Genomic DNA, 57,671 nt, shown 5'->3' on the forward strand with positions numbered 1-57,671 from the left:
AGAACGTTCTGTTGAATTAATGGCTGAAGGATTCAGATTAGATGATTTATACCGTTGGAGAGCACATAACTTATTTGATGGCGGAACACCAACAGGTGCCTATTTCTATGATGGGATTGTTAACTCTTCTACAAGCGCATCTGAGGTGAGCCTTGATAGCGATGGTTATTTAACACCTTTTGCTGCTAATGGGGTTTACAATTTTGATGAAAGTAAGGCTTATTTAAGTCCAATACCATCGGATGAATTAGTTCTTAACCCTAATTTATTACCACAAAACCCTGGTTGGTAATAATTAAATAATTTAAAAAACTTAAAATCTCGTTAAATGTTTTAACGAGATTTTTTTTTAAAAGGCTAATACAACTTTTTTAATAACTCAAGTATTTATCGAGTCCGAATAGTTATTGGTCGAAATAATTAAATATGAAATTGTTAATTACTTTAAATTTATAATTTATTGAAACATCCAATTATCTAGTTAGTTATATAAATAATTAATTTTAAAACCCATAAACAACTCATTATACATGACTGAATCGCAAACCAATACCGACCCAAAAAACAATTTAGTTCCCATAATTATTATAGCCAGTTTATTTTTCATCTTCGGATTTGTAACCTGGATAAACGGGGCACTCATTCCATTTATGAAAACAATCAATGAGTTAACCGACGCACAATCGTATTTAGTAGCATCAGCTTCCTATATTTCCTTTGTGGTTATGGCATTACCAGCATCATATATTTTAAATAAAATTGGCTATAGAAAAGGGATGTCGCTAGGTTTAATCATCATGGCTATTGGTGCGCTTGTATTCATTCCTGCAGCAGAAGCAAGAACGTACTGGGTGTTTCTAACAGGTATTTTCATTCAAGGAGTTGGTATGACTTTACTACAAACAGCAGCCAACCCATATATTACTATTTTAGGTCCTATTGAAAGTGGTGCTAAACGTATTGCCATCATGGGTATTGCAAACAAAGTTGCTGGGGCCTTAGGTTCTTTAATTTTTGGAGCCTTATTATTATCTGGAATCGATGACGTAAAAGAGAAATTAAACACGGCTACAGTAGAAGAAAAAGATGTTCTTTTAAACACTATGGCCGATAGTGTCTTTTTACCTTATTTAGTAATGGCTATTGTATTAGTGGTTTTAGGGCTACTAATAAGAAAAGCACCGCTTCCTCATGTTGAAGCTGCTGAACCAGAAGAGATTAAAGAAGGAACCACTGCAAAAACTAGTATTTTTCAATTTCCGCATTTGTGGCTAGGGGTTTTAACCTTATTTGTTTATGTGGGTGCCGAAGTTATTGCGGGAGACACAATTATAGCTTACGGAATTTCATTAGGATTTCCTGCGGCAGATGCCAAATTTTTCACTACCTTAACGTTGTTGGCTATGGTGTGTACTTATGCTTTAGGTGTTGTTTTAATTCCAAAATATTTAAAGCAGGGAACCGCACTTAAAATTAGTGCTGTATTAGGTATTATTTTCAGCATTTGTATATTAATTACTACTGGCTTTACGTCCGTATTATTTGTAGCTGCTTTAGGGATTTCTAATGCTTTAGTGTGGCCAGCCGTATGGCCGTTAACACTTGAAGGTCTTGGTAAATTTACAAAAACAGCCTCTGCATTATTAATTATGGCTATTTCTGGTGGTGCCATCATTCCGCCACTATACGGAAGAATTGTAGATGCTAATAAACACGAACTTATTACTTCTGGACTAAATGAAGCAGATGCCATAGCCTCAGCATCAACAAGTAGTTATTGGATATTGATACCGTGTTATGCTTTGATTTTATTTTTCGCCATTTGGGGACATAAATATAAAAGTTGGTCGAGAAAATAAATCATATAAGAATACATTAAAGTAATAATCCTGAGCCGCTAATTGGTTTGTACTTAAAAAAAGCGGTTTCAAAGTAAAATGTAAAAAAATAAGAATTTCATGAGTTCAAAATTGTTCATATTACCTTTTTTAATGCTTTCTACAGTGTTATCTTTTGCACAATTCTCGGCAAAAGTTCATTATGTGGAACTAAAAGAAGGTACTGCAATTTCAGGAACACCTATTAAAGAGCACATATCAAATCCTGAAATTAAAGCAGATAAATATTCTAAATTAGTACTTTATCCTGATATTGAATTTCAAACGATAGAAGGTATTGGAGGTGCCTTTAATGAAATAGGAGGCGAAGCACTAATGGCATTGCCTAAAAAATTACAGGAAGAAGTTTCAAAAAATTTATTTAATAAAGAAACTGGTGGCTTTTCATTTTGCAGAACCGCTGTTGGGGCAAGTGATTTTGGTATTGATGCTTACAGTTATTCTGAAGTACCTGGAGATTATGATATGAAACATTTCTCTATCGCAAGAGAAAAAAATACGGTAATCCCATATATCCAGAAAGCCATTAAATACAATCCTGATCTTAAAATATTTGTCTCACCTTGGAGTCCTCCAGGTTGGATGAAATACTCTGGATTCATGGATAAAGGAAATGAATTTCCTGAAAAAAACAGACTGATATCCGACCCGAAAACATATTCGGCTTATGCGCTTTATTTTGCCAAATATATTCAAGCTTATAAAAAAGAAGGCATTCCTGTGAGTCGCTTAATCATTCAGAATGAAAACGATGCAAACACAAATTACCCTTCAAATTACATGCCACCCTCTGAAATGTCCCTTTTCATTAAGGACTACCTAATTGGTGAATTTGAAAAATCGAAAATTAACACAGAAATATGGGCAGGAACTTTCAGAACACAAAATAAAGTGGATGCTATAGAATTTGCTGCCAATAAACAAAACCATAATCTGGTAGAGGGGATCGGCATTCAGTACACCAACCCTACCTACATTCAGCAAATGGTTTCACTATACCCTGAAGTAAACATAATGCATACCGAAGGTAATTGTTTTGGAGGCAAAAATAGTATTAATGAAGCTTTTAGCCGATTGGATGAAGTAGCTAATTACATAAATTATGGCAGTACTAATTTTTGTTATTGGAATATCATATTAAATGAAACAGGCAAAAGCGGTTGGGATTGGAAACAAAATTCATTAATAAATATAGACCGCAACAAAAAAGAAGTTACTTACAATCCAGACTACAGTGTTATGATGTTAATGAGCAAATACCTTCAACCTGGATCTGTAAGAATCGCGCATCATTCCAGATCAACTATTATGTCAGTTAAACAGGAAGATAAAATATTCCTATTCATTAAAAATGATACCGAAAACGGAAAAGGATATGATTGTGTAATTAGCGAAGAAACGGTAAGCACGGTTGAAATTCCACCACATTCCATTGCTGTGATTGAATTAAATGCCATTAAATAACGAACACTACATCATTTCTTAGTTTACAGGAAATGGATGATAAGAAATTAAAAAAATATTAAAAAAGAAAAAACATAAATTAAACACCATGATAAAGAGTAGTATAGACAAATCTACAGATTTTGAAAAAAGGTTTGAAAACGCAGGAACTATTGTTTTTGAAGACTCAACAAGTGCATCTAAAGCGGTAGCTCAAGAAATTGCAAACTTAATACGAGTTAAACAAGCTCAAAAACAGCCCTGTATTTTAGGTTTAGCAACAGGTTCAACACCAAAAGGATTATATGCAGAATTAGTACGTTTACATAAAGAAGAGGGCTTAAGTTTTAAAAATGTAGTATCCTTCAATCTAGATGAATACTATCCTATGGAGCCAGATTCTATCCATAGTTACGTTCGCTTCATGAAAGAATTACTGTTTAACCATGTGGATATTTTACCTGAAAATTACCATGTACCAGATGGCACTTTATCTAAAGATGCTATTGCAGATTACTGTAGCCAGTATGAAGCAAAAATAGAAGCTTTAGGCGGCTTAGATTTACAAATATTGGGAATTGGAGGAAACGGACATATCGGATTCAACGAATCTGGATCACTTCAAAATTCTAAAACCAGATTAGTAGCCCTAGATCATATTACAAGAGTAGCAGCTAGCGGCGATTTTTCAGGATTAAACAACACACCAAGAACAGCCATTACTTTGGGTGTAAAGAAGATTATGGAAGCCAAAAGAGTCATTTTAATGGCTTGGGGTGAAGGCAAATCAAATATCATAAAAGCTTCGGTTGAAGGTTCTGTAACAAACCAAGTTCCTGCATCATTTTTGCAAGAACACAATAATGCAACTTTTGTTTTAGATAAGGAAGCCGCATCAAAACTAACCCGTATCAACACACCTTGGTTAGTAGAAAAAGTTATTTGGACAGACAAACTAATAAGAAAAGCCGTTTTAGGTTTAGCACTTAATTTGAAGAAACCAATTTTAATGTTAACCGATGCCGATTACATTGAAAACGGTATGAGTGATTTATTAGCCGATTCGGGACCAGCTTACGATATCAATATTCATATATTCAACAAACTACAGAATACCATTACAGGATGGCCTGGTGGAAAACCGAATGCTGACGATAGCAAACGCCCAGAACGAGCAGAGCCAGCTAAAAAACGTGTGCTTATCTTTAGTCCGCATCCAGATGACGACATTATTAGTATGGGCGGCACATTTAAGCGTTTACACGAGCAAGGCCATGAAGTTCACATTGGTTACCAAACCTCTGGAAACATTGCTGTAGCAGACGATGAAGCCCTGCGTTTTGCAAGTTTTGTATGCGATTATAATGACAAATTCGGAATCCAAAATAAGGAAGCAGAGAATATCTATAAAAAAGCAGAAACCTTTCTAAAAAACAAAAAAGCAAGTGAAATTGATATTCCTGAAGTTCGTTACATTAAAGGCTTAATTAGAAAAGGGGAAGCTGAAGCCACATGTTATTTTATAGGCATCCCAGATGTCCAAATTCATTTTATGAATTTACCTTTCTATGAAACAGGTACTATTGAAAAGAAACCTTTAGGAGAAGAAGACATCCAATTAACCATGGATTTAATCGAGAAAATTAAACCGCATCAAATTTTTGCAGCAGGCGATTTAGCCGATCCACACGGTACTCACAAAGTATGTTTAGATGCTATTTTTGCAGCTGTAAAACAATTAAAACCTAAAAAATTCATGAACGATTGTTGGTTATGGTTATACCGTGGCGCATGGCAAGAATGGGGTATTGATGAAATAGAAATGGCCGTTCCTATGAGTCCAGACCAAGTTCTAGAAAAGCGTAAAGGTATTTTCAAGCATCAATCACAAAAAGATGGTGTGGTGTTCCAAGGAACTGATAGTAGAGAGTTTTGGCAACGTGCAGAAGATAGAAACAGAGAAACAGCCGATCTATATCATCAACTAGGCTTAGCGCATTATGCTGCTATGGAAGCCTTTGTTAGGTATATCTATTAAGATCATTTACAATTATCAAATAAAAATATCCTGCTTAGAATTAAATTCCAAAGCAGGATTTTTTATTTAGTCCTTTATTAAAAAACTTCAACTATATTTTAAGATTACCATGCCAAATAATTAAGAATTCAAATCGGTTTCGAAGATATGCTGGTTTGCATCATTATAATCCACATTTTCTTTGGTAAGAATATCTATTGGCAAGTATCTTTTTTCTTTAAATTCCTTATTCCTAACCAAATAGTCCGAAACCATTCTAATAGCTTCGTATCCCTGATCAAATGGCTTCTGTGAGATTAAAAAAAGTACCGAACCATTTTTTAAACAAGTCACATTTTGAGGTGTATTATCAAAACCGATTAATTTCAAGGTGTTTCTTTGGGTTTCAGACAGCACCTTTACAAGAGCCGAAATCCTACTGGAGGGAACAAACAAACCTCCAATATTAGGAAACTCTTCTAAAAAGCTATGAACACTTGATGCTAAATTTTCGGCATCTCCAAAACTAGAAATACTTAATTCATGCAATAAGACTGACTTAAATTCAGTTTCGTAGTAATCTTTAAAGCCCTTAACTCGTTTCAAAATAGCTTGATTATCTCCCATTTTTGTATTGATTTGCAGGATACCACAATCCGAAGCATCACATAAGCTTAATTTCATTAATTTACCAGCTATAAAACCGGATGTATAAGAATCCTGTCCTATATAGGCATGAGGAGACAAACCTTCAATATCAACATTTAGAAAAACATAAGGTACTTTATTTTTATTCAACTCACCTACTATCACATGGGTTTCCTTTAAAAACATGGGCACCATTATTACAGCTGTAGGTTGTATTTCCATTAACTTAAAATAGGATGCTAGAAAGGATTCCGGATTATAATGATTAAACTTAAAATAGGATACATTTACTCCTATATTTTTCACCTCTTCACTGGCTTTTAGCAAACCTAAATAAGGCAATTTCCAAAAGGAATCGGTTTCATTATATTCAGGAATTAAAACGGCTACATGGTGATTATTTTTCATAGCTAAAGCACTTGCAACGGGATTAATACTAAAGTTTCTACGCTCCAATATTTTCTTAACTTTTTCTTCGGTTTTTTTTGAAACTCCTCCCCTGTTATGCAAAACTCTGTCTACCGTACCTTCGGAAACATTGGCTTCTAACGCTATATCTTTAATTCTAACCATCAACTAAATAAAGTTTATAATGCGACTTTATTTTTTAAAAGACACTATTAATTGCAGCAAGTTACTAATTAAAACTATAATTTTCGTGTGCGCACACTATTTTTAATTATATTTGTTTATTAGCTCCGAAAAATCATTTTATTATCAACTAAACAAAAAAAAAATTAATGAGTAAAGTAATCGTATTAACAGGTGCAGGAGGCGTACTTTGTAGCACACTTGCAGAAGCTTTAGCAAAGCAAGGTCACAAAATAGCGGTATTAGATTTAAAACTAGAAGCCGCTGAAAAAGTAGCAAACTCCATTACTGCTACTGGCGGAACCGCTATTGGCGTTGTTGCCAATGTTTTGGATAAGGCATCTTTAGAAAACGCAAAAAAAGAGGTAAATGCTAAACTAGGCGCCTGTGATATTTTAGTAAATGGTGCTGGTGGAAATCATCCATTAGGAACGACTTCAAATCCATTTTTACAGGAAGAAGATCTTAAAAATACAACCGAAGGTTTTAAAACATTCTTTGATTTGGATTCTGAAGGCATTCAGTTTGTTTTCAATTTAAACTTTATTGGCACTTTATTACCTACACAAATTTTCGCACAAGATATGGTTGGCAGAAATGGTTGTAGTATTCTGAATATTTCATCTATGAATGCATTTACACCTCTAACCAAAATACCAGCATACAGTGGTGCCAAAGCGGCTGTTTCAAACTTCACACAGTGGTTGGCTGTACACTTTTCAAAAGTGGGCATTCGCGTAAATGCGTTAGCTCCTGGTTTTTTCTTAACAGACCAAAACAGGACCTTATTAACTAATACTGACGGTAGTTTAACACAAAGAGGTCAGCAAATTATAGACCAAACACCAATGGGTCGTTACGGTGTTCCTGAAGATTTAATTAGTACCACCTTGTATTTATGTGATGACGCATCTTCATTCGTTACAGGTGTCGTTATTCCTATTGATGGTGGTTTTAGTGCATATAGTGGCGTATAATAATTTATAAAAAGAAAAACATGGAACAAACATGGCGTTGGTACGGACCAAAAGATCCGGTATCATTATCAGATATAAAACAAGCAGGAGCAACAGGCATTGTTTCAGCGTTACATCATATTCCTAACGGAACGGTTTGGACAATTGATGAAATAAAACTTAGAAAAGAAACCATTGAAAAGGCGGGACTTACTTGGAGCGTTGTTGAAAGCATTCCGGTGCATGAAAACATAAAAACACGGTCTGGTAACTTTCAAACCTATATTGAAAATTACAAAAAAAGTATTGAAAATTTAGCAAGCTGTGGCATCAACATAGTGTGCTACAATTTTATGCCTGTATTGGATTGGACACGTACCGATTTAGATTTTCAAGTTGAAGATGGTTCGAGAGCACTTCGTTTCGATGTTACGGCTTTTGCTGCTTTTGAATTATTTTTATTAAAACGACCAGGTGCAGAAGCGAGTTATTCTGAAGCTCAAAAAACCGAAGCTAAAGCGTATATTGAAAACCTTTCGGAAGCTAAGAAACAACAATTAGTAAAAAACATTATTGCTGGTTTGCCGGGTGCGGAAGAAGGCTATACGTTGAAACAATTCCAAACCATTCTTGATACATACAACAACATTGATGCTCCTAAACTTAGAGAAAATTTAGTAGCCTTTTTAAAGGAAATTATTCCCGTTGCTGCACAAAATAATGTTTTGATGTGCATTCACCCAGACGATCCGCCATACCCTATTTTAGGTTTACCGCGTGTGGTTAGTATGGAAGCAGATTATGCACATTTATTTGAACAAGTACCAAACCGATCGAATGGTATTACCTTTTGTACAGGCTCATTAGGTGTTCGTGCCGATAATAATTTAGTACAAATTTTTAAACGCTTTGCCGATCGGGTGCACTTTTTACACTTAAGAAGTACCCAACGCGATGAAAAAGGCAACTTTTACGAAGCAAACCACTTGGAAGGCGATGTTGATATGTTTAGCATCGTTAAAGAAGTGGTAGCCGAAGAAAAACGCCGGAAAGCAGCAGGCATGAAAGATGCCTTGATACCGATGCGTCCAGACCATGGTCATCAAATGTTGGACGATTTAAACAAAAAAACAAACCCAGGATATTCGGGTATTGGACGACTACGTGGTTTAGCAGAATTACGTGGCTTGGAACTAGGTATTTCAAAAAGTTTGGTGTAGTTATTATCCCAAAATATCAAAATAATTTATCTAAAAACTCTGTATCATCTTACAGAGTTTTTTTTATCCCTCCATTTTCTTCATTTATTAATTAAACCAAATTGCATAATTATGGTCAAACTTTCAAATACTATACAATGACGAAATATTTAACTCTTGCCATCGTTTTTTTTAGCCTTCAATTATTTGCACAAAAAAATACCGAGCTTTTGTCGGCAACTATTATTGGTTCTGGCTCTCCTAAATACAATACAGAACGCGCTGGTCCTTCCGTTCTAATTTCATATAAAAATACCAAAATCTTAGTGGATATGGGTAATGGCGCGCAAGCCAATTTGAGTAAACACAACACTAAAACAAGGGAGTTAAATGGCATCTTATTTACCCATCATCATCTAGACCATAACGAAGAGTTTATCCCTATTTTTATTCAATCGTTGTTGGGTGGAAAAAATTTCATCATTGCCGGTCCAAAACCTACTAGCAATTTGGTGAATAGTACCTTGAACATATACAAAGAAGATATTGAGTACAGATTATCAAAAAGCAAAAGAACCTTAAATTCTGTGAAATCAAATTATACCGTTAAAAATTTAAATGGTGAAGAATCGTTTACAATTGGCGATATCAAAATAACCTGCACCCAAGTAAATCACAGCATTACTACCTTAGCCTATCGTTTTGAGGCTGGAGGAAATTCCATTGTAATTTCTGGAGATTTGTCTTATTCTGAAAGTTTACCAAAACTAGCAAAAAACGCCGATTTTTTAATTATAGATTCTGGTGGGGCTATAGAATTGGGATCAAAAAGAACAGGAAACGTAAATAGGCAAAACACTAATAATACTGGCAAAAAAGACCGAGCCCATGTTAATTTAGATGAAAGTTCCAGAATGGCTAAAGAAGCCAACGTAAAAAACTTAGTTTTAACGCATTTCAATTTCACGAAAGTTGACGAAGACGCTACAACTACACAGATACGCCAAAACTATTTTGGTACCGTGCTTTACGCTGAAGATTTAATGACTTTACCATATGCAAATAACCTACACACGCATGATAATGGTGAAACACATACTCATGAGGCTTCCCTTGAGCGTCTGTTTTCAAATGAATGCGTTGTAGAACTTAACGAAAAAAATATGGTTTCTATAACGGAAGACAGAATCAACGATTTACGAATTATTAAAGCCAATAGTATCCCAAATCATGCCGTTGGTAAGTTTCCAACACAAGGAAATCCAAATACTATTTCTGAACAAAACAAAATATACCGAATAGATTTAACTCCAGAAATAGCCAAAACCAAAACATATGTTTACGATTTAGGCATTGATAAAGGAAGACCAAATTACGTGTTTGGTGTAGCGATAAATGGAGTAAAAATAGAACCATCGGCCAATGAATTCTTTAAAAACACCATAACCAACGAACCAAACTACGAATGGACACTAGAGCCATTAAGCGATGAAGTAAATTTAGGAGAAGATTGCAACAATGCCCATGTACAGCCTAATGGCGAATACCACTACCACGGCACTCCAACCGGATTGGTATCTAAATTTGACGAGAAAACGATGAATCTTGTGGGGTGGGCGGCCGACGGATTTCCTATGTACCATAAAGTAGGCTATAAAGATGCCATGAATCCAAAAAGTGAGATTATTGAATTAAAATCAAGCTATCGCATAAAAAAAGGAGAACGTCCTGGTGACGGGATTTCAGCACCTAATGGTGCCTACTCTGGAATGTATGTAGGCGATTATGAGTACGATGAAAATTATGGCGATTTGGACGCTTGTAATGGCCGAACTGGTGTAACACCGGAGTTTCCTAACGGCACCTATTATTATGTGGTTTCTGATGATTTTCCATCAGCAAGCAGATGTTTTGTAGGTACACCAAGTAATGATTTTAAAGTAGGCGGTAATCGTAATCAGCCAACACAACAAGGAAACAGACAGCAAGCTAACAGACAAAGACCTAATGTTTCGCAAAACGAAAATGCACAGCCTAATTTTACAAACATGCTACAACGTATGGATGCAAATAAAGATGGAAAAATATCAAAACAAGAAGCTAAAGGAAACTTACTAGAAAATTTTGATATACGCGACACTAATAAAGACGGGTATATTACGGAAAATGAATTGGGCAGAAGGAACTAATAATTGCATAAGAACATATGAATCTGCTATTTAATTAGATCATAAAAAGCACCTCCCTACCCTACTCAGGGAGAAAATCCTTTAGAAAGTTAATACCATCACAGCAACTTACTAGGCGGATAACCAAATTGTTTCTTAAAACAACGACTGAAATACAAAGGGTCGTTGAATCCAATTAAATCTGTAACTTCCGAAACGTTATATTGTTTTGTTTTAAGGAGTTGTGCTGATTTTTTTAACCGAATGGTTCTTATAAACTCATTAGGAGCTAAATCTGTAAGCTCTTTTATTTTTCTATATAATTTTGATGAACTAACGCCTAGCTTATCGCATAAAAAGCTAGTTGTTAAGTTTGGATTACTTAAGTTTTCTTCAATTAACAGCGATAAATTTTCCATAAAATCTTTATCAATTGGAGAATTTGTAAGTAGCCCTACCTCACTTTCAGCATCATCGGAAAATTTAGATTTCAATTCTAACCTAGATTTTATAATATTAGCAATTCTAGATCGCAATAATGACGGATCAAATGGTTTTACTAAGTAACCATCTGCTCCCAAATCGTAGCCCTTCACCTTATCTTCGTTCTCAGAAAGTGCCGTTAAAAGAACCACTGGAATGTGGCTTATAAACTCGTCATTTTTAAGTTCCGTGCAAAATTGATATCCATCCATTACAGGCATCATCACATCTGCAACACATAAAATAGGCTTTATTTGTCTGCAGAGTTGTAAACCTTCGGCTCCATTTTCGGCTTCATAAACCTTATAATAATCAGACAGATAATCTACCAAATAGTTTCGAAGTTCCAAATTATCCTCAATCACCAAAATCTTCTCCTTAATTTCAGTATTATTAGTTACTTTTTTTACTGGCATTTGAGGAATAAATTCCTGGTTTTCTGTGTTAGTTTTCAATTCAAATACTTCTTTATTCCTATACAACTCTCTTTTTATAGGAATTTCAACTGTAAACACACTACCCTCATGAGGCTTACTTTTTACTTTGATAGTACCTTTATGAAGTTCCACTAAAGCCTTTACTAAAGACAAGCCAATGCCCGAGCCCGTATTATTTTCAATACTGTTAGTGTCCTGATAAAACCGGTTAAAAATTTTTTCTTGACTTTTAAAAGGAATCCCAATACCATCATCACTTACCTCAATAACCAAATACCCAGAGGCTCCATCTTTTAAACCTACATACAAATCAACATGCCCATATTTATTAGTAAACTTTATAGCATTAGAAAGTAAATTATAAAGAATTTTATCGTACTTATCTTTATCAATCCATCCCTCTAAAGGTTCATTTTCTGTATTGAAATTGAATTCTATATGTTTATTATATGCCAATTCCTTGAAAGAATCGAAGGTGTTCTGAGTATAAGAAAAAATATCTGTTTTAGAAACTTTAAGTTTTAGTTCGCCAGTTTGCGCTTTTCTAAAATCTAGTACTTGGTTTACCAAATTTAAAAGTCTGCTAGCATTTTGATGTATTAAATGATACCTGCTTTTTTGATATTCGTTACCTTGATTATTTTGCTCAGCATCTTCAATTAATTGTTTTACCGGACCTAAAATAAGGGTTAATGGGGTTCTTAATTCATGAGAAATATTAGTAAAGAATCTGAGCTTCTCATTATTCAACTTAATGTCACGCTCTCTATTAACCTTCTCAGTAACCAGTTCTTGTTTTAACCTTAAACGATTTTTTAAATCCTTTCTTACCAAGTAAATTGATAATACAAAGAGTGCTACAAATAAGAAAAAGGCTTGATATGTGAGCCAAAACGGAGGCAAAACAGTAATTTTATAAGCAACCTCATCACTCCAATAACCATCGCTATTACTGGCCCTAATTTTAAACACATAATTATTGGGGTATAAATTGGTGTACTGAACCGTTCTAGAGTTACCACCAACAGTTATCCAATTTTCATCAAACCCTTTCAACATATACTGAAATTTATTTCGTTCTTCATTGGCAAATGCCGGAACCGAAAACTGAAGTGAAAAATTTCTGTTTTTATAACTAAGTTCAATATTTTTAGATTTATTAAAATCTATTGTTAATGGTACTTCATTATTAATTTCCATACCAGGTACAATGATTTCATTTTGGATTTTAAACTCTGTAATTACTGGCTTAGGCGCAATTTTGTTTTCTTTTAATGTATATGGAGAAAAAGAAATAATCCCTTTTTTAGCTCCTAAATAAATTTTTGAATTTTTGAAATTATAAAAGCCTCTCGGGCTGAAAAAATCCAATCTATTACCACTGCTAACATGATAGATATTGAAATCTTTAAGATTCTTTCTTAACCTGGCAACACTATTATTATTCTTGTTTAACCACAAGTCTCCGTTGGAGTCTACTAGCATATCCGTTACCCATTTACCTGCTAGTTCTTCTGGCTTTTTTAGAGGTAAAAAATCATTGATTTCATTGTCAAAATAACATAAACCTTTTCGAGTTGCCGCCCATAGTCGCCCAGTGGCATCGAAAACAATATCGCTCACATTTTCATGTAACAAACCTTTATTTTTATCGGAGGACACATTATATATAACTTGTGTTCTAGTTTCCAAATTATACTTTCTAACGCCTGTTTCTGTTGCAAACCACAAGTTGTTAATTGAATCTTTAATAATTCTATTAACATCTTCTCCACCTGCAAATAACAAAGTTCCTGGAATTTGTATTTCCGAATTTTTAATATCAAAAAGTATGGCACCTTCTCCAAAAGACCCAACAACCAACTTATTGTTTTCTAATTCTTTAAAAGCAAAAACCGGGGATTGTTTAAACCCAACATAGACTTCTTTGGCAGAATTGGTTTTGTAATTATAAACCAATATTTTCCCATTCCATAAGCCACAATAAAAAGTAACCCCGTTAAATGAATAAATACTTGCAATATCTTTATGGTTATTAAAAAGTGGTACAAACTCCCCATTTTCTGAAATAAAAAGTCCATTATGCCGCGTAGCAGCTATTACCTTATTATTGTATGTTTTGGAAAAACCCCGTAATTGAGGGACTTGATTTTGGATATAATGTGAAATATCTTTATTAAAATGAAATTGATTTTCAAACGGATTGTATTTATCCAATCCGCCTTCTGTGCCTATCCACAAAATCCCCGAAGGATCAAAATACAAAGCTGAAACCAAATTATCAACCAAAGACGTATCATCTGATAATATAGAATAATATCTTTTAAAATCGCCCTTACTGACACCTTCCAAAGTGCTACAAACGATAAGACCACCCAAGGTACCAACCCAATATTTACCATCTGGTGCTTGCGCTACAGACAAGAAATACGGTCCTAAAGCATCTCGAATTTCGTTATTTTCGATATAAAGATTATCAAACTGATTCTTTACCTTATCTAACTTATAAAGTCCTTTTCTGGTGCCTATAAAAATATTCTTGTTAGCATCTTCATAAATAAAATTCACATATGGGTTTAATTCAATTTCATTTGGAACACTTAATCTGTAAGTTACCATTTGTAATATGCGCCCTTTAGAATCTAAATTTATTTTGGCAATACCGCCTGATCCGTAGCTTCCAATCCATAAATTCCCTAAAGAATCTTCGTAAATTTCCTTTACATAATTAAACCCTTCTATTTCAATTTTTTCAAACTTCTTGGTGTCCTGATAAAAAATATAAAGTCCTTTTGATTTTGTCCCTACCCAAACCCGCTTAAATTTATCAATATGTACTGCTCTAATTTCTTCGTCTGGTAAACTATTTGGATCGTTAGGCTGTGTTAAAAAAGTTGTGAATTTTTGGGTATCTGTCTTAAAAAGCGTCAATCCTTTTCTTGTTCCAATCCATAGGTTATTGGATGCTTTATCTAATTTCAAAGCCGTTATATCATCGTTATTAATGGAGTTTTTACCTTCATTAGAACTTAAATACGATTTAAACTCGTAGCCATCAAACCTATTTAATCCAGAAAACGTACCCAACCATAAAAAGCCATGTTCATCTTGAACAATATGCCTCACCGCATTGTGAGACAAGCCATTGTTATAATTATAATGCTCAAACTTTATGCTCTGAGATTCGGCGCATAAAAATGACATTATGAATAACAATGTTATGGTAATTTGGTGTCTCATTATACTGTTAATGGTTTAATTTTATAAAGCAATAAAACTTAAGTCTATTTTTAAAATAATTTCAAGGTTGGTTCTTTTACTAATTAGGTTGATACCCGAGGACAACTCTAGTCTAATATTCCAAATTTATCGTATCTAGTCTTTATTCTTTAAATGTTTGAAGCAATATGTAGCAATGCCAACAATACATCTAATCTATGTGTTTAAATAAAACATTGTATCACAAATCTTTACTTTTTATACTAACCTTTTATTCGTTCGAATGTGTTGTTTTTAAAACTCACATAATAGGTTGATGGAAAAAACAGTGACGGTGTGTAATAATCGGTTGAAATTACTTGCGCTCCTGATGCTTCTGCTTTTTTAAACCTAGTATAGTCATTAAACCGTGCTTCTTTGGTGTCGGCATCGGCACGCGTTCTAACCATATAGCCTTTAGAAACCAATTCTTTTATATAATTGAAATCGCCCACAGGATTATTAATAATTCTAAATGCTGCTTCAGGATGTCCTTCTTTACTATTCACAAATAAAACCCTGTTTTTTAATGTTGGATGCCCTTCTAAATACCTGTTTATTTTATCTTCTTTTTCATCTAAAACAAACAAGAATCGCCCCCTTACATCATTTAAATTTGGCCAACCTTTGGTTAAAATAGCCGCTTCCAAAGTTTCAAAATCACCACGAACAAAATCTGGTGTTATTAGCTTATCTTCTGTTAAAACCGATTTAATTTCGTTATCTATTTCATTTAAGGCTTCTTTAGTAAATGGAAGCGGATCTCGAGTTCTTTTAACTTTTTGATCTTTTGCATTAACAATAATGATAATGGGCAAGTGATTGGGGTTTCCATCCGACCAATTTTTAATAGCCATTAAACCTTCTTTAAACAACAAAAAATGACTTCTAAAATCTAAATCTTGTATATGAAAAAGTTTCAACCCTGGTTGATTTAGTTTCTTTTCTTCATCGTAGGGCAATGGCGATTTTAGTCTAAATTTCACTAAACCTAGGCCTTTTGGTTTTGAAAAATGACCCCCTTCAGGATCGTAAAACACATCAAGCTCTAAACTTCGCAACCCTAAATTCAATTGATCTTCAATAGCTATATGCCCGTATTGTAAACTTTTAGCAGTTTTAGAATCCATGGTGTTTATAATTTTCCACAATGGGGGTTCTATGGGTATTTTATACGAATTATGACTTCCAATTACTTGAATGTCGTTTAACTTACTGGGTTTTAATGTTTTTTCAAGCCATTGTTCGGCCAATTTTGGCCAAGTTTCACCCGCTATATTGCCATTACGCAACCCGTAACCGTGTCCACCTTTTGGCAACATATGTAATTCTACAGGTATTTTATTATCTCTAAGTGCTGTTGCCATTACCAATGCACTGTTACCATGCGAGTCATCCATGGTGCCGAAAACAAAACATGGCGGGGTGTTTTGGTCTATTATTAATTCTGTACTTAAACTTCTATTTTCGCCTTTATCTAAATATGCGGGATAGATAAGCATGGTAAAGTTTGGTTTACTTGAAAACTCGTCGATACTATCAACTTTAGCATAGCTTTCTTTTTGATAATTGGTTGAAGCGTTGACAGACAAATGCCCACCAGCAGAAAACCCCATGACACCTATTTTTTGAATATCTAAATTATATGAATTTGCATGACCTCTCACCCACTTTATGGCACGCTGTAAATCTTGCAAAGCACCTTCCCTTTTATTTGGAACCCTGTATTGCAGCACAAAAGCAGTATACCCTAAACTATTCAGCCATTCTGCAATTTCATAGCCTTCTTTATTAATTGCCAGAATGCTGTAGCCACCTCCGGGGCACACTATAACTCCCGCTTTAGATTCATTAGGTGTTTTGGGTTTAAAAATGGTTAAGGTTGGGTTGGTAACATCGGTTAACCTAACAACATCATCATTGGTGCTTTCTATGTGTCTAGCTTCCTGTTTTGGTTGAATTTCATTAGGTACCTCATTTGGCCATAATGAAATTACATCTTTCGTTTGAGCCGATATAACACAGCTAAAAAAAAGAATGATGCTTGCTAAAGCAAATTTTATGTTTTTGAGAATATGCATGGTTTTATTTTAACTGTACTTTAAAACCAATTATAGGGATTTTATTTTGATTATAATCCGGTAACTCAATTTTTAAACCATCTTTTGTTTGTTTCCACACTACTTTTTCCGAAGTATTTAATCGGCTTATAGACTTGATTTTTGTGTCCTTCTGTTCGGATAAAGATTTGATTAGCACTTCCTTTTCGGTTGGACTGCATACATAAGCATATATAAAACCATCTTTGGTTGTGAATCTCACTTCTGGAAAGATTTCTTTGGATGTACCATCATGTAAATTATCTTTCATGGTGTTTTCTTCTTTAGAAGCGTTTAGTATTTCAGTGTTTTTTGAAACCTCTGTAAGGCGTTCACTTTGTACGTTCCATGGTTTAGCACCATAGATGCCTTCAGAATTTTGCTTCATCCACACACCCATCTCTGCTAAACGCTCTTGAGCTAAATTGGTTATTTCTCCTTTTCCAGTAGGACCATTATTCAACAATAAATTTCCGCCTTTACTTACTATTTCCAATAATTGTCGGGTCATTAGTTCGGATGATTTATAAATGGTATCGTATTCAATATACCCCCAATTTTTTCCCATGGTAATACAAGCTTCCCAAGGCTCCACTTCTAAGCCTTTTACAATTTCCTGCTCCGTTACTTTATAATCGCCAAACCCGTGTTTAATACGACTATTGATAATACAATGCGGTTGAATATTCAAAATTAAGTCTCTTAATTCTTTGCTTTCCTCCGGACTTATAAGCTCTGGCGTATCAAACCAAATAATGTCAATTTTTCCGTATTGCGTTAGGAGTTCTTTTATTTGCGGTTTCACTTTACGTTCAAAATAGCGACTGAATACTTTTATATCTTCATCTGGATAATCCACCAAATTGCTTCGTCCGCCTTTAAAAGGCCAATTGGTAGCAACATCAGGATCTTCCCAATCACGACCTAAAGAATAGTAAAACCCAAATTTCATATCGTGTTTATGGCAAGCATCTACCAATGCCTTCATAGGGTCTTTTCCATAAGGCGTTCTTTCAACAATATTATAATCGTTTGAAGGCGAATTGAACATGGCAAACCCGTCATGATGCTTAGAGGTAATAACAATATACTTCATACCTGCTTGCTTTGCGGTAAGCACCCATTTTTCGGCATCGTAATTTACAGGGTTAAAATCGTTGGCAATTTTTCCGTAGTCTTTTAAGGAGATTTTTTCATGAATCATAAAATGTTCATTGCCTTTTGCGATATGGCCATCCCAATAACCTGCTGTTTGAGAATACAAACCCCAGTGCATAAACATACCAAATTTGGCATCTTTCCACCAGTCCATTTTATCTGTTGTTTGAGCAAAACTATAAGTTAGTAACATACACGCAAGTACTAAAATGCATCCTCTCTTCTTTGACGTCATGTTTATTTTGTTTTTTAGATTACGAAATTTAAAAAATTAATACCGCAAATTCACAAATTTCACCAGTAAACCATACTTTAAAATTTGTGAATTTGTGGTAAAATAATTAGCAGTTTACTTTATAAACTCAACATTGGTTACTTTAACCACTATAGGGTTTGGCCAAATTTTATCATTATAAAGGCGTTGCGCTCTACTAACTGATACTTCCAATAATTTTTCGTGTTGTGTAAATGTGGTGGTTGGTATGTTATCCGGCCAATATTCTACAACCAAATCATTTTGGCCCAATACAGAAACTTGAGTATTTGCAGTTGCTTTGATGTTTTGAAGTAAAAAATTTCGTCTAAACCCTTTAAACCAATGTTGTTGGTTAGCAATAAACACATAAGCTGTATTTTCATTTTTTGCTTTCGTAAACCATAAATCGCCATCTTTAATCATACCTGGTACGGAGCGAACATTTTTTACACCTTCATTATTTACAAACATCCAAAGAGCAATTTCACGCAAACGCTCTTCTTGCTCGATAGGGATTTCGCCATTAGGTTTTGGACCCACATTCATTAAAAAATTACCGCCTTTAGCTCTAATATCTATTAGTTTTTTAATTAAATCGCCGCCATCTTTATAGGTTTCGTTTGTTGGTTTGTATGCCCATTGGGTTCCCATGGTCATACAGGTTTCCCATGGCCCAGGCATAGCGGTATCGGGAATTTTTTGTTCAGGCGTTTGCATTTCACCACGGGTTACAATAATATTTGGGTCTTTTTTATGAACGAATTGAACAATGTCTGCTTTTTTAAACGAATCGAAAAACATAATATCTGGATTATATTTATCGATTAATTCCGTTATTTGATTCTTATCGTAGGCCAAAAGTTCTGGGTTTTTATCGACACCAGCCATGTCTCCTTTTCGTGAAATTAAATGCCCTTGCTTGTGTAATACACTAAAATCTTCAGGTGAAAAATAGAAACCTACTTTCAAGCCGTATTTTCTTAAAGAATTCGCCAACATACCTGTGATGTCTTTGGCGTACGGGGTGTTCATGATATTGAAGTCGGTTGTTTTTGTGTCCCACATACAAAAACCATTGTGGTGTTTTGTGGTGAAAACAACATATTCAGCACCGGTGATTTTGAATAATCTTGCCCATTCATCTGGATCAAACTTATTGGGATAGAATGTTTTTGGAAGTTCTTCCATGTACCTTTTTACGTAATCTTCAGAAGCTCCAACCATAGAGTGACTTATTACACTACCCAATTGAGAATCCATGCTCCAATGAATAAAGATTCCGAAGCCCATATCCATATAATCTTCAACTAATTCAGGTTTGTTTTTAAGCTGAGCAAAAGACGACATACCAAAAGCTAGTACTAGGGTTATGATTAGTTTAAATTTTAAATTCATTTTTGTTATTATTTATATTTAGTAAAATTGATGAACTTTAATGCCAATTTATTGTTTGTCAACAAATTCCACATTGGTTAATTTAACAACAATGGCATTAGGCCAAATTTTGTCGTTATAAAGGCGTTGCGCTCTAACGATGGAAAGTTCTACGTTATGATCCTGTTGCCTAAAACGAGATTTAGGGATGTTGTTTGGTGAATATTCCACCACCAAATCATTTTGACCTAAAACAGAAATTTCGGTATTTTTTGTTGTTTTTAAATTATGTATGTAAAATAGCTTTCTTTTCCCTTTAAACCAATTAGGTTGATTGGTAATAAACGCATAGGCAGTGTTTTCATTTTTGGCTTTTGTAAACCATATATCACCATCTTTAATGGCTGTTGGAACCGTTCTAACGTTTTTCACCCCTTCATTGTTTACAAACATCCAAAGCGCTATTTCACGTAAACGTTCTTCTTGTTCAATTGGTATTTCGCCATTTGGTTTTGGACCAACATTCATTAAAAAATTGCCACCTTTGGCTCTAATTTCAATAAGTTTATTAATAAGTTCCGTACCGCTTTTATACGTTTCGTTAGTGGGTTTGTAAGCCCATTGTGTGCCCATAGTCATACAGGTTTCCCATGGCCCAGGCATTGCTGCATCTGGAATTTTTTGCTCAGGTGTTTTCATTTCACCACGGGTAACTACAATGTTAGGATCTAATGAATGTACATACTGCACTATAGGGCCTGTTTTAAACGCATCAAAAAAGATAACGTCAATTTGCCCGTAATTGGTAACCAGTTCCTTTACTTGCTTTTTATCATATTCCAATAATTCTGCATTTTCTGTAATCTGGCTCATGGTGCTGTTACGTGAAATTAGCTCACCTTGCTTGTCTAGAAAACTAAAATCTTCTGGTGAAAAATACACCCCTACTTTTAAACCGTGTTTACGCAACGCTGTAAAAAGTTCTGCTGTAATATCCTTTCCGTAAGGGGTGTTCATGATGTTGAAGTCGGTCGTTTTGGTATTCCACATACAAAACCCATTGTGGTGTTTCGTGGTAAAAACCACATATTCTGCCCCTGTTAATTTGAATAATCTTGCCCATTCATCCGGATCAAATTTATCTGGATAAAATGTTTTTGGAAGTTCTTCCATGTACCTTTTTACATAATCTTTTGAAGCTCCAACCATAGAGTGGCTTATTACACTACCCAATTGAGAATCCATGCTCCAATGAATAAAAATACCGAAGCCCATATCCATGAATTTCTCATTGAGTTCGGGCTTGTTTCTAAGTTGTGCAAAAGAAGAAAAAGCAGTCAGTACGCAAATCAAAATTAAAAATTTACTCTTTGTATTCATTTTACTTCTAATTATAAATTATTGTTTTCTTAAAATATTAAATCCTTCAAAATTGGGTTTAGGTATTACTACCTTATGGGGTGATAATCTTTAGCTGGAATTCCCAATTCTACCAACCTATAGGCATCATCCTTTATAAATCCCCTTCTATTAATGGCCAAAAATCAAAATCTCTATCCAATCTCTTACCATCCGCAGACATCATTACCCATTGATTTTTTGCAGCTAAAACATCATACCCTAATAATGGTCCATTTGGAAATTTGAATTGCTTATTCAATATATCCGAATCAGGATTTGCTTTTAAAACTTCTTCAAAAACCCCTAAAGGCTCCACATTTTCGAAGATTGCTACTATGCCTAAACTATTGGTGGAATATACAACAACAGTCACATCGTTATTACCTAAATAAGAAGACCAGTTTCCTTTAGTTAGTAACGCCTGCATACCTTTTGGAATAACTACTGGGCCTGCAGCACAGGCAAAATTTTTATAGACTCCTGTATTGTTCCACTGCATAAAATCATCACTCGGTCCTGATAGGTGAATAACTTCAGAAAGGTGATCTGCATTATCATTAAGGAATAAACATATTGGTCTCGCTACAATTTGTGACTTTTTACCCCTATTTACACCTCCAGCACTAATTAAAAAATTCTTACCAGCACTACTAATTTCTGGCGATGCTTTCGGACCATGACCCTGACGAACAAAATAGCCATTTTTTTTATTGAAAAGCATCTCAACAAAAGCATCGGCTGGCCGATATGGCATACATGCCCCCATCAAAGCGTGAATTTTAGCAGATCCTACGTTTTTATCATAATCTTCAATACCTGAATAACTTAACCATGACTTGATGAATGCTGAATGATAATCGGTTGTGAGTTCCTTAATGCCTGCCTTTTCATATCTCCTACGCATAGGCGGAAAGTGTTTCAAGTTATAACTATTCAAGGCATAACTCCAATTTATATAATCGAGTAAATCCCTAGCTTGTTCTCTTATTTTTTCTGAAGCAAAAGCCTCTAAGTTTAGTAAGGCAGTTATTGTATACCCCAGATATGGAATTGAATTGAACTCATAGAGTCCATTAGTTTTCATTTCACCTATAAGAGACAAAAGCTTTTCTTCCATACCATTTTGAACATTATCATAATAACTATCAGTATTTCCCTGTAATTGAATGTATCGGTTCTTTAGATATCTAGATCCTTCTGTCATTAGCATATGGTTTTCGGTTTCCATTACCAAACCCAAGGTTCTAGGAGCTGTGTAGCTAAAGCGATTACCTTCTTCACACAGTAATACCTTTAAAAGATGATTTTTGGTTTCTGGATATAATACTTCTGGGTGGTCTCCGAATTTATATAGTATCGTGGTAAGAATCGTTAGTGGAAAATCATAATCACCTTTAGGGTTCATAATCCAAGATGACCCAGTATTCCCCCAAACTGTAAGTTTTTGTAAAATATCATTTACCTCTGAAACATTCTGTTTTAATAACAATCTGGCCAAAAGAATTCGCGTGGTATTCCCTTTTTTAAATAGCATGTCTTCGGTAATAGGCAGTTTCGCAACGCTTTTGTATATGCTATCGGCAAAAGTTGATGCTTCTTTCCAGTCTAAAGTTCTTTTGCGAGGAATCTTAATATTACCCTGTTTTACCTCAACGTCACCTCTATATTTTATTGTACCAAAAACCTGTGATTTAAGCTGCTTGTTATTGAATGCTATCAATAGCATCAAAATTCCAATTGAAAAAATTACAATATTCTTTACCACTTTCTTAATCTTTATAAATAAGCTTCTTACTTTCTACGTTTCAGTTAAAATGAACGACAATCTAAATTCAAACGGAAAAGTACAGATGATTTAAAAGTCTTTTACCTTATTTAGCAGAACTAACCAATACTCTCTAATTTAGTCTTAATTATTATTTACCTTATTGGTCATTTCTAAAATTAACTCCCCGCCATTTACAACATCACTTTGTTTAATCTTATAGCCTTCCACAGGACTATCGTTTAAAGTTACTTTTTTCACAAAAATATTAGCATCATTATTGTTAATTGTTTTAATTGTTAACGTATTATTTGAAAAATATTTCGGATTTAAGGTAATGCTAACCTCATCAAAAATGGGACTTCCTATTTGATATTCTGGATCTTCTTCGGTACCGCCATTCATCTGAAACAACCCAATTTTCATTAGCACATTTAAACTTCCCATTAACCCTTGGTCTTCATCACCATTGTAGCCTGTGGCTGGAGACAAACCACTAAAGGTTTTCTTAATCACGTTCCTAGTCCAAAACTGTGTGAGGTCAGGTCTGTTTAATTGATTAAACACAAAAGAGGTTTGTATTGAAGGCTGATTGCCAAAGTTAATTGGTATTCTGCTATACTCTGGATGTAATTCTTGTGCATGTGAATTACCAGCTGTAAAACCCAATGATTCGGCTTCAATGAATTGATTATTTAATTTTTCAACTGCGATTTTTTCACCACCCATTAAAGCAGCTAAACCTTGTAAATCGTGAGGTACAAACCATGTAGATTGTGCGCCGTTGGATTCTATAAAACCATTTTCCACTTGATACGGATCAAAATCCTTTTTCCAAACACCTTCAACATTTTTTGGTCTTATCCAACCTACCTCAGCATCAAAAACATTTTTATAATTCTTTGAACGCTTGATGAAATAATCATAATCTTCCATATGATTTAATTTTTTAGCCAATTGTGCTAAAGTCCAATCTTGGTAAGCATATTCCAAGGTTAAACTGGCTCCATCTTTATGAATCCCTCTGCTTTTTTCAGGAATTGGATAGGGTACATAACCGTTGTTTATATAATACTTTAGGCCTCCACCCACATTAGTTGTATGCTCGTAGCCTGCCTTCTCCATAATCCCACCAGGCATATGATTTTTTTTCAATGCTTGATAAACACCTTCTAAATCGTCTTTTATGATACCCCTTTGAATTGCGGACACGATAAAAGGCGTGGAAGAAGCCCCCGTCATAACATAAGTGTAATTACCTCCTGAAGGCCCTCTAGGAATTAATCCACCATCTTTATAATATTGCATTAAAGAATGGGTGAAATCTTCCATAATTTCAGGGTAAACAAGTCCCCAAAGTGTATTGATAGTCCATTGTGCACCCCAAAAAGAATCGGAGTTATAATGATTGAATTTCGGCTTACCATTAGCATCTAAAGGTATTTGACCTTTTCTAAATTGTGGACCCGTATTGTCTGGATACGCACCATTAACATCGCTAATGATTCTACGTCCTTGCAGCGCATGCCATAAATCGGTATAAAATCTTTTTTGGTCGGTTTCGGTACCGCCTTTCACTGCAATTCTACCTAGTAATTCATTCCATTCAGTTTTTGATTGGATTATTACATCATCAAAATTCCAATGAGGCAATTCAGCTTTTATGTTATTATCTGCATTCTCAACGGATGTATACGAAATACCAACTTTCATTAAAACCTGTTCATTAGTCGGGCTTAAATTAACTAAATAATTACCCGTTTCCTGGTCTTGGGAAACGGAAGCAATATCTGTATTCAACAGTACTTTAAAATAAAGTGTAATAGGTTTTGGACGTCTATGGGTAGGTTTCATAACTAGCATACCTGAAAGTTCATTGCTAGCATCTTTTTTTAAAACACCATCTCCATTTTCACAAGTACCCATCATGCTATTTAAATTGAAGAGAATAGAGGCTTGCTGATTTTCAGGAAATGAATACCGATGAAACCCAACGCGTGTTGTACTGGTTAATTCAGCTTTAATTTGAAATTTATCAAGTTCCACATAATGGTATCCCGGAGCTACTTTTTCGGTATCATGACTAAATTTAGAATAGAAATCTTTATATATGGAGTTTTTATTGCTTTCTGAAATAGTAACTGGCATTACAGAAACGCCAGATAACTGCCATGCATGAATATGGCTAAACCCCTTAATTGTATCGGTTTTATAACGATAACCACTGCCCCAATCGCTACTAATTTGAGTATCTGGACTCAAATTTACCATACCAAACGGCCGACAAGCAGATGAAAAGAAAAACCATCTTGAGTTTTCGGTATCTAATAGTGGGTATACTTTGGATGTGTAATCTATAGCATCCATTTTATCGTTGGTAACTACAAAGTTATCTTTGTTTTTACACGATAAAAACGAAAGTAACACAAAACTTATAATACTTATTTTGCTTTTAAGGGTGTAGTGTAGCTTCATTATTTTTTATTTATCAGTCATTCTTTATTTTAATCAAGCAAATACGTTAGTCTTTTTAAAATATATAGGCAGACAAATATTCGTCTGCCCATATAAAAAAAAACAAATTAACTAACTTTAAACAATCAATTTAAATTTTGCTATTAATACTTAGGGTTCTGGGTCATTGTGTTTGGTGAAATATCAATCTCTAACGTAGGAATAGGACGTAACAAATGTTTTGTTGCATCAAAGCCTCCATGATCAATTACATGTGGATTGTATAGGTTTATCCTTTCCTCTAATTTACCCATGCGTTTTAATACAGCCCATCTATTTTCTTCACCCGCTAACTCTAAAGCGCGTTCCTCTAAAATCACATCTAAATCAATAGTTGTATAATGGTTTGCAACACCCGTTGCTCGTTCTCTTACGCGGTTTAGGTGAAACAACGCTTGCGTAGAATTTCCTGCTCCAAAAAATGCTTCTGCTGCAAGTAAGTGCGTTTCTGCAACTCTAAAAATAAAGGCATCTCTTGCACCACCTCCTTCTTCAAAAAAGATTTCATCATCAAACTTTTTAAATATAGGAAAGTTTGTAAACAAGTTATTTCTTGTATATAAGTAATTAACACCTGGAATTTCGGCAGGTCTTCCAAATAAATATTGGTCTGGTTGATAAACCCAATAACGATTTAGTTTGTCCTGAAGTTCTTCAGTACTTAAAGCAACTTTTGGAAAATAAACCAAAGTGTCGCCTGGCACAATATTATCCGTACCCACTAAATCTACTTTATCGGCATAAATTACTCTATGAATCGTTGCGTCTTCTCTTGTATCATTGGCGTCAAACAATGAATAAAAATAAGGTGTAGGCATTAAATTATTTCCTGGCTTACCGTATTTATTTATTACCGTCATTCCTGGTAATGCTTGAACAGCCGTCATAAATAGCGAGTGCATATTATTACCTCTATCTGCATCAATAGCGCCGCCCCATTGTGCCGCAAAAAGAATTTCTGGATTTACCTGATTGTTATATGCAAAAACCTGTGGGAATGACTGACTTCTAATATCATATGTACCGATAGCTTCTACAGCTAAATCGGCAGCCGTTTGAAAATCGGTAGGTAACGCATAGGTTTTATAAGCTCTGGTTAAATACGCTTGAGATAGTAGATGCTGCGCAGCACGTTTTGAAAATCGTCCAGTTTGTGGAGCATCTAGTAAATTTGGAATGGCTGCTTCTAGCTCTTCAATTATTAATTTGTATGTAGCTTCTTCCGTTGCACGGGTGTAGTCATTTCTAATACTTTGCGGCTCTTCCAACTCCAATGGTACGCCCCCATATTGCTCTACCAGATTAAAAAAGGCAAATGCTCTTAGAGCTCTAGCTTGTGCGATTCCATAAGCTTTCTCCGTTTGTTTGTTGGCACTCCAGCTAATTTGGTTTTCATATCTATTGATGGCCGTGTTGGCTTTCGCAATTACCTGGTAATGAGCATTCCAAAATCCACTTGTGGTTGGTGCATTAAAACTAGTATAATCATTTTCACTTGAAACCGAAAAAATCTCTGATTGTACCGTAAACACATCGGTACCTGCATATCGGTAAGAATGGTTGTTATATGCTGCTCTAGTTGCAGCGTACACCCCAACGATAAGTTGATCGGCTGTATCTTCGTTTAGAAAATTTTCGCTGGTTACACCCGAGTAAAACTCTTCTTCAATATAGTCGTTACAAGCACTAAATAATATTGGCAAAGCTAATAATGCTATAACTGGTTTTATATTTTTAAATATTTTCATCTTTTAATAAATTTATAATTAGTAAGATAATTTAAGTCCAAACAATACTGTTTTTACCATATAACCAGCATTGTACGAGTTCTGCAAACCTGTTTCTGGGTCTGGCCCTGCATAATCGGTAAATGTAAACGGGTTTTGAATATCTAAGGTCAATCTTAAACTAGACATCTTAAGCTTATCCAATGCCGCTTTAGAAAATGAATAACCTACCCCTATATTTCCAATTTTAACGAAATCGTATCTGGTGTAATAATTATTTCCTGTTCTTCCATAATTTAAGGCAGGATTCGGCGCATCAGGATTATTTGGAGTCCAATATTCTAAATCAACTTTATTGAATTTAGCAACATCATTTTGCCAAGGCACAAAATTGTTGTAAAATTCTGAATGACCATACGAACCTTGTCTGGTATACATTTGAACTGAAAGATCGAAATTTTTATAAGTAAAGGTATTGGTCATACCACCAATCCAATCGGGTGAAAGTTGCCCTACTACGGTTCTATCATTATCATCTCCTTTTCCATCTTCATTTACATCTTTATATTTATACATCCCTGGGTAACTACCATCAAATGCATAAGCTTCTGCAGCTTCATCTAATTGCCAAATACCATCTATTTGTCTGGCATAAATAGCATCAACAGGTTGCCCTATTTGACGTACACCATGATTCCCATAAGGTATTTTATCCAAACCATCTAGCTCTAAAATTTCATTTTTGTTTCTAGCATAATTCAAATTAGTTGTCCATTTAAAATTATTAGTTTGTATGTTCACCGTATTTAATGTTATCTCTACACCTCTGTTTCTTACGGACCCAAAGTTTCCAACAGCCCCACTAAAGCCTGTAATAGCAGATAAAGTTTTATCAAGAATAGCGTCAACGGTCTTTTTGTTATATAGTTCTAGCCCTAAGCGAATTCTATTATCTAACACAGCTAAATCCAAACCTATATTAACCTCCTTAGAACGTTCCCATGTTAAATCGTAATTTGGTAACCCGCTTACTTTTAATCCATTGGTATGTGTGTTACCATATATATAATCGTATCTTTCTAAAAATGCTAAAGTAGCATAAGGTGATAGTGAGCCTTTATTTCCAGATTCACCATAACTTAAGCGTAATTTAAGATTGCTTAACCAATCGGTATCTTGTAAAAAAGCTTCATCGCTTGCTTTCCATGCAAAAGCGGCCGATGGAAAGAAAGCCCATTTATGCCCTACTGCCAACATGGAAGACCCATCATACCTTCCAGTAAAAGTGAACAAATATTTGTCCAATAAGTTATAATTTAACCTTCCTGCAAAAGACGACAGAGTTTCCTTTTGAAAGTGGGTTGCGTAATTTCTAACATCTGTACTTGCGGTTGTGTTGTAAAACTTATAAGCATCGGTATCAAACCCCCAAACTTCAATATTTGAACCTTCATTTTGATTGTAATATACAGATGATATTAATGTTGCTTTTAAATTATGACCTTCTGCCAGATCAAAATTAAAATCTACAGTGTTATCCCATGTATAGGATGTATCAAAGTAAGTATCATAATATGCTCTTGTTCTACTTGCAAGATTGTATGCTGATTTTGTTAATAATCCAAATTGTTGACCTTGGCGTCTGTTTCTAATATTTGGTGAAAACTGGGTTTTGAAACTAATCCATTCCGTAGGTTGATAATTTAAAAAAACATTAGCTATAACATTTAATGTTCTTGTATTGTTTAACCATGCATCTTCATACGCTTCGTAATACGGATTTGTAAAACGACCATCTGAAGCATCTGGAAACATTATGATATTACCATCCTCATCACGAGAACTTAACGTAGGAGCTAAACGCAAAGTACTCCTAAATAACTCGTTACTCCCCGTTTCTCTTTCAGATAAAGCTAAATATGATTTTAAACCTACTGTAAACTTATCGGATACTTTTTTGGTTAAGGACATACTTAAATTATAACGCTCAAATCCTTCAATTCCCATAATACCTTCATTACTTAAATAACCTAGCGAGCCGTTATAGGTTAAGCCATTTGTACCTCCAGACATTCCTAAGTTATGGCTAGTTTGAATACCTGTTTTTATATAGTCATTCTGCCAATCTGTATACCTACGGTTCGCTGCATTATCTGCCTCACCATTACTAGGTATGATATCGCTAGACATATCCACCGTTAAATTATTATAGTCGTCAACAGTTGGAAAAACAGGAGGTGTCGCAGTAGGCTTAAATAAACCTCTCCAGGCGTTTGCTCTTAATGCATCTTCAACAAACTGAACATATTCATCGCCATTATACATATCTGGTATATTGGTAGCCGAATTTATTCCCATGGTCGCTTCATAGGTAAAAATTGTTTTTCCTTCAATACCATTTTTGGTAGTAATGATCACCACACCATTTGCACCTCTAGCCCCATAAATTGCTGTTGCAGAAGCATCTTTTAAAATATCCATTTGTTGAATATCAGCAGGGTTTAATATATTGATGTCGTCGAAGAAAACGCCATCAACAACAAACAATGGTGCTGATAAATCATCATCAAGGTTATCGCTTAATCCATCACGTGTTTCATTTGTATTTTGAATAACTGTATTCCCTCTAATATCTATAGACAATGGGGCACCTGGTTTATTATTAGTCGTCCTAACATCAACCCCGGCAACGCGTCCTTGCAATGCCTGACCTAGATCGGTTTTCTTTTGTTCGGTTAGCGCTTTTGTATCTAACGACTCTACTGCACCAGTTAAATCACTTCTTTTTACAGATCCATAACCAATTACTACAACCTCATCAAGCTGAGAAGTATCTTCGGTTAATTTAATATTTAGTGAAGGTTGCCCATTGTATGTTACCTCCTTAGTTTGAAAACCAAGGTACGAGAGCACTAACACATCTCCTTTTTTAGCATTAATTTGATATTTCCCATCAAAATCAGTTGCTGTACCTATAGAGGTTCCTTTTACAATAACATTAACCCCTGGTATGGGAATGTTTTGACCATCTGTTACTACACCCGACACTTTTCCTTGTGCCCAGGAGTTACTTGAAAAGCCTAACACTAAGGCTATCAATAAGAGTTTTAGTTTAATCATGCTTATTCGGTTTTAGTTTAATTACCGCTAATCTAACATTAATGAAATAGTTGCAAATGGATGATTTATTCTGAAACATGGACATTTTCATTACCGCAGATAAAATATTACATTCGTTTAACTACCTATTTATAAATAAATTGAACTAAAAAGACACTTAACTTCTCTTAAAAATTCAACTTAGTTAATTATTGAAAAATCCATGGTTTTGAAGGATTAATCCATGCTAAAAACCCTAAAAAAAAGTATCTTAGTACATTATAATTAAACTAAAATTTGAAATGAAAAAATCATTATTATTAAAAAACATGCTGCTTTTATTTAGCGTCACTCTTTTTTTAAGTTGCAAGAATAGCCCTGAAGACACCACACCTTGGGTTAATTTATTTGATGGAAAATCGCTAGAGGGCTGGCATCAATTAGGAGGTGAAGCAAAGTACACAGTTAAAGACGGTGCTATAGTAGGCACAACGGTACACAATACTCCAAATTCATTTTTAACCACCGATAAAAGTTACTCCGATTTCATCTTAGAATTAAGTTTTAAAGTAGACCCGAGTATGAATTCTGGGATTCAAATTCGAAGCAATAGTTTCCCGCATTATAAAGAAGGGCGTGTTCATGGATATCAAGTAGAAATCGATCCTTCTGAACGTGCTTGGAGCGCCGGTGTTTATGACGAAGCTAGACGCGGTTGGTTAACCACCCTAGACAATAATCCGGAAGCACAAAAAGCATTTAAACAAAATGATTGGAACCATTACCGCATTGAGGCCATTGGAGACACCATTAAAACATGGATAAACGGTGTTCCTGCTACCCATTTAATAGACGAAAAAACGGCCAGCGGTTTTATTTCTTTACAAGTTCATAGCATTAAACCCGATATGACAGAAGGCACGGAAATTATTTGGAAAGACATAAAAATTATTACTGACAATGTTGCAAAGTATGCTCAAAAAACACCATTAAAACCGACCATAACAAAAAACCAATTAACTGTAGACGAGGCTAAAAAAGGCTGGAAGTTATTGTGGGATGGTGAAACAACCAATGGTTGGAAAGGTGCTAAATTGGATAAATTCCCTGAACAAGGTTGGGAAATTAAAGATGGAGTACTAAGTGTTTTATCTTCAGGGGGTGGCGAAGCCAGAAATGGTGGCGATATTGTTACGACCGAATTATATGGCGACTTTGAATTATCATTAGATTTTAAAGTAACCCCTGGTGCTAACAGCGGTATCAAATACTACGTAGATACTGAAATTAATAAAGGTGAAGGTTCTTCCATTGGTTTAGAATATCAAATTTTAGATGACGATTTACATCCAGATGCTAAATTAGGAAACCATGAAGGCAGCAGAACGGTAAGTTCATTATACGATTTAATTAAAGCCGACGTAAACAAACCTATCAATCCAGTTGGCGAATGGAATACGGCCTATATTTCTTCTAAAAACAACCATGTAGAACATTGGTTAAACGGTGTAAAAGTACTAGAATACGAAAGAAAAAGTGATGACTACAGAAAGCTAGTATCTGAAAGTAAATATGCCAAATGGAATAAATTCGGTGAATTGGATAAAGGGCAAATTTTATTACAAGACCACGGTGATTTAGTATCATTTAAAAACATAAAAATCCGTGCATTTAACAACTAAAGACTAAACAGAATTATGAGTTCAAACAGAAGAGATTTTATAAAAAAAACAGCTTTAGGTGCTTTAGGTGCTACACTGGTTTCCAATAGCGCAAATGCTATGACAGCTAAAAGTTATTCAAAAATAATAGGTTCAAACGATAGAATACATGTTGCCTTACAAGGTTTAGGAAGACGTTATGGGGCTTTTCTACCTCCAATTATCGATAAGAAAAACAATATAGAAATAAGCTATTTATGTGATGTAATGAAAAGTCAGCGCGACAAGGCTGCTGCTAACCTTTCATCAAAAATCAATTACAAACCAAAGTTAGAAAACGACATTAGAAACATCATAAACGATAAAAATGTAGACGCCATTTTTATGGCGACTCCAGACCATTGGCACGCACCTGGAGCCTGTATGGCCATGCAAGCGGACAAACATGTTTATTTAGAAAAACCGTGTAGCCACAATTTAGAAGAAGGCGAATTATTAATCGCATACCAAAAAAAATATAACAAAGTGGTGCAAATGGGTAACCAACAGCGTTCCTCATTACAATCGCAAGAAATTATTAAAGAAATTCATGGTGGCATTATTGGTGATGTATATAATGCCATTGCATTTTATACTAGCAAACGTGGTCCTGTACCACACCAAACAAAAGCGGCTCCGCCCGAAGGATTAGATTGGGAGTTATTCCAAGGTCCTGCTCCAAGACGCGCCTATACCGACAATACTTGGGATTATAACTGGCATTGGTATGGCTGGGATTATGGTACTGCAGAAATGGGGAACAACGCCACCCACGAATTAGATATTGCTCGTTGGGCTTTAGATGTTAAATATCCTGAACATGTTGAAGTGAAATCTGGAAAATTCCATTATAAAGATGATGGTTGGGAAATGTACGACACCATGGAAGCAACCTTCCGATTTGCTGGAAACAGAAGCATACAATGGGATGGGCGTAGCAGAAATGGTTACGACAAATATGGTGCAGGAAGAGGTACTTTAATTTACGGCTCTAACGGTTCCGTTTTTATAGACCGCAACGGCTATAAATTATACGACTTAAAAGGTGCTCTTATTAAGGAAAATGTTGTACCCGGCATAGAAGATGGTAATGCGCTTGGTGGCGGCGGACAACTTTCGGCTGCACATACACGCAACTTTTTTGATGCTATTAGAGGCAAAGCTGAGCAAACCTCACCTATTGAGCAAGGCGCCATTAGCCAAATGTTAACACATTACGCCAATATTGCTTCTAGAATCAATGCTTCCTTTGAAGTTGATGAAAATACAGGGCGCATCTATAACCGAGAAGCTATGAAATTATGGTCTAGAACTTATGAACCAGGATGGGAAATTAAACCAGTTTAAAATTTAGATTTTAAAACGTATCTTCACACAAAATAGTCCCGCAAATCTAATAGATAAAGCTATAATTTGCGGGAATAAAAGAATTAAACAAACATGAAAAGAAGAGACTTTATAATCAAGAGCTCCTTGGCTACTGCAGCTGTGTCAACTTCTGCTTTAGCATTTGGAAATGTTCTTGATTTTAAAAATGCAAATGACACCTTAAATATTGGCATTATAGGAACTGGTGATCGCGGCACTGGAATGATTTCTAACATTAATAAAATTAATAACTTTAACGTTATTGCCTGTTCCGATATTTTACCTTTTAGACTAGAAAACGGACTAAACAGGGTAAAGGGCAAAGCCAAAGGTTATAGTGATTATAGAGCGTTGCTAGACAATAAAGATATCGATGCCATTTTAGTATCAACACCATTTAATTTACACTCACAGGTAGCTATGGATGCACTAGATGCTGGCAAACATGTGTATTGTGAAAAAACAATGGCAAAAGGTTATGATGGCATTCATAATTTGGTTAAAAAAGTAAACCAATCGCATACGATATTTCAAACGGGACATCAATATCATAGTTCTAGACTTTACACCCATGTAGTGGAACTTATTAAAAGTGGAAAGTTAGGTAAAATAGTGGCTTTTGATTGTCAATGGAATCGCCATGGAAATTGGAGGCGTCCCGTATCTAGTCCAGAGTTGGAAAGACTAATTAATTGGCGAATGTATCGTGAATATTCCGGTGGTTTAATAGCTGAACTTTCTTCACACCAAATAGATTTTGCTAGTTGGGTTTTAGGTGAGAAGCCAAACCAAGTAATGGGAACTGGCGGTATTGACTATTACAAAGATGGACGTGAAACTTACGACAATATTCATTTAATATACAATTACCCAAGTGGTGTAAAAGCAAAATTTACATGTCTTACAAGTAATGCTAAAGACGGTTACCAAATAAAAGTAATGGGAGATAAAGGCACCATTATTTTAGATTACACAAAGGCTTGGTTTTATCCGGAAGGCGGAAAGAAAAAAGAACTAGGCATTGTTGATGGTGTTTCTGGAGCAACTTCTAAATTTGATAAAGCTTTAGGCTACCCTATTGAATTAGAACATACAGAACCTAGTGAACAGGCACTTATTGATTTTAGAGATAGCATCATAAATAATAAAAAACCAATTTCTGATGTTGTTACCGGCGCTAACACTGCCATCTGCATTCAAATGGGATTAGATGCCATGTACCACAACACTATTGTGAATAGTCCTGCTTTTTACTAAATAAAAGCCAAATATTCAGTATAATTATGAAACAGCTTGCTCATTTAGCAAGCTGTTCTTATTTTTAACAAAATTAATTTTCAATGAAGAAATACATCCTATTACTCTCCCTAACACTTGCCGCAACTCAAATTAAAGCTCAAAATAAAGCCGAAGAATTCGAAATAAAAACCTCACTAATTAATCCACAAAAAATCTCAAAAATAGGAGATGGTCACTATTTTATCGATTTTGGCAAAGCTTTTTTTGGTAATATTGAAATCACTTCAAAAACCAAACATTCCGATTCCATCATATTACGTTTAGGAGAAAAACTAGAACTTCCTAATAAAATAGACAGAAACCCCGGAGGCACCATTCGTTTTCAGGAAGTAACCATAAATAATTTACCCGCAAACCAACCTACCACACTTCAACTTAAAGCAGACAAAAGAAATACAGGTCCTAATGCTATTAAATTACCAAAGGAAATAGGTATTATTATGCCTTTCAGATATCTGGAGATTGAAAACTTAAAAGTTCCTATTGAGAATCTTACAATTTCACAAAAAGCCATTCATTATAAGTTTAACGATAATGCGAGTTCTTTTTCGTCGTCTAATAAAATAATGGATTCTATTTGGCAGCTTTGTAAACACACCATTAAAGCCACAAGTTTTATGGGATATTATGTTGATGGCGACCGAGAACGCATTCCTTATGAAGCCGACGCGTATATTAACCAGTTGAGCCATTATAGTGTTGACAATGAATATACCATAGCAAGACGAACTAATGCTTATTTTATAGATAACCCTACATGGCCAACAGAGTGGTTATTACACACCGTATTAATGTTTCATGCGGATTATATGTATACTGGTGATGTGGAACCATTAAAAGCGCATTACGAAAACCTGAAACTAAAAATGTTGATGGATTTAGAGCGTGCTGATGGATTAATCAGTTCAAAATCCCCAAATCTAGATGAAGCTTTAGTTGCTAAGTTAGGTTTTAAAAAAGGCGATAAACAAATACAAGATATCATCGATTGGCCAGGTGCACAAAAAGATACCGGTTGGAAAGTAGCTAGACCGGAAGGAGAACGCGATGGTTATGAAATTGTACCTGTGAACACTGTTGTTAATTCTTTTTATTATTACAATTTAATTTTAATGGCAGACATCGCAACGGCTCTCAACAATTCGGGTGATGCCATTTTGTTTAAAAACAAAGCAGAAAAGGTTAAAGAAGCTATAAATTCTAAATTATTTAACCATGAAAAAGGGTACTATTTAGATGGAGAAACCTCTACTCATTCTTCATTACACGCCAATATGCTACCCTTAGCGTTTGATTTGGTTCCTGAAAAACACATAAAAACAGTTACTGAATTTGTGAAATCGAGAGGCATGGCATGTAGCGTTTATGGAGCGCAATATTTATTGGAAGGTTTATATAAATACAACGAAGAAAAATATGCATCGGCCTTAATAAGCGATACCATTGGCGATCGCAACTGGTGGAATATGATAAAAGTTGGATCGACCATGACTATGGAAGCTTGGGATATGAAATATAAACCAAATTCCGACTGGAACCATGCTTGGGGAACCGCCCCCTTAAATGCCATAACTCGCTTTATGTGGGGAATAAGACCAAAAACACCTGGATTTGAAACAGCTACAATAGATCCCAAATTGGGTGATTTAGCATTTTCTGAAATAAAAGTACCTACAAAAAAAGGTTTTATTTATGCTGAACACAAAAAAGAGGATAATAAAACAGTTTATAAAATAACGATTCCGGACGGAATGCAAGCCGAATTCACAAAGCCTAAAAATGCTTCAAAAGTGTCTTTAAACAACAAAAAGGTTAAAAAGAAATCAGCCTCTGTAATGCTTAAAAGTGGCGTACACATAATAGTCGTTTTACACTAAATAAAAATATTACTGGAAAGTTATTCTACCCAAGGAAATAATCAATATAAATATCACGGGTTGTAATTAATGCATAACAATAATAAGTAGTAGAACTATTGATTATTTTGAATGGTTTTGATGCTCTAGATTCAATTAGTAAAAAATCACTCCTTGTAAAAACAAAAACGTCACTCAAAATTTACTTTCGAGTGACGTTTTTTATGTTATGAATAAACTTATTTAGCTTAATCAGTAGTTGGTTTAAAATTATCTGGAATTGTTAATGGTAAAAACCAGTTATCCGGATTCATTAATTTTTGTTGAACAGTAGTTGCTGTACTTGCATCACCTGCCGAAGCAAACTTACTTGCCACAGCATCTGCAACAACGCTTGGGTCTCCTTTACGATAAGCAAAACGCATCAAATCTTCCCATCTAGTACCTTCAAAAGCCAATTCCAATGCCGTTTCTTCCAAAATTATTTGCCCAACAGCTTCCTTGATTTCATCTTCACTTAAAGTAAAATCTACACTTCTCGGCGCTACATCAACCCTTCCTCTTATACCTTGATTACCTGCGGTAATAACACCACTAGAGTTTGCTATATAATACGTGCCTGTAGGAAAGTTTAAATAACTTTCAGGATTATTTAAAAATGGTGAATTTGAAGTTGTTGGAGTGGTGGTAGAATTGAAAATACCATTAACAACAGCCAGCGCTTGCTCTGGATGACCCGCATAATTAATAGCCTCAGCATATCTAAGATACACTCTTGCAGCGCGATTCCAAATAAAATAGTCATATTGATATTTAGCAATTGTAGGAACTTCGCGCAAACTATAGTAAGAACTAAGACCGTTTATAGTTCTATTATCTCCTTCTCCTCCAGAATATGGCGCACCTAAATAGCTTTTAAACTGAGAATCCCAGTTTGAAATAGCTAAATCTGAAGCTTTCATTTGATTAACAAGAACTTGATAGCTACTGTTTGGCTGTCTGTATTGATCGCTAAACGCCGTGTAATTGATTACTTCGTTGTTTACTACTGATTGAGAAAGGAAAATTAAAGGCCAACCAGTTGATACCGTATAATTCCCTCCACTTAAGGTGGTCGTTACGGTATTTGATGTTAAATTATAGCTAGCACCAGAAATGATATTTTTATCTAAAAAAGTTTTGTAATAGGTTGCTGCCATAACATAGTTTCCACCCCATAAATGTAAATCGCCCAAAAGCACATCGTTATCTGGTATCATACTAAAAATATTATACCCTAATGAGTTTTCATATTTAGTAACATTTTCTATACCTGCTACCGATTCTAAATTTTGAATTAATTGAACAATCGCTTCTTCAAACGTAAGCAAAGGATAGTTTTCTTTTAAATCTTGAGTACTAGCAATTGGCTTAGTAATGTAAGGAAGCTCACCGTAGTTTATTAAAATTTGCATCTGCGCCCATGTTCTAATTCGCATAATAGATGCATAATCATCTTGCAAAATCCCATCATAAGCTTCGGTATCAATACCGTTTAAGGCAAAATTACAATTGTTGATTATAGAAAATAGTACCGTTGGGTTTATGTATTTATTGTTTGGGTTTATGTTGTGCGTACTTATTTGTCTGATGTCATCTTCTGCATTGTCTGTCACATCTACCAAATCGGCTCTCATTTCTCCCAAAACGATATACTGTCCTGTAATTTCTTGCATTTGAGATAGCACTCCGAATAAAGCCGACCTCGCATCAAGTTTGTCATCGCCCAAATAATCTTCTTCTAACAAAACTTCTTCCGGAGAAACGTCTAAAAGACTTTCACATGAAGTAAATAGCGTTGAAGCGAAAAGTAGGCTTAAAATAATATTTATATACTGTTTCATTTGTTTTCTTTTAATGATTTCAATCTTCATATTCAATAAAATTATAGTCCTAATCTAACACCAATTAGTACAGAACTATATTGTGGCGTAAAACCAGCATCTATACCTTGTAAATAACTTACTTGAGATGCACTTACCTCAGGATCATAACCTAAATAATCGGTTATTGTAAGTATGTTATTTGCTGTAACATAAAACGTAGCGTTAAATATATCTGGCGTATATGATAAAGTGATTGTTTTAAGGCGAATGTAAGAACCATCTTCTATCCATCTATCTGAAAATCTTGAGTTTCCAACAGCGTCTCCATATACAGCTCGTGGGATATTGGTGTTTTGGTTATCAACTGTCCAGCGGTTTACCGTTGCTAAACTTTGGTTAGCTAAACCATCCATAGACTCTGTTTTCCATCTTAATGCATTATAAACATCATTACCTTGGCTAAATGAGAATATAGCTGACAGTGCAATTTTTTTGTATACGAATTTATTGTAAACCATTCCTGTAAAATCTGGATTAGGGTCTCCAATAACAACTCTATCATCTTCATTAATAACATTATCTGAAGCGTTTGCATTAACAAATCTCACATCTCCAGCTACGAATGGCTGATTAAATCCTGCAAAATCTCTCCAAAGCAAACCATCGGCAGTAGCTTCGGCTGCATTGTTATAAATACCATCTGTTTTGTAACCGTAAAACAATCCTAATGCGCTTCCTTCTTGGTTTAAAATAGTTGCATTTAAACCTTCAACATTAATAATTTGTCTATCACCAGGAATTGAAGTAATTTCATTTTTATATCTAGAAATATTACCTCCAATATCCCAACTAAAATTAGGTGTATTCATTACACGTGCATTTACACTAAATTCTACACCCGTGTTTTTTAGCTTACCGTCGTTACTTATATAATTTTCATATCCATAAACAGGGCTTAATTCAGTGTTATTAAGTAAACCATCTGTTACGTTATTAAAATAATCGACACTAAAAGATAAACGTTCATTAAACAAACCAACATCTAATCCTACGTTTGCTTTTGTAGTTTCTTCCCATCTTATAGAACTGTTTGCAATATTGCCACTTACAAGACCTGCACCTTCTAAAAATCTTGTAGAAACAAAGTAAGATTCTGCATTGTAATTACCAATACCATCGTTACCAGTTAAACCATAACTGGCGCGTAATTTCAATTTATCTATAGCTGTATTTTTAGCCATGAAATTTTCTGATGAAATTAACCACCCGGCACCAAGTGCAGGAAAAACACCTACGGGCTTATCGTCTCCAAAACGAGAAGATGCATCGGCAGAAATATTATAGCTAACAAAGTATTTATTCAAGAATCCATAATTAGCACTCCCGTAAATAGAAGCATAGTTCCAATTCCCAATACTTCCTGATGTAACGTACGTTAATCTGTTACCACTTTCTAAAGATGTAAATTGATCATCTGCAGAATTTCCACTTGTAGAATATGAATTTTCATAACTATTAGTATGATAACGGAACCCAAGACTTAAAGAAAAATCGTGAATACCATTTATCGTGTTTTTGTAGTTTAATCTCGTATCATTATAGAATGCGAATAAACTTTCTGCATTCACTTTTGATGTTCTATTCTGTGCATCACCATATTCGTTATACTCTGTAGAAAGACCTAAATCTGGTAAAAACACATTCTGTCTGTTTTTAATATAATTGGCACCAAATAAAGAGTGGATGTTTACTTTATTTGAGATTTTATATCCAAAATCAAAAAGTCCGTAAAGGTTATAATTTTTAGCTTGAAAAGTAGCATTATCCGAAATAGCGGTTGGGTTACTAAAACCACCTATAGCATCTATATCTTCATAAATATCTGTTACAACACCATCTGCATTAGGTACAAATGGCGCTAAAAATGGCGACTTATTAAGTGCCGAATAAATTGGTGAAGTACTGTACAATCCATCATCAAATAAATTGCGTGTTGTATAACTTACACTTAAATTGGTGTTTAACGATAACCTTTCAGTAATGTTAGCGTCTGCATTAAAACGTGATGTAAACCTGTTAAAATCCGCATTAGCAACTACACCTTCATTAGTTGAATACCCTACAGATAAACCATATTTTGCAACTTCATCTCCACCTGTTACTCTAAAATAATATTCGTTTACATAATCATTGCTGAATATTTCTTTTTGCCAGTCGGTTTCGTTATGATATTTTTGGTAATCTTGAAAAGCAGGATTTTCATTAAAGTAAGGTCTATTAGCTATTTGGTTGCTCGTGTATAAACCTGAATTATTTAATTGGTCGGATAAATACGTTCTGTACTGGTTACTGTTCATCATCGGAAGATTCTTTGGTGCAAAATTTAAACCACCTTGAACATAAAAATCTATTTTAGTTGAAACGTCAACCGTTTTATTAGTTTCTATTAATATTACACCATTAGCACCTCTAGAGCCGTAAATAGAGGCCGCGTCTTTAATAACGGTAATGCTGGCAATATCTTTAGGGTTTAAATCTGATAAAGGATCATAACTATAACCATTTATTAAAGTATTGTTTGCAAAGGTGTTTGTTTCAATCATCATACCATCTACAACAATTAATGGTTGTGTAGATCCGTTTAATGTATTATAACCTCTAATAAAAATATTAGCTCCAATACCAGGAACACCAGAACGCATGATTGCACGTGTGCCACTTAATTCACCATTAATTATGTTGGCAACAGATTCCTTAGGTACGGCTATAGATCCTTGTTTAGTATCAATAGCGCTTGTAATTGAAGCTTTTGATTGATGTCCCGTAGGCATATTGGCATTGTTATAGTACGATTCAAAATCGTTACCATAAATTGCTATTGCTACATTTTTACGCCCTCTTAAAGCTACCTCTTTTATTTGGTAATTAGGACTGCTCACAGTTAGGGTTGCTCTTCCGTCTGGTACTTTAATTGAGAACTTACCAGTTTTATCGGTTAGTGTAGATGCAAAGGTTCCTACTCGAACGTTAACCCCCGCTAATTCTTCTTTGCTAGCAGCATCCACTACCGTTCCTGTTACAATATTTTCAGATTTTACTTGTGCTCGCAATGCAAAAGTAACTCCTAAAAATAAAATGCAAAACAGGGTGTACGTATTTTTTAATTTCATCATAGTCAGATAATAATTCATGTTTAATTTTTGGTTGTCTTATTCTGTTGGAACTAGTTTTGCATAATCTATACCAAATGTGCGATCAAATAGTATGAGTTCAGGCTCACTAACATCAACAAATATCTTTAGTTTTACAAAATAACTATTGGCTTTTTCTTTATTAATAAACACGGGTATAGTATATGGCCCTCCAATTTGTATTTCCCCATCTTCTAGATTACTTACCTCTATGGCTGGAATGGTATTTACTACTGTATTTTTATTTGCATCTACATAGCTAAACTCAAACTTTAACTTCGTGTTTTTAGAAGCTCCTACAGGTACAAATCTTAAGTGTAGTGTGTAACTTGCTGATAGTACGTTACTAAAAGAAATTTCAAAGTAGTTATTGCTTCCAGTTGGATTTTGGTTCAAATTAACAACATTATAGAATTGACCAGAAGAGGTTCTATTATATTTTTTTTGAATTGTTAGGGCTGTTGCATTACCAATGGTTCTTCTTTCTGAATTTTCAATTTCGTATATTACATCTTTATAAATTACGTTTTTAGGATCGTAATTTAATTGGTTTACTACAAATACATTTCCGTTACTTAATGCGACATTTTCTGTAATAGTACTAGGATCCAACATTACCATATTTCCTGTGGTGGTAGTTACCGGACTTCCATCGAATTCATCTAAATCAATAGCTTGAAAATTTAAATTACTAAAAATAGCCTTATCTGTATTAGCTTTAATAGAATCTGCAACAGGGTATTTATAATAATCTTTAAATGTATTGTAAACTCCAGTATAAGCAGGTTCCGTTAAACCTATAAAAGAATAACGTCTTTCTTCAGAACTTAAATCGCCTATCGTTTTAAAATAAGAATTAGATGAAACAAAAATGGAATCATAAACAGATTGCCCTAAAGAGTTGGTTCCTATTTTAACACTATTGGCTTCATCGAAAACAGTTTCATTAAAAGTAGTTAAGAAATTCATTAACGAAGGGTACTCACTTGCGTTGTTATTAAGATAACCCCAAATATTTGGGCTAACTTCTAAAACTTCGTTTAAAGTGTGCAAAATACCATTTGATGTAAGTATATCTTTGGTTGCAAGATTTATACCTCCAAATGTAGAAGTTCCAGATGTATTAATGAATTCAATATATTTATCATTGAACATTTTTACAAGAGTTTCCTGATTACTTGTTGTATTGTAAGAAAACAAGCTTATGTGGTTCCCTATCAACTCTTTTAATGCATCAGGGTCGTTTAAAATAGCATTAGATACCTGAGCAAAAGCGGCATTATTGGGTGCCCACACGGTAAACGCTTGCGCAGATTGCAGTTGACTTTTATAGCCTGTCTGTTCTAGTAATGTAACAAATGTTGAATATTCTGGATTTTCAGACAATACCGTAAATATGTTCTTTTCTAGTCTAGAATCTTGTTGGTCGTAGTGGTCATCCCAAGCCTCTTCTTTACAGCTGACCGTAAGGAATATACAAACGATTACCAGTAATCGACTGAAATTAAATATGCAATTGTTTTTGTTCTTCATTATTAATTGTTTAATTATTGCTTAATATGAAGGAATCCAACTTAGGTTATCATTGGATCCCTTCTAGTTTAATAGTTTCTAATCATTATAGCAGTTTGAATCGTCGGCTGGTGCATTTTCAACCACTGGTATCCACTCTATATAATCTATCGGGCTACCACCTGCCTTAACAGCTTCAAATCTAATAACATGACGTTTCTGTTCCGGACATAATAATTCTTTGGTTATAATAAATCTACTTGCAGCGGCCGTATCGTATTGGCTAACTCCCGCATTGTTAGTAATACATTTGTAACCATGACGCCATCCTCTAGATTCCATAAGGGCTTCGTCTGGAAAACCTTTACCAGCTGTACTTAATGTTAAATCGTAAAGTGAACCAATAGGCTCTCCATCCCAATATACTTGAAGAATGGCTCTGGCACTATTTCCACCATTACTACATACCAACATTTCATACTTTCCTTTAGGTAATACTGGTGTATCAAATTCTATCCAAGAATAAGCACCAACGTCTAAAACGTTATAATTTAAATTTATCCTGTTTGATTGTTGTAAATAACGCTTATTAGCTTCTGGAAACCATCTGATAAATTCCCATGATGTACTTGGCACATTTTCTCCTGCCCTAATTAATCTAGATTGGTATTCCGGCTGATCGCTAACCACATCAAAAATAACGTGCCTAGGTTTTGGGGTAAATATGGTAAACAACTTGTTAACTGTATGGTAAACCCCATTTTTAGCAGGAAAGTTACTTTCATTAATAATTAATGAAATCCAAGTATCATTCTCCCCAGTTTCCGTTTCATTTATTCTCAGTTCTGTTTCTGTTTTAAGCGATTTCCAGGCATTTCTTGGCAACACCGTATTTACAAAAGCATCATCTGGAAAATTTCTAGAATATAAAAAGTTTTGTGTAGCATGGTAGCCTACATATCTGTTTAATTCGTTTTCTGGGTTGGTAAAATCGTCATCATTTGGAGAGATTCTACTTACCAAATCATTAAATGAATTGATTCCTTCTTGTGCGTAAACGACGTCTGATTCTGCCAAAATGGTAAAATTGTTTTTTGAACCAAGTGCATTAAATTTAACAGAGAAGGTTTCATAATATCCCGTTTGCTTTAAAGCTTCTACAAAAATGGTATGTTTACCAGCTTTATCCATTACAACGGGTACAGGATCTATGTAAGGATCTAACACACCGTTAATTCCGTGAATAAGACCGTTACTAGCACTTATATCGTATTCCTCCAATCCTACTGTGCGGTTAATTTCTACATTGGCAATACCACCTCCTTTTAAAAAGGATGTTGTAAGATAATCACCAGTAAAAGTTGTATCTGCTAGTCTTCCTTCTACAAAGCCACTTGTTCCTCTACCTGTTGGTATCGTTTGGAATTTTACTACAATTTTTAAAAACTCAATATCTTCAGCACTAGTTATCTGGCTTACAGATTCCACATTGAATTTTTCCATTAAATAAGCCTTTACTGCTTCGTTTGTAGGTGCAAAGCAAGTATAATTTCCATAGCTTTTAAAAGCATTGTAGAAATCAGTTTTCTTAAGAATCTCTACGTAAGACGAATACGTCTCTGGTTTAGATTCTAATGTTTGGATAATCGTCATTTGATCCGAAGTAAAAAATGTCGTTCCATCGAGTGTGTCATTGCATCCAATCATGCCAAGCATAATTAAGGCAAGCCCTCCAATCCAAGTGATAAGTTTATTATTTTTCATAACAATATGAGTTTTGAATTAAATTAGGGTTAAAAAAATATTGATTTTAATACAATGGAGAATAAAAAAAAGCTCTGAATAATGCTTAAACTATATGTGTAGTAAACTAATCTTGGTTTCTCCTTTTCAAACTTAGTTTCTACTATTAAGCTAGTGAAATTTACTATGCCATAATTTCTAATGCTCATTTTAAATTCTATACTTATTTATGCTTAGCAATCTACAGGCACCTGTTTGTTTATTTATTTTATACAGATGCCCTTAGATTTAAAGATTTTTAATCATTATAACACCCTGAATCATCGGCCGGACCATTCTCAACTACTGGTATCCATTCTATATAATCTATTGGGCTACCACCTGCTTTTACAGCTTCAAGTCTAATAACATGACGTTTCTGTTCTGGACACAATAACTCTTTAGTTATAATAAACCTACTTGCACCAGCAGTATCATATTGGCTAACTCCCGCTTTGTTGGTTATACATTTGTAGCCATGGCGCCATCCTCTAGACTCCATAAGTGCTTCATCAGGAAATCCTTTAGCATTGGTATTTAAGGTTAAATTGTAAAGCGACCCGATAGGCTCTCCATCCCAATATACTTGAAAGATACCTCTTGCATTATTACCTCCGTTACTAGATATTAACATTTCATATTTTCCTTTTGGTAAAACAGGTGTGTCAAATTCAATCCAGGAATAACCACCAACATCTAAAATATTATAGTTTAAGTTTATTCTGTTAGATTGTTGTAAATAACGTTTGTTACCTTCTGGAAACCATCTTATAAATTCCCATGATGTACTTGGAACTTTTTGTCCTGCTCTAATTAATCTTGATTGGTATTCAGGCTGATCACTTACCACATCAAAAATAATGTGTTTTGGTTTTGGTGTGAAAATGGTAAACAACTTATTAACGGTATGGTAAACACCGTTTTTGGCCGGAAAGTTACTTTCATCCATTATTAAGGATGTCCATGTATCATCTGTTCCGGTTTCGGTTTCATTTATTCTCAGTTCTGTTTCTGTTTTAAACGATTTCCATGCGTTTCTTTCTAAATATGAATTCACAAAAGCATCGTCCGGAAAATTTCTTGAATATAAAAAATTCTGAGTAGCATGATAAGCCATAAATCTATATAAATCATTTTGCGGATTGGTGAAATCACTGTCATCTGGAGAAAATCTATCTACCAAATCTTGAAATGAATTGATACCTTCTTGGGCGAAAACCTCATCTGATTCAGCCATAATGGTAAAGTTATTCTTTGAACCAAAATCATTGAATATTACCGAAAACGATTCATAAAGTCCCGTTTGTTTTAAGGCTTCAACAAAGATGGTATGTTTTCCAGCTTTTTCTATAACTACCGGTACTGGATCAACATACGGATCTAGCACACCATTTATAATATGAATAAGACCATTAGTCGCTCTAATATCATACTTCTCTAGTCCTACTGTACGGTTAATTTCAACATTGGAAATCCCGCCTCCTTTTAAAAAGGATGTTGTAATATAATCGCCTGTAAACGTTGTATCTGCAAGTCTTCCTTCAACAAAACCACTGGTTCCTCTTCCCGATGGTATTGTTTGAAACTTAACCAGCGTTTTTAAAAATTCAATATCCTCAGGATTCGTTATTTGACTTACCGATTCTACACCGAATTTTTCCATCAAATAAGCTTTTACAGCTTCGTTTGTAGGTGCAAAACAGGTATAGTTCCCGTAGCTTTTAAGCGCATTGTAAAAATCCGTTTTTTGAAGAATCTCAATGTAAGCCGAAAAGGTCTCTGGTTGCGATTCAAATGTTTGAATAATAGTCAATTCATCTGAAGTAAAGAACGTCGTGTCCTCTAAGTCATCGTTGCACCCTACACTGACGACCATAATTAATACGACGGCTCCAAGCCATGTAATAAATTTGTTAGTTTTCATAATATTTAGTTTTAAATTAGTTTTAGTTTAGTTGTCGTAATATGGATTCTGAACTAAATTATGGTTCAGATTTATCTCATTTAGATAAATTGGCAAATAGTAAGATTCTTTCTCAGAAAAATAACTTAAAATTTGCTCATAATCATCTGGTCCAGCCTTTGTTTCGGCTAATTCTAGTATAATATACTGATTTTCAAAATCATTTCGCTTAGCAAAACGCAATAAATCGTACCATCTTTTACCTTCAAAAGCAAATTCCTTTTGTCTTTCTAATAATAAGGCATTTAATAATTCGTTTTGAGTTGCATTTGCTTCTAAAGGTGCTCCTACAGCACGCTCATGTACCTGGTTAATTAGATTATAAGCTCTATTTAAATCTTGGTTCGTGGTAGAAAGTATATAAGCTTCTGCTTGCATTAATAAAACATCTGCATATCTGTAAAATATAAAGGTGTTATAAAATTGGTCTGAACCTCTGTAAAGTCCAGTTTCATCCACACCTGCATATTTAAATACGGTATTTCGAGAGATATCAAAAGTTGCAAAATCCCCTCTTACATCATCAGGAAATTCATTGTAAAGCTGAAATATTTTACTATATGGAGCATAAACAGGATTAGCTACCTGAAATGCATTTCGTAATGTTGCATTGATATCGCTAAATTGAAGTTCAAAAATTCCTTCATTTGAATTACCCTCAAAAAAGATATCGTTAAACCAGTCGGCTCCATCTACCAAAACGTATTTATTTAATTCTATTAAACGATTGGTTGCATCAATACATTTATCGTACTGCTCATCCCATAAATAGATATCGGCAAGTATCGCTAATGCGGCACCCTTGGTCATTTTTCCTTTATCGTGAGCTGGAGATTGTGAAAACCCTAAGTTTAGATCAACTACAGCAGCTTCAAGATCGGCAGTGATTTGAGCTATAATTGCATCTTCAGTACTTTTAGCTGGATAAAAATCTGTATCCGTATTAGCAGTTGCCGTAAGGATTAATGGCACTTCTCTAAAGTTTTTTACCAGTATAGAGTAAACCAAAGAACGAATGGTTATGGCTTCTGCTTTAATTCTTTTTAACTCTTGTTCTGAAAAAGACAAATCGTTTGCTTGTGCTTCATCGGCAAAGGTTAATACCAAATTACAATGGTTAATGGTTTTGTAAAATTCTTTCCAATCTACAAACGAATTACTAGGGAACATATAGTTCTTAAGCATATTATTTTGGTTGTTTCCAGCTCTTAAGGAAACCAACATATCTCCTCTTAGTTCTCCCCACAACAATACTTTGTCTGTAAATCCAGATTGATTCATGGATGCATAACATCCTGCAAGAGCGGCAGAAACTTGTTCTTTATTTTTCCAGAACTCTTGTTGTATTAAACTATCCTGTGGTTCCAATTCTAAATAACTATCACATGAAAATAATGTTATACATAGTATTGGAATAATGGCGTATATTTTAATTATGTTTCGTTTCATAATGTTTTTTTAAATTTTCAATTAGAATGTAAGATTTACTCCTAAAGTTATCTGTTGAGATCTTGGTGTTTGATTATTATCATAACCAAGTTTTTTCCAATCGCTACTACTTCCTGTTTCTGGATCTGGACCAGAATATTTAGTAAAAGTTAACAAATCTGTACCTGTAACAAAAAAGGATCCACTTGAAAAGTTAATTTTTTGAATAAATGTTTTTGGCAAATCGTATTTTAAGGTTATGAATTTCATTCTTAAAAACGAAGCATCTTCAAGAAAACGATCGGAAGCCAATGTATTAACCGGGCTATTTAAAACAGCTCTAGGAATATCGGTTACATCACCCTCAAATCTCCAACGGCGCAAAACTGCCGTGTTCTGGTTATCGAAGCTGTCCATACTTTCTGTTTCCATTCTAGCTAGGTTAATAACTTTTTGGTTATATCTAAAGTTAAAAAATGCATTAAGAGATAAGTTTTTATATCTAATTGTAGGTCCAAAACCACCATACACCAACGGGTTGGCGTTACCTAAGTAAACAACATCCAAACGGTCTATACTACCATCTTTATTTACATCCTCATACTTAGCCTCACCTGGTTGAAATGCTCTACTTTCGTTAAACACCATTGTTTTAGGCACACCGTTTAAGTTATATATAATATCCCCATTTTCGTCACGTGCCACTAATTCATCTGCTGTACTGTAAACACCTAGATACCTGTAACCATAGAATGAACCTATAGGGTTATCCACTTGAATTCTTTTAAGGTAACCATTTGGACCAGTAGCAAAAGGATCGCCATCCTCAACATCTTGTGCTTCAGAAATTTTTGTAATAAGGTTGGTATTACGTGCAATGTTGAAATTCATTTCCAATGAGAAATCATCGTTTTGAATTAATTTTGTTCTTACACTTAACTCAAAACCTTGATTAGAAATATTTCCTAAATTTAGAAAAGGTAAATTTGAAAAGCCTGAAGTAGAAGGAATCGAAGTATTTTTACCTAATAAATCTTTGGTTTCTTTTTTATAAAATTCTAAATCTCCACTTACACGACTATCAAAGAATGAATAGGTAAGTCCAAAGTTACTTTGAATGATGGTTTCCCATCTTAAATCAGTCAACTCCATATTATCTGGAAAAACTGGACTCTCTCCAAGATAATCATATCCATACGTAGAGTAAGTATTATACTGCCCATAGTTAAAGTTTGGTGAGTTACCATTTACACCGTAACTAGCTCTAAAACCTAACTCGTCAATAAACTCATATGATTCCATAAAAGGCTCGTCTGAAAATATCCATTTAGCTGCTATACTTGGAAAAGTACCATATCGGTAACTACTACCAAATCTAGAATTCCCTTCCGAACGTATACCACCACTTAAAATATAGCGGTTTAAAAATTGGTAGTTAAACATAAAGTTGTAAGCTATGGATCTGTTTTGTGAAAAACTAGAACTTAAACTGTTACCTGATCCTTCAATTCTTGTTTGAGCTATAGGAGTTTGTATTAAACTACTTGGCGAGTTACTAGTTATTGCAGAATATCCTTGACTTGTTTTGTCATAGGTTTGAATGGTTCCACTTGCGAAAACAGAATGATTTTCTCCTAAATTAGGGTTCCATATCAGTTTATTTTCTGTACGCATTACAAAGAATTCAGCATCGGCAAATCTTGCTTGGTTAGCATCTGAATTTGTCCATGCTGCACCAAATGCTGCCTCTGGCAAAAAGTTTGTAGCCTTATCTGTATTAATATCGAATGCAATATAAGCATCATAACTTAATTGCTTCAAAGGCTTATAATTTATTCTGAATGTAGGGGTAATCCTGTTATTCTCTGTATTGGTAGTAGATAATTTTGCCATGGCAACAGGATTATAATAAGTAGATCCGTTACCTTGGAAGGCGTTAACTGGTGTAAAATATACATCGGTTGGGTTACCAAACTCGTCTAATTCATAAATGGATTGATTGGGCATCTTTTTAAGAGCTAATGATCTAATTTTGTCATAAGATTTATCTAAAGATCCATGAGTATAAGCCAACTCCGTAGAAATAGTTAATTTATTAGAAATGTTATAATCCAAAATGGTTCTAGTTGTAAAGGTTTTAAGTCCACTTCCAATAGTAGTTCCTTGTTGGTCTTTATAACTAACAGAAACACGGTAAGCAGATTTTTCACCACCACCAGATACACCTAAAAAGTTTTCGTGTGTGTATCCTAATTGTGTTATTTCGTCAACCCAATTAACATTCTTATTATACAGATTGTACTGCTCATATGTTGGATCATACTCAATTTGCGGTTGAGGAGCTGTAATATTTACCGCTGTTAGCTCTTCTTTAATTAAGGTAGAATACTGGTCACCATTTAACATAGGCATTCCATCTGGTTGCCATCCTAAACTTCCTCTATAACTATAAGAAAAACGAGCTTTACCTTTAGCACCTCTTTTGGTTTTAATAAGTAACACCCCATTTGCTGCACGAGAACCAAATTGAGCGGTTGCAGCAGCATCTTTTAAAACTGAAATTTCTTCAATATCGTTTGGTGATACCCCAATTAAGGCTGCGTATTGTTGTTCATCAGCAGATCCAAAATCAAAAAGTGCATCAATTTCCGTTTCAAAAGGCACACCATTTATAACAATTAAAGGCTCGGATGAAGCGTTTAATGATGATGTTCCACGAATACGGATAGACATACCAGCTCCAGGCTCACCAGAGCTAGCAACAATATCTACACCAGATAAACGACCTTGTAACTGATCAACTAAACCCGTAGAAACTGTTTCACTAATCTCTTTCATATCAATAGTTTCCATAGCTGTAGCTATACGACGTTTATCAATTTCAAAATCTCCAGTAGACACCTTCTTGGTACCTCGAATTACGATAGCGTCTAATTCTGAAATGTCTTCTTTTAATACAATATTAAATTGTGTTTGTTTTCCAGGAACCAATTGTTTGGTAACAAAACCTACATAGGAAAACGTTATTGTGTTATTTGGGTTTGAGACTTTTAATGAATAGTTACCATTAAAATCTGCAACAACACCATTAATAATACGATTATTTTTATCTTTTTCAGCAATCGTTGCTCCTGTTAATGGCTGTCCGTCTGATTCTGAGGTAACTATACCTGAAATAATAGTTTGCGACTGTGCTGACATGTTATACATTGAAAACAATGCAAACACTATTATTAAGGCATAGGAACATGACTTGTGTTTATCCTTCATACTTATCAAGCTTTTGTTGGTTTTCTAGTTTAAATAATTTTCAATTTCGTGAATGACTACTCTTTTGGAAAGTAAGTTTGTCACGGCTCCTGTTTCGGTAATAACCGCTCCAGTTGCTTGGTTTTTAATTGTTAAATTTGATGTGGCATGGTTGTTTTCAAATAAATACTCATCGTAAACTGGCACAAAATCAATAACTCTTCCATAATACATAGACTGGTACGACCCTGAGGTTATACCATCTGTAGGTATGGCCTGTTGTATAAAATGTCTTTTAGCAAAATTTAAAAGATTTTGTTTTGCAATTGCCTGTTCAAGAGCAGGTAGCGAATTTACAGTGGTTGGTTCTACAATAACACCGTCACTAATAGCTTTATTAACTGCATTATTATTTGGTGCTAATAGAGTAAATGTTCTTGATAAGTTTAAGAAACTTACCAACTTATCATTTGAATTGTTTGGAATTGCAACAAAACCAGCTGCAGCCTCCATTACTTCAACAAATCTTGAGAACGTTGATGAATTGTTTACTAAAGCAGCATAAGTAAAGTTTAATGGTCTTTCTATAGGACGAGACATTTCATAAAACTTACCATTATCTGTATCTCTCGCTGAAAGAATAATTGCTGGATCATTTAACTGGATATTACCTCCTCCAGATATTTTATTATTATCATAAGCATAAATAAACTCACCACTTTTAGTTTGGTAATAATTATTACTGCTCGCATCTACATTCTTTTCTACAATTTGGTTAAGAACAATATCTTTTAAGGTTGTTGTAACATAACTTTTTTCTGCTGTAGTAGCAGCACTTAGGTTTGCAGGCACATAAGTGGTAACTCCATTTTCTGTTACGGCCAATTGTATAGCTGATAAGTCTGGAAGATAATCAACAACTGATATTGTTTTTGTAATACTGCTAGGATCGGCAATATCTACAAATTGATCGTTTTTAATTCCAAAAATAGAGAATGTAGAACCTCTACTTTGTAAGGCCACATCAATTTGTAATTCTTGAACAGCCTTCAACATAATAGTGTATTCTGGATCTAATAATAAAGGCCCTAAAATTGTTGAAAAGTTAGCATTGGTGTAAACTCTATCAATACCAACAAACAGTCCATTACTACACATTTTTACATCTAAAACATCATCTATGCTATAATCAACCGGTTGTAAACCTACATTTAAAGTTGAACCTTGGTTACTTGGACAAAGCGACCAGAAATCTGTAAAGAAAAACGAACTAAGGAACTTACCAAGCACGTCTAACGGCATATCATCATATGAATCATAAAACTGTCCAAGAATACTATCTCCTTCCAAATACTCTTCTAAAGCATCATTCGTAGGAACTGCTAAACCTGTTCCAAATGATAAATCATAATTTATGTTTGCTTTTAATTTTGGATAAGATTCATCGTATGGATTAAACGGTAAATTATTAGACGTTATTCCAGTTAAAAAATTTAAACGATAAATAGGTTCCATTACCCCAGTAGCCTCATTAAGCTGGTTACGATTTAATCTTAAAAAACCAAAACGCTCTATCAACTCCTTGAAACGTGTATACTTACCTCCATACTCTTCAGAAGTAAGGTTTTTGTATTGGTTTATTCTTGGTTCAATTACCTTATCTAAAGCATAAATCATCCCGTTTTCAGCAACTATATTGGTTTGTGATACGTTTGCTTCAAACACTTTCATACCTCCTGGAGTATAAGTTTCTCCTGGAAAAATAAACGAATAGTCAGACATTTCAAAACCAGCTTTCGCATTAATATAGGCATCCAGAAAATATGTTATAGCTTTTCTTTTTCCATAACTTGGCTCTACAGTGTAAACCCCTGGTGGTGGAGAAAACTGGTCTACATATAGATGTTTATAATCCTCAGTATTCATAGTCTCAAGAGTGTCTGTATACTGCGTGTGACGTCTAAAATTACTACCTGCATAAAAACCAGCACCATCTGCGGAATATGTTAAGGTAGTTGTATTCCATCCACTTGTAACTATGGTATATTGAACTATGTCCAATAATCTATCCGACGGGATATCATCAACAGATGCATAACCTTCTTCTTGCAAAAACTTTTCAAAAGCTTCGTCTGTTGGAGCAAAAATGGTCCAAGATCCTCCTTTAACTAAAGGCGTTTTATACTCAGTTTTATCAAGGCACTGTAAATAGTAATTAAAATTTCCCATCGATTCTAGCTGAGTGTAAATAGTACCCGCCAAATCACTTGGTCGCGCATATTCAAGCGGGTCAGGCTTACAGCCAAAAGTTGAAATAATCATGAGTAACATAATTATACTTTTTCTTTTTGTTATTCTTTTTACCATATTTAATTTAGTTGTGATTAGTAAAATTATTATTTAATTGGTTTGTAATACAGTTTGTACATTTTTAAAAATTTTACATTACCTTAACACTAGGGTCATAAAATGTTAATTAATGTTAATTTTCATCTATGCTAATTAAGCGAAAAAAAAAGTTGTCAATAATAAATTATAGCTCAATATTGATAAATTATAGTTCATTTTTCAAATTTTTGTAGCTAAAAGGGGATATAGTGAGTAGCAATATGCTTTTACACCAAAAAAATGAGCTTTTTAATCACGAAATTTAATAGATGATTTTCTCTTCAATTTTTCCGTTAGCAAAAAGCAGGTTTTTAGTCCATTAATTTACCAAAACCGTACTTAACTAATATGTTTTTTAATAAAGCAAGAATCTTTAACTCGTTTGCCCAATAATAGAATGTAGAATCTTTTTTACCATGTACATTTTGAAATTAAATTTTTACAAACAAATAAATTGTTAAAAACATCTCAAATGCTTAATCCTGTTCAAAAAAACACCGAAGACATTTAGTTCATTTTGAAAAGCGTATACAGTAATAATAAACAAGTCTTCTATGTATACTTTATACATAAAAGGAAATCGAAAATAAGTCTCAAAAAGCCTTTTAGACTGTTACTTTGGCTAATTGATATATTACCTTAGTTAAAATTTTTATCAAGAAACAAAAAATCTTAACCATCAAATTCAACAAATTAGAGTTCTAATTTTTTTGATGCACCCTAAATTTATTAAAAAAAAATGAATTTTTCCTATATTATTAAACTTTAAATACTTACAAAAACAAAAGATTAAACTTGTAAATATTTTTATAGAAGACTATTTAGGTGTGAAAGCTCCTGTTTTGATCAATTTACAAGCGCATTTGAACAAATAATTTTCATGATGTTTCAGGAAGGAAATTAGGCCAATTTCCTAGTGAATTCAATATTGAACCTTGAATTCACTAGTATCTAAAAAGTGTAATGACCATATTTTTTTTAGATTAAGAATAATATATACCTATTAAATGTTTAGGTGTCTGTTCTACCTGGCAGAGAACAACTATTTTTCAAATTTTGAAATCCCAGCCTGCAACCAATTATGATAAGATTCTACATCGGGTGTATAGCCCACTGGAGCTACCAGGTTCTCTTCATTATGATCCATCAACACATAAAACGGCTGTGAATTTGCTTTATACTTTACAGTTTGCAATTCACTCCACTTTTGTCCAATATATTTTAGTTGCTTTCCTGGCTTTAATTTTGACTCCGTAACTTCATGTGCTTCTAAAGGGCGTTTATCATCAACATATAACGATATTAAAACAACCTCATTTTTTAGAATGTTTAAAATCTCTGGTTCTGGCCAAACATTTTGCTCCATTTTTCTGCAATTTACACATGCCCAACCGGTAAAATCAATCATAACTGGTTTACCTACTTCTTTGGCATAGGCCAATCCTTTATCATAATCATTAAATGCTAATATATCATGGGGTGCTAATAAGTGAGCGCCATCAGGCAAACCTTCATGACCATCCAAAACGGAGGCAGTGCCTAATTTAGAAAAACCAACACCGTAAGGCGATTCACTGTATTCTTGTGGTGGTGGAAAAGCACTTATTAAATTTAAAGGCGCTCCCCAAAGTCCTGGAATCATATAAATGGTGAAGGATAGCACTAATAGACCCAGTCCTAACCTGCCTACTGATATATGCGTTAGTGGCGAATCGTGTGGCAACTGTATTTTTCCAAATAAATAGAGTGCCAGAGTTCCAAAAATAGCAATCCAAATTGCTAAAAACACCTCGCGCTCCAATAAATGTGCTTGCAAAACCAAATCGGCTTGTGATAAGAATTTAAATGCCAAAGCTAATTCCAAGAACCCAAGGACTACTTTGACGGTATTTAACCAACCCCCTGATTTTGGTAATGAATTTAACCAACCTGGAAAGGCTGCAAATAAAGCAAATGGTAAAGCTATTGCCAATGAAAAACCTAACATCCCAATAATAGGTGCCAAACCTCCTTTTGAAGCTGCTTCAACCAAAAGTGTACCCACAATAGGGCCTGTACACGAAAAGGAAACAATTGCTAAAGCCAAGGCCATAAAGAAAATACCGATTAGTCCACCTCTATTAGCTTGAGAATCCACTTTATTTGCCCAAGAGTTAGGTAGCATAATTTCAAAAGCACCTAAAAAGGATACTGCAAAAATGACCAATAATAAAAAGAAAATAATATTAAACCACACATTAGTTGCCAGTGCATTTAAAGCATCGGCACCAAATATGCCCGTTACCGCTGTGCCTAATAACACATAAATTACGATAATGCATATTCCATAAATAACGGCATTTTTTATACCTGCTGCCTTGTTTTTGCTTTGTTTTGTAAAGAAACTTACCGTCATGGGTATCATAGGAAACACACATGGTGTTAACAAGGCGGCAAAACCAGACAAAAAAGCTATAAAGAATATACCCCATAACCCTTTTTTAGATTCTTTAGGCGAGTCCTGATTCACTAAAACATTGATTTTTTCATCTTTTAAGTTCTCTGAAAAACTATAAACAAGCTCTTCTTCCGTTGGAGGAGAACATTGGGAATCATTACAGATCATGAATTCCACAAAGCCAAGGATTTTTGTAACACCTTCTTCAACTTCTACCTTCTGCTTGAAAGTTGCCGTATTTTCAAAATACTTTATATCCATATCGAAAACAGGATCGTTTTCGGTTATGCCTTCCTCTTCTAGTGTGTTACCTAATATTTTAAATGTACCTTCACTATCATCATAAATAAAGGATGTTGGAATTGGGCCACCTTCAGCTATATTTTGCGCATATAAATGAAATCCTGAAGGTATCTCTGCCTTTGCTATTAAATAATATTCATTTTCAGATAATTTTTCTACTGAAGTTGTCCATTTTACCGGATCAATTATTTGGGAAGTCCCTTGAAAAGTCCCGACAAATAAAATTAAAAAAGCTACTAAAATTTTTCTCATAGTATCTAAGTCGAAATTATTTCGAAACCTTAAATGTTAAATCGACTTCGGTTGGGGGTAAACATCTTGAATCGTCGCAAACCATAAACTCAACGGTTGCCTTAACTTCAAATGGCGTTTTACCTTTCAACCTTATACGTTGCTTAAAATCGGCTTTATGAGAAAAATATTTTATTTTCATATTAAAAACCGGATCGTCTATGGTTTTACCCACACCTTCCAAGGTATTACCTTTTTTCAAATAGTTACTATTACCCTGAAAAGTAAATGTTGTTGGAATTGGACCATCCTTAGGAACAGTTTGCGAATACAAATGCCACTCACCTTCTATTGTTGCTGTTGCTATTAGCTCATACTCATTATCTGAAATTTTAACTGATTTAGTTGTCCATTTTACTGGATTATGAATTTGAGCTAAGGCATTTATGCTCATACTTAAAACTAATAACAAGATTATTTTTCTCATATTTATAATTTACAAAAAACTGTTTTCAATAGAAATCCTAATGAAACATTAAAAAATGATTATTCAATTTCACAAAGGAAAGATTTTTAATTTACTTAGTCTAAAAGCTTAACTATAATTT

Annotated in this window: 31 protein-coding genes; 11 read left to right on the plus strand and 20 right to left on the minus strand. The window is 34.4% G+C overall.

Annotated features, from left to right (window positions below; translation table 11 throughout):
- From ABYI63_RS08925 to nagB, 4 genes are all read left to right on the plus strand, one after another.
- A partial coding sequence (locus tag ABYI63_RS08925) for a RagB/SusD family nutrient uptake outer membrane protein (protein WP_372755625.1) occupies positions 1 to 292 on the plus strand: 292 nt, incomplete at its 5' end.
- 238 nt (positions 293 to 530) lie between these two features.
- Positions 531 to 1,859 carry a sugar MFS transporter gene (locus tag ABYI63_RS08930; RefSeq protein ID WP_372755627.1) on the plus strand — a complete coding sequence of 443 codons (1,329 nt, stop codon included), beginning with the start codon at positions 531 to 533 and terminating at the stop codon, positions 1,857 to 1,859.
- Positions 1,860 to 1,958: 99 nt separating this feature from the next.
- On the plus strand, positions 1,959 to 3,362 hold the full coding sequence (locus ABYI63_RS08935; RefSeq protein ID WP_372755629.1) for a hypothetical protein: 1,404 nt from the start codon (positions 1,959 to 1,961) through the stop codon (positions 3,360 to 3,362).
- Between the two features lie 88 nt (positions 3,363 to 3,450).
- On the plus strand, positions 3,451 to 5,379 hold the full coding sequence (gene nagB, locus ABYI63_RS08940) for a glucosamine-6-phosphate deaminase (RefSeq protein WP_372755631.1): 1,929 nt from the start codon (positions 3,451 to 3,453) through the stop codon (positions 5,377 to 5,379).
- Positions 5,380 to 5,499: 120 nt separating this feature from the next.
- Here nagB and ABYI63_RS08945 read toward each other — a convergent pair whose 3' ends face one another.
- Positions 5,500 to 6,579, minus strand: a complete 1,080-nt coding sequence (locus tag ABYI63_RS08945) for a substrate-binding domain-containing protein (RefSeq protein ID WP_372755633.1) — start codon at positions 6,577 to 6,579, stop codon at positions 5,500 to 5,502.
- A gap of 167 nt (positions 6,580 to 6,746) precedes the next feature.
- Here ABYI63_RS08945 and ABYI63_RS08950 point away from each other — a divergent pair, with 167 nt between their 5' ends.
- The 3 genes from ABYI63_RS08950 to ABYI63_RS08960 all read left to right on the plus strand — a co-directional run bounded on the left by ABYI63_RS08950 (position 6,747) and on the right by ABYI63_RS08960 (position 10,941).
- Complete coding sequence (locus ABYI63_RS08950) at positions 6,747 to 7,574, plus strand: SDR family oxidoreductase (protein ID WP_372755635.1); 828 nt, start codon at positions 6,747 to 6,749, stop codon at positions 7,572 to 7,574.
- A gap of 20 nt (positions 7,575 to 7,594) precedes the next feature.
- Positions 7,595 to 8,773: a mannonate dehydratase gene (gene uxuA, locus ABYI63_RS08955; protein ID WP_372755637.1), complete on the plus strand. Its 1,179-nt coding sequence runs from the start codon at positions 7,595 to 7,597 to the stop codon at positions 8,771 to 8,773.
- Between the two features lie 137 nt (positions 8,774 to 8,910).
- Positions 8,911 to 10,941 carry a YHYH protein gene (locus tag ABYI63_RS08960; RefSeq protein ID WP_372755639.1) on the plus strand — a complete coding sequence of 677 codons (2,031 nt, stop codon included), beginning with the start codon at positions 8,911 to 8,913 and terminating at the stop codon, positions 10,939 to 10,941.
- A gap of 98 nt (positions 10,942 to 11,039) precedes the next feature.
- On the opposite strand, the gene ABYI63_RS08965 is transcribed toward ABYI63_RS08960, so the two are convergent.
- The 9 genes from ABYI63_RS08965 to ABYI63_RS09005 form a co-directional block, all read right to left on the minus strand.
- Entirely contained in the window at positions 11,040 to 15,044 is a 4,005-nt protein-coding gene (locus tag ABYI63_RS08965; protein ID WP_372755641.1) for a two-component regulator propeller domain-containing protein, read from the minus strand.
- A 278-nt stretch (positions 15,045 to 15,322) separates the two neighbouring features.
- Positions 15,323 to 17,179, minus strand: a complete 1,857-nt coding sequence (locus ABYI63_RS08970; protein ID WP_372755643.1) for a Ca2+-dependent phosphoinositide-specific phospholipase C — start codon at positions 17,177 to 17,179, stop codon at positions 15,323 to 15,325.
- A gap of 4 nt (positions 17,180 to 17,183) precedes the next feature.
- On the minus strand, positions 17,184 to 18,590 hold the full coding sequence (locus ABYI63_RS08975; RefSeq protein ID WP_372755645.1) for an alpha-L-fucosidase: 1,407 nt from the start codon (positions 18,588 to 18,590) through the stop codon (positions 17,184 to 17,186).
- A 114-nt stretch (positions 18,591 to 18,704) separates the two neighbouring features.
- Positions 18,705 to 20,006 (minus strand): alpha-L-fucosidase, encoded by a 1,302-nt coding sequence (locus ABYI63_RS08980; protein ID WP_372755647.1) that lies wholly within the window; start codon positions 20,004 to 20,006, stop codon positions 18,705 to 18,707.
- A gap of 48 nt (positions 20,007 to 20,054) precedes the next feature.
- On the minus strand, positions 20,055 to 21,365 hold the full coding sequence (locus tag ABYI63_RS08985; protein ID WP_372755649.1) for an alpha-L-fucosidase: 1,311 nt from the start codon (positions 21,363 to 21,365) through the stop codon (positions 20,055 to 20,057).
- A 133-nt stretch (positions 21,366 to 21,498) separates the two neighbouring features.
- A complete protein-coding gene (locus ABYI63_RS08990) occupies positions 21,499 to 23,112 on the minus strand; it encodes a hypothetical protein (RefSeq protein WP_372755651.1) in 1,614 nt (537 codons plus the stop codon).
- A gap of 183 nt (positions 23,113 to 23,295) precedes the next feature.
- Positions 23,296 to 25,626 (minus strand): GH92 family glycosyl hydrolase, encoded by a 2,331-nt coding sequence (locus ABYI63_RS08995; protein WP_372755653.1) that lies wholly within the window; start codon positions 25,624 to 25,626, stop codon positions 23,296 to 23,298.
- A 143-nt stretch (positions 25,627 to 25,769) separates the two neighbouring features.
- Positions 25,770 to 27,413, minus strand: coding sequence for a RagB/SusD family nutrient uptake outer membrane protein (locus ABYI63_RS09000; RefSeq protein WP_372755655.1), 1,644 nt, complete (start codon positions 27,411 to 27,413; stop codon positions 25,770 to 25,772).
- Between the two features lie 18 nt (positions 27,414 to 27,431).
- Entirely contained in the window at positions 27,432 to 30,512 is a 3,081-nt protein-coding gene (locus ABYI63_RS09005; RefSeq protein ID WP_372755657.1) for a SusC/RagA family TonB-linked outer membrane protein, read from the minus strand.
- A 308-nt stretch (positions 30,513 to 30,820) separates the two neighbouring features.
- On the opposite strand from ABYI63_RS09005, the gene ABYI63_RS09010 reads away from it, so the two are divergent.
- From ABYI63_RS09010 to ABYI63_RS09025, 4 genes are all read left to right on the plus strand, one after another.
- Entirely contained in the window at positions 30,821 to 32,173 is a 1,353-nt protein-coding gene (locus ABYI63_RS09010) for a DUF1080 domain-containing protein (RefSeq protein WP_372755704.1), read from the plus strand.
- Between the two features lie 15 nt (positions 32,174 to 32,188).
- Positions 32,189 to 33,538, plus strand: a complete 1,350-nt coding sequence (locus tag ABYI63_RS09015) for a Gfo/Idh/MocA family protein (RefSeq protein WP_372755659.1) — start codon at positions 32,189 to 32,191, stop codon at positions 33,536 to 33,538.
- A gap of 93 nt (positions 33,539 to 33,631) precedes the next feature.
- A complete protein-coding gene (locus ABYI63_RS09020) occupies positions 33,632 to 34,816 on the plus strand; it encodes a Gfo/Idh/MocA family protein (RefSeq protein ID WP_372755661.1) in 1,185 nt (394 codons plus the stop codon).
- A gap of 83 nt (positions 34,817 to 34,899) precedes the next feature.
- Complete coding sequence (locus ABYI63_RS09025; RefSeq protein WP_372755663.1) at positions 34,900 to 36,735, plus strand: family 78 glycoside hydrolase catalytic domain; 1,836 nt, start codon at positions 34,900 to 34,902, stop codon at positions 36,733 to 36,735.
- A gap of 227 nt (positions 36,736 to 36,962) precedes the next feature.
- Here the strand turns inward: ABYI63_RS09025 and ABYI63_RS09030 are convergent, their stop codons facing one another.
- From ABYI63_RS09030 to ABYI63_RS09075, 10 genes are all read right to left on the minus strand, one after another.
- A complete protein-coding gene (locus ABYI63_RS09030) occupies positions 36,963 to 38,597 on the minus strand; it encodes a RagB/SusD family nutrient uptake outer membrane protein (protein ID WP_372755665.1) in 1,635 nt (544 codons plus the stop codon).
- Positions 38,598 to 38,638: 41 nt separating this feature from the next.
- Positions 38,639 to 41,752, minus strand: a complete 3,114-nt coding sequence (locus ABYI63_RS09035) for a SusC/RagA family TonB-linked outer membrane protein (protein WP_372755667.1) — start codon at positions 41,750 to 41,752, stop codon at positions 38,639 to 38,641.
- Between the two features lie 36 nt (positions 41,753 to 41,788).
- Positions 41,789 to 43,303, minus strand: coding sequence for a fasciclin domain-containing protein (locus ABYI63_RS09040; protein WP_372755669.1), 1,515 nt, complete (start codon positions 43,301 to 43,303; stop codon positions 41,789 to 41,791).
- A gap of 78 nt (positions 43,304 to 43,381) precedes the next feature.
- Positions 43,382 to 45,046 (minus strand): fasciclin domain-containing protein, encoded by a 1,665-nt coding sequence (locus ABYI63_RS09045; protein WP_372755671.1) that lies wholly within the window; start codon positions 45,044 to 45,046, stop codon positions 43,382 to 43,384.
- Between the two features lie 277 nt (positions 45,047 to 45,323).
- Positions 45,324 to 46,988, minus strand: coding sequence for a fasciclin domain-containing protein (locus tag ABYI63_RS09050; RefSeq protein ID WP_372755674.1), 1,665 nt, complete (start codon positions 46,986 to 46,988; stop codon positions 45,324 to 45,326).
- 27 nt (positions 46,989 to 47,015) lie between these two features.
- Positions 47,016 to 48,476, minus strand: a complete 1,461-nt coding sequence (locus tag ABYI63_RS09055; protein WP_372755676.1) for a RagB/SusD family nutrient uptake outer membrane protein — start codon at positions 48,474 to 48,476, stop codon at positions 47,016 to 47,018.
- A 21-nt stretch (positions 48,477 to 48,497) separates the two neighbouring features.
- Positions 48,498 to 51,725, minus strand: coding sequence for a SusC/RagA family TonB-linked outer membrane protein (locus ABYI63_RS09060; RefSeq protein ID WP_372755678.1), 3,228 nt, complete (start codon positions 51,723 to 51,725; stop codon positions 48,498 to 48,500).
- Between the two features lie 24 nt (positions 51,726 to 51,749).
- Positions 51,750 to 54,026, minus strand: coding sequence for a fasciclin domain-containing protein (locus tag ABYI63_RS09065; RefSeq protein WP_372755680.1), 2,277 nt, complete (start codon positions 54,024 to 54,026; stop codon positions 51,750 to 51,752).
- A gap of 1,108 nt (positions 54,027 to 55,134) precedes the next feature.
- Complete coding sequence (locus ABYI63_RS09070) at positions 55,135 to 57,084, minus strand: protein-disulfide reductase DsbD family protein (protein WP_372755682.1); 1,950 nt, start codon at positions 57,082 to 57,084, stop codon at positions 55,135 to 55,137.
- Positions 57,085 to 57,100: 16 nt separating this feature from the next.
- On the minus strand, positions 57,101 to 57,550 hold the full coding sequence (locus tag ABYI63_RS09075) for a protein-disulfide reductase DsbD domain-containing protein (RefSeq protein ID WP_372755684.1): 450 nt from the start codon (positions 57,548 to 57,550) through the stop codon (positions 57,101 to 57,103).
- Positions 57,551 to 57,671 lie beyond the last annotated feature (121 nt).

It is taken from the genome of Mariniflexile sp. (assembly GCF_041583155.1).
Taxonomy (GTDB): domain Bacteria; phylum Bacteroidota; class Bacteroidia; order Flavobacteriales; family Flavobacteriaceae; genus Mariniflexile.

Excerpts from the sequence above, each read along its gene's own strand:
- ABYI63_RS09025 (WP_372755663.1), top strand. The coding sequence starts at position 34,900 with ATGAAGAAATACATCCTATTACTCTCCCTAACACTTGCCGCAACTCAA.
- ABYI63_RS09015 (WP_372755659.1), top strand. The coding sequence starts at position 32,189 with ATGAGTTCAAACAGAAGAGATTTTATAAAAAAAACAGCTTTAGGTGCT.
- ABYI63_RS09040 (WP_372755669.1), bottom strand. The coding sequence starts at position 43,303 with ATGAAGAACAAAAACAATTGCATATTTAATTTCAGTCGATTACTGGTA.
- ABYI63_RS09070 (WP_372755682.1), bottom strand. The coding sequence starts at position 57,084 with ATGAGAAAAATTTTAGTAGCTTTTTTAATTTTATTTGTCGGGACTTTT.
- ABYI63_RS08990 (WP_372755651.1), bottom strand. The coding sequence starts at position 23,112 with ATGCTATTGATAGCATTCAATAACAAGCAGCTTAAATCACAGGTTTTT.
- ABYI63_RS08930 (WP_372755627.1), top strand. The coding sequence starts at position 531 with ATGACTGAATCGCAAACCAATACCGACCCAAAAAACAATTTAGTTCCC.
- ABYI63_RS08935 (WP_372755629.1), top strand. The coding sequence starts at position 1,959 with ATGAGTTCAAAATTGTTCATATTACCTTTTTTAATGCTTTCTACAGTG.
- ABYI63_RS08960 (WP_372755639.1), top strand. The coding sequence starts at position 8,911 with ATGACGAAATATTTAACTCTTGCCATCGTTTTTTTTAGCCTTCAATTA.
- ABYI63_RS09050 (WP_372755674.1), bottom strand. The coding sequence starts at position 46,988 with ATGAAAACTAACAAATTTATTACATGGCTTGGAGCCGTCGTATTAATT.
- ABYI63_RS09075 (WP_372755684.1), bottom strand. The coding sequence starts at position 57,550 with ATGAGAAAAATAATCTTGTTATTAGTTTTAAGTATGAGCATAAATGCC.
- ABYI63_RS09060 (WP_372755678.1), bottom strand. The coding sequence starts at position 51,725 with ATGAAGGATAAACACAAGTCATGTTCCTATGCCTTAATAATAGTGTTT.
- ABYI63_RS09065 (WP_372755680.1), bottom strand. The coding sequence starts at position 54,026 with ATGATTATTTCAACTTTTGGCTGTAAGCCTGACCCGCTTGAATATGCG.
- ABYI63_RS08975 (WP_372755645.1), bottom strand. The coding sequence starts at position 18,590 with ATGACGTCAAAGAAGAGAGGATGCATTTTAGTACTTGCGTGTATGTTA.
- uxuA (WP_372755637.1), top strand. The coding sequence starts at position 7,595 with ATGGAACAAACATGGCGTTGGTACGGACCAAAAGATCCGGTATCATTA.
- ABYI63_RS09035 (WP_372755667.1), bottom strand. The coding sequence starts at position 41,752 with ATGATGAAATTAAAAAATACGTACACCCTGTTTTGCATTTTATTTTTA.
- ABYI63_RS08965 (WP_372755641.1), bottom strand. The coding sequence starts at position 15,044 with ATGTCATTTTTATGCGCCGAATCTCAGAGCATAAAGTTTGAGCATTAT.
- ABYI63_RS09055 (WP_372755676.1), bottom strand. The coding sequence starts at position 48,476 with ATGAAACGAAACATAATTAAAATATACGCCATTATTCCAATACTATGT.
- ABYI63_RS09020 (WP_372755661.1), top strand. The coding sequence starts at position 33,632 with ATGAAAAGAAGAGACTTTATAATCAAGAGCTCCTTGGCTACTGCAGCT.
- ABYI63_RS08950 (WP_372755635.1), top strand. The coding sequence starts at position 6,747 with ATGAGTAAAGTAATCGTATTAACAGGTGCAGGAGGCGTACTTTGTAGC.
- ABYI63_RS08945 (WP_372755633.1), bottom strand. The coding sequence starts at position 6,579 with ATGGTTAGAATTAAAGATATAGCGTTAGAAGCCAATGTTTCCGAAGGT.
- ABYI63_RS09000 (WP_372755655.1), bottom strand. The coding sequence starts at position 27,413 with ATGAAAATATTTAAAAATATAAAACCAGTTATAGCATTATTAGCTTTG.
- ABYI63_RS09005 (WP_372755657.1), bottom strand. The coding sequence starts at position 30,512 with ATGATTAAACTAAAACTCTTATTGATAGCCTTAGTGTTAGGCTTTTCA.
- nagB (WP_372755631.1), top strand. The coding sequence starts at position 3,451 with ATGATAAAGAGTAGTATAGACAAATCTACAGATTTTGAAAAAAGGTTT.
- ABYI63_RS08985 (WP_372755649.1), bottom strand. The coding sequence starts at position 21,365 with ATGAATACAAAGAGTAAATTTTTAATTTTGATTTGCGTACTGACTGCT.
- ABYI63_RS09010 (WP_372755704.1), top strand. The coding sequence starts at position 30,821 with ATGCTGCTTTTATTTAGCGTCACTCTTTTTTTAAGTTGCAAGAATAGC.
- ABYI63_RS09045 (WP_372755671.1), bottom strand. The coding sequence starts at position 45,046 with ATGAAAAATAATAAACTTATCACTTGGATTGGAGGGCTTGCCTTAATT.
- ABYI63_RS09030 (WP_372755665.1), bottom strand. The coding sequence starts at position 38,597 with ATGAAACAGTATATAAATATTATTTTAAGCCTACTTTTCGCTTCAACG.
- ABYI63_RS08995 (WP_372755653.1), bottom strand. The coding sequence starts at position 25,626 with ATGAAGCTACACTACACCCTTAAAAGCAAAATAAGTATTATAAGTTTT.
- ABYI63_RS08970 (WP_372755643.1), bottom strand. The coding sequence starts at position 17,179 with ATGCATATTCTCAAAAACATAAAATTTGCTTTAGCAAGCATCATTCTT.
- ABYI63_RS08980 (WP_372755647.1), bottom strand. The coding sequence starts at position 20,006 with ATGAATTTAAAATTTAAACTAATCATAACCCTAGTACTAGCTTTTGGT.